The 57671-nt window shown below is 40.6% G+C and carries 42 protein-coding genes (2 of these 42 only partly in view); 31 read left to right on the top strand and 11 right to left on the bottom strand.

The window, feature by feature from the left end:
• The 26 genes from GKS34_RS14415 to GKS34_RS14290 all read left to right on the top strand — a co-directional run.
• Positions 1-334 carry the end of an NAD-dependent epimerase/dehydratase family protein gene (locus tag GKS34_RS14415; protein WP_163385581.1) on the top strand. The gene continues 641 nt to the left of window position 1, outside the view, so 334 of the gene's 975 nt are visible here — the last part of the coding sequence; its start codon lies beyond the left edge, outside the window; its stop codon occupies positions 332-334.
• A 4-nt stretch (positions 335-338) separates the two neighbouring features.
• On the top strand, positions 339-1469 hold the full coding sequence (locus GKS34_RS14410; RefSeq protein ID WP_163385579.1) for a DegT/DnrJ/EryC1/StrS family aminotransferase: 1131 nt from the start codon (positions 339-341) through the stop codon (positions 1467-1469).
• 151 nt (positions 1470-1620) lie between these two features.
• Positions 1621-6009: a DUF4082 domain-containing protein gene (locus GKS34_RS14405; RefSeq protein ID WP_163385577.1), complete on the top strand. Its 4389-nt coding sequence runs from the start codon at positions 1621-1623 to the stop codon at positions 6007-6009.
• Between the two features lie 184 nt (positions 6010-6193).
• The gene (locus GKS34_RS14400; RefSeq protein WP_163385575.1) at positions 6194-10909 is read left to right on the top strand and encodes a DUF4082 domain-containing protein; all 4716 of its coding nucleotides are present in this window, start codon (positions 6194-6196) and stop codon (positions 10907-10909) included.
• A 45-nt stretch (positions 10910-10954) separates the two neighbouring features.
• On the top strand, positions 10955-11845 hold the full coding sequence (locus GKS34_RS14395; RefSeq protein ID WP_163385574.1) for a ThuA domain-containing protein: 891 nt from the start codon (positions 10955-10957) through the stop codon (positions 11843-11845).
• A gap of 762 nt (positions 11846-12607) precedes the next feature.
• Positions 12608-13585: an exostosin domain-containing protein gene (locus GKS34_RS14390; RefSeq protein ID WP_163385572.1), complete on the top strand. Its 978-nt coding sequence runs from the start codon at positions 12608-12610 to the stop codon at positions 13583-13585.
• A 345-nt stretch (positions 13586-13930) separates the two neighbouring features.
• Entirely contained in the window at positions 13931-15241 is a 1311-nt protein-coding gene (locus tag GKS34_RS14385; protein ID WP_163385569.1) for an MATE family efflux transporter, read from the top strand.
• 28 nt (positions 15242-15269) lie between these two features.
• Complete coding sequence (locus GKS34_RS14380) at positions 15270-16424, top strand: glycosyltransferase family 4 protein (RefSeq protein WP_163385567.1); 1155 nt, start codon at positions 15270-15272, stop codon at positions 16422-16424.
• A 2095-nt stretch (positions 16425-18519) separates the two neighbouring features.
• On the top strand, positions 18520-19440 hold the full coding sequence (locus GKS34_RS14375) for a glycosyltransferase family protein (RefSeq protein WP_163385565.1): 921 nt from the start codon (positions 18520-18522) through the stop codon (positions 19438-19440).
• A 22-nt stretch (positions 19441-19462) separates the two neighbouring features.
• Positions 19463-20023, top strand: coding sequence for an acyltransferase (locus tag GKS34_RS23445; RefSeq protein ID WP_163385563.1), 561 nt, complete (start codon positions 19463-19465; stop codon positions 20021-20023).
• Position 20024: 1 nt separating this feature from the next.
• A complete protein-coding gene (locus GKS34_RS14365; RefSeq protein WP_163385562.1) occupies positions 20025-21158 on the top strand; it encodes a glycosyltransferase family protein in 1134 nt (377 codons plus the stop codon).
• A 6-nt stretch (positions 21159-21164) separates the two neighbouring features.
• Positions 21165-21758 (top strand): acyltransferase, encoded by a 594-nt coding sequence (locus GKS34_RS23605; protein WP_163385560.1) that lies wholly within the window; start codon positions 21165-21167, stop codon positions 21756-21758.
• A gap of 21 nt (positions 21759-21779) precedes the next feature.
• Entirely contained in the window at positions 21780-23021 is a 1242-nt protein-coding gene (locus GKS34_RS14355) for a glycosyltransferase family 4 protein (protein ID WP_163385558.1), read from the top strand.
• 29 nt (positions 23022-23050) lie between these two features.
• Complete coding sequence (locus GKS34_RS14350) at positions 23051-24418, top strand: hypothetical protein (protein ID WP_240459306.1); 1368 nt, start codon at positions 23051-23053, stop codon at positions 24416-24418.
• Entirely contained in the window at positions 24418-25575 is a 1158-nt protein-coding gene (locus GKS34_RS14345; RefSeq protein ID WP_163385556.1) for a glycosyltransferase family 4 protein, read from the top strand. Before GKS34_RS14350 ends, GKS34_RS14345 begins: the two co-directional genes overlap by 1 nt.
• Positions 25572-26240 carry an acyltransferase gene (locus tag GKS34_RS14340; protein WP_163385554.1) on the top strand — a complete coding sequence of 223 codons (669 nt, stop codon included), beginning with the start codon at positions 25572-25574 and terminating at the stop codon, positions 26238-26240. Before GKS34_RS14345 ends, GKS34_RS14340 begins: the two co-directional genes overlap by 4 nt.
• Positions 26241-26269: 29 nt before the next feature.
• The gene (locus GKS34_RS14335) at positions 26270-27448 is read left to right on the top strand and encodes a glycosyltransferase (RefSeq protein ID WP_163385552.1); all 1179 of its coding nucleotides are present in this window, start codon (positions 26270-26272) and stop codon (positions 27446-27448) included.
• A 27-nt stretch (positions 27449-27475) separates the two neighbouring features.
• Positions 27476-28042: a WcaF family extracellular polysaccharide biosynthesis acetyltransferase gene (locus GKS34_RS14330; protein ID WP_163385551.1), complete on the top strand. Its 567-nt coding sequence runs from the start codon at positions 27476-27478 to the stop codon at positions 28040-28042.
• An 81-nt stretch (positions 28043-28123) separates the two neighbouring features.
• Entirely contained in the window at positions 28124-28939 is an 816-nt protein-coding gene (locus GKS34_RS14325; protein ID WP_163385549.1) for a glycosyltransferase family 2 protein, read from the top strand.
• 109 nt (positions 28940-29048) lie between these two features.
• On the top strand, positions 29049-30047 hold the full coding sequence (locus GKS34_RS14320; RefSeq protein ID WP_163385547.1) for a glycosyltransferase family 2 protein: 999 nt from the start codon (positions 29049-29051) through the stop codon (positions 30045-30047).
• A gap of 82 nt (positions 30048-30129) precedes the next feature.
• A complete protein-coding gene (locus GKS34_RS14315; RefSeq protein ID WP_163385545.1) occupies positions 30130-30885 on the top strand; it encodes a DUF8692 domain-containing protein in 756 nt (251 codons plus the stop codon).
• Positions 30886-31010: 125 nt separating this feature from the next.
• On the top strand, positions 31011-31991 hold the full coding sequence (locus GKS34_RS14310; RefSeq protein WP_163385543.1) for a glycosyltransferase family 2 protein: 981 nt from the start codon (positions 31011-31013) through the stop codon (positions 31989-31991).
• Positions 31992-32056: 65 nt separating this feature from the next.
• Entirely contained in the window at positions 32057-32905 is an 849-nt protein-coding gene (locus tag GKS34_RS14305) for an ABC transporter permease (protein WP_205602076.1), read from the top strand.
• A gap of 10 nt (positions 32906-32915) precedes the next feature.
• The gene (locus GKS34_RS14300) at positions 32916-34211 is read left to right on the top strand and encodes an ABC transporter ATP-binding protein (RefSeq protein ID WP_163385541.1); all 1296 of its coding nucleotides are present in this window, start codon (positions 32916-32918) and stop codon (positions 34209-34211) included.
• Positions 34212-34239: 28 nt separating this feature from the next.
• Positions 34240-35145: an FkbM family methyltransferase gene (locus GKS34_RS14295; RefSeq protein WP_163385539.1), complete on the top strand. Its 906-nt coding sequence runs from the start codon at positions 34240-34242 to the stop codon at positions 35143-35145.
• A 19-nt stretch (positions 35146-35164) separates the two neighbouring features.
• The gene (locus GKS34_RS14290) at positions 35165-36193 is read left to right on the top strand and encodes a glycosyltransferase family 2 protein (RefSeq protein WP_163385538.1); all 1029 of its coding nucleotides are present in this window, start codon (positions 35165-35167) and stop codon (positions 36191-36193) included.
• 28 nt (positions 36194-36221) lie between these two features.
• Here the strand turns inward: GKS34_RS14290 and GKS34_RS14285 are convergent, their stop codons facing one another.
• The 4 genes from GKS34_RS14285 to GKS34_RS14270 form a co-directional block, all read right to left on the bottom strand.
• A complete protein-coding gene (locus GKS34_RS14285; protein WP_163385536.1) occupies positions 36222-36470 on the bottom strand; it encodes a hypothetical protein in 249 nt (82 codons plus the stop codon).
• A 168-nt stretch (positions 36471-36638) separates the two neighbouring features.
• Positions 36639-36812: a transposase gene (locus GKS34_RS14280; RefSeq protein WP_435380156.1), complete on the bottom strand. Its 174-nt coding sequence runs from the start codon at positions 36810-36812 to the stop codon at positions 36639-36641.
• 133 nt (positions 36813-36945) lie between these two features.
• Entirely contained in the window at positions 36946-37890 is a 945-nt protein-coding gene (locus tag GKS34_RS14275; protein ID WP_163385534.1) for a phytanoyl-CoA dioxygenase family protein, read from the bottom strand.
• A 135-nt stretch (positions 37891-38025) separates the two neighbouring features.
• Positions 38026-39498, bottom strand: coding sequence for a capsule assembly Wzi family protein (locus tag GKS34_RS14270; RefSeq protein ID WP_163385532.1), 1473 nt, complete (start codon positions 39496-39498; stop codon positions 38026-38028).
• A gap of 465 nt (positions 39499-39963) precedes the next feature.
• Here GKS34_RS14270 and GKS34_RS14265 point away from each other — a divergent pair, with 465 nt between their 5' ends.
• Positions 39964-41256: a WcaI family glycosyltransferase gene (locus tag GKS34_RS14265; protein WP_163385531.1), complete on the top strand. Its 1293-nt coding sequence runs from the start codon at positions 39964-39966 to the stop codon at positions 41254-41256.
• A 60-nt stretch (positions 41257-41316) separates the two neighbouring features.
• Here the strand turns inward: GKS34_RS14265 and GKS34_RS14260 are convergent, their stop codons facing one another.
• The 3 genes from GKS34_RS14260 to GKS34_RS14250 all read right to left on the bottom strand — a co-directional run bounded on the left by GKS34_RS14260 (position 41317) and on the right by GKS34_RS14250 (position 45009).
• Entirely contained in the window at positions 41317-41997 is a 681-nt protein-coding gene (locus tag GKS34_RS14260) for a sugar transferase (protein ID WP_163385529.1), read from the bottom strand.
• 1062 nt (positions 41998-43059) lie between these two features.
• A complete protein-coding gene (locus GKS34_RS14255) occupies positions 43060-44286 on the bottom strand; it encodes a glycoside hydrolase family 18 protein (RefSeq protein ID WP_163385528.1) in 1227 nt (408 codons plus the stop codon).
• Between the two features lie 225 nt (positions 44287-44511).
• Positions 44512-45009, bottom strand: coding sequence for a nuclear transport factor 2 family protein (locus GKS34_RS14250; protein ID WP_163385526.1), 498 nt, complete (start codon positions 45007-45009; stop codon positions 44512-44514).
• Between the two features lie 420 nt (positions 45010-45429).
• Between GKS34_RS14250 and GKS34_RS14245 the strand changes: the two genes are divergently transcribed.
• The 3 genes from GKS34_RS14245 (at position 45430) to GKS34_RS14235 (ending at position 48924) form a co-directional block, all read left to right on the top strand.
• Positions 45430-46320 carry a hypothetical protein gene (locus GKS34_RS14245; protein ID WP_163385524.1) on the top strand — a complete coding sequence of 297 codons (891 nt, stop codon included), beginning with the start codon at positions 45430-45432 and terminating at the stop codon, positions 46318-46320.
• A 343-nt stretch (positions 46321-46663) separates the two neighbouring features.
• Positions 46664-48121 (top strand): sulfatase family protein, encoded by a 1458-nt coding sequence (locus tag GKS34_RS14240; protein WP_163385523.1) that lies wholly within the window; start codon positions 46664-46666, stop codon positions 48119-48121.
• Positions 48106-48924: a carbohydrate-binding family 9-like protein gene (locus GKS34_RS14235; protein ID WP_163385521.1), complete on the top strand. Its 819-nt coding sequence runs from the start codon at positions 48106-48108 to the stop codon at positions 48922-48924. The genes GKS34_RS14240 and GKS34_RS14235 overlap by 16 nt, the downstream gene beginning before the upstream one ends.
• Positions 48925-49446: 522 nt before the next feature.
• Here GKS34_RS14235 and GKS34_RS14230 read toward each other — a convergent pair.
• From GKS34_RS14230 to GKS34_RS14215, 4 genes are read right to left on the bottom strand one after another with little or no spacing between them, the layout of a single operon-like run.
• A complete protein-coding gene (locus GKS34_RS14230; protein WP_163385520.1) occupies positions 49447-50913 on the bottom strand; it encodes a glycine--tRNA ligase in 1467 nt (488 codons plus the stop codon).
• Positions 50914-50953: 40 nt separating this feature from the next.
• Complete coding sequence (locus GKS34_RS14225; RefSeq protein ID WP_163385518.1) at positions 50954-53785, bottom strand: PVC-type heme-binding CxxCH protein; 2832 nt, start codon at positions 53783-53785, stop codon at positions 50954-50956.
• Positions 53786-53789: 4 nt separating this feature from the next.
• Positions 53790-54659 (bottom strand): sugar phosphate isomerase/epimerase family protein, encoded by an 870-nt coding sequence (locus GKS34_RS14220; RefSeq protein ID WP_163385516.1) that lies wholly within the window; start codon positions 54657-54659, stop codon positions 53790-53792.
• Positions 54656-56371, bottom strand: a complete 1716-nt coding sequence (locus GKS34_RS14215; protein WP_163385515.1) for a PQQ-dependent sugar dehydrogenase — start codon at positions 56369-56371, stop codon at positions 54656-54658. The genes GKS34_RS14220 and GKS34_RS14215 overlap by 4 nt, the downstream gene beginning before the upstream one ends.
• 802 nt (positions 56372-57173) lie before the next feature.
• Between GKS34_RS14215 and GKS34_RS14210 the strand changes: the two genes are divergently transcribed.
• Positions 57174-57671, top strand: partial view of a TonB-dependent receptor gene (locus GKS34_RS14210; protein WP_163385513.1) — the beginning only. Its footprint extends 1929 nt past the window's final position; 498 of the gene's 2427 nt are visible here — the first part of the coding sequence; the start codon lies at positions 57174-57176; the stop codon falls past the right edge of the window.

Here is a 57671-nt window from a genome sequence, read left to right as displayed (position 1 = left end):
GGACGGCAGTACCACCATGGATTTTGTTTATGTCAGGGATGTTGCCAAAGCAAATGTAGCTGCTTTATGGTCAGATGTTACTGACGAAGCCATTAATGTAGGCAACTGCGTGGAAACAAGTTTAAAGCAACTTTTGGAGATTTTGTTAAAGGTGAACAATTCAACCCTCATTCCGGAGTTTAGGGAAGATAATACTGTTAACCCTGTAAGCAGAAGACTGGCGGATATCAGCAAAGCAAAGAAAATCCTTGGGTTCTGCCCGACAGTGAATCTGGAAAAAGGACTGTATGAGCTAAGTGATTGGTATTTCAAAAAGAAAAAAGTTAAGGGTTAAACCGATGATCCCGATAGCCAAACCTTATTTGACCAGAGAAGATGCACAGGCGGCTTATGATACCATTTTAACAGGCTGGATTACCCAGGGCCCCAAGGTACAGGAATTTGAAGAAAACTTTGCTGCTTATACAGGAGCAAAATACGCAGTGGCTGTCTCAAACTGCACTACCGCACTACATCTTTCCCTGATTGTTTCAGGTATTAAACCTGGCGATGAAGTCATTTGCCCGTCCATGAGTTATATTGCTACGGCAAACGCCATTAAATATGTTGGAGCAACGCCTGTTTTTGCGGAGGTGCACCCAGCCAACTACAATCTCGATCCTGTGGATGTAGAAAAGAGAATCACGGCTAAAACCAAAGCTATCCTACTTGTTCATCAGATCGGTATGCCTGCCGACATCGATAATTTCTCTTCCTTAAGTAAAAAATATGGACTGAAACTTATTGAAGATGCTGCCTGTGCTGCTGGCTCAGCTTATAAAGGGAAAAAAATCGGCTCCCATTCCGAGCTCGTTTGCTTTTCTTTCCATCCCAGAAAGGTGATTTCCACAGGTGATGGCGGAATGATTACCACAGACCAGGAAGATCATTTCAACAGGCTTAAATTGCTGCGTCAACATGGGATGTCGGTAAATGACCGTGTCCGCCACGAAGCTAAACAGATAGTTTTTGAAGATCATTTTGAGGTGGGCTATAATTACAGAATGACTGATATACAGGCTTCTGTCGGGATCAAGCAACTTGAAAAACTGGAGTGGCTCATTAACGAACGCAGAAAAATTGCAGCTGAATACCACAAAGCTTTCAAGGACCTGGAATTTGTACAGTTACCTACGGAAAATGACGGATATTTTAGCAACTATCAATCATACAGTATTTATCTCAAGAAATCCTGCCCTGTAGGAAGAAATGACCTAATGCAAATTTTATTGGATCAAGGTATTGCCAGTAGAAGGGGTATCATGACGGCTCATAGGGAGATGGCTTATAAAAAAAATTCCAATCATGTAAACCTGCCCATCTCCGAAGATTTACAGGACCATTCCATCCTATTGCCGCTATATGTTCCTATGGAGGATAAAGATTTGCAGTATGTGATAGCTACTTTTTTAAAAATAGTAAATCCCTGATTTATATTATTTCAATTTTTTTGGTACTGATATATTTTCAGAAGCTAAACTGGATCCACCCTGAAATCAAAATAAATTATGTAATTGGGTAGGTGAGGAGTAAAAAACAAAATATTTAATAAGCTTAGGTTTCACCATTCTTCTAAAAAAAATGAAAAAACACTATACCTCCGTAATCCCTTCATGGGTTAGTCAGTGTTTTGCCGAAAACACAATTGTCAAATCTGTATTTACCAAGGGCAATAGCTTTTTATCGTTATTGTACCAGGCAGCTATATTCAAACTGGTATTTGTTTTTCTTTACTGCGTGAGCCCAGTTGAAGTATCCGCTCAGAATCCCATTGTAACTGAAAATGCAAAGTCAGGGAACCCCCCTTCGGAGTGGCAGATCAGTGGTGCAGGAGACTTGTCGATTCAAGGATTTGCAACGGATATCAGTTACAACAAAGGGGAAAGGGCACGATTCAAGATTGCTACGGATGCCAGAAATTACACCGTACGTATATATCGGCTGGGTTATTATCAGGGCAATGGCGCGAGATTACAGGGTACGGGTACCATTACTACCACCTTACCCCAAAATCAACCGGATTGTCAGACTCAATCATCAACGGGCTTGATTGACTGTGGGAATTGGTCAGAATCTGCCCATTGGGATATCCCCAGTGATGCCGTTTCAGGCGTATATATTGCTAAATTGACCCGTAAGAATAACAACGGTTCAAGTCATATTGTTTTTATAGTCCGCGATGATGCCAGCGCCTCGGATTTATTCTTCCAGACCTCCGATGCCACCTGGCAGGCATACAATGTGTACGGGGATAACAATAATGGCAAAAGTCTTTACATGGGTGTTGATGGCAGTAAGGCAGTCAAGGTCAGTTATAACCGGCCATTCATTACCCGCAATGGCGGTGGAGGGGGTGGCGCCGAAGAAGATTGGATATTCAATGCCGAATACCCAATGATTCGGTGGCTGGAAGCCAATGGCTATGACGTTACCTATACCACCAATGTGGACAGTGACCGACGTGGTAATTTGATTGCCAACCATAAAGTATTTTTGTCGGTGGGACATGATGAGTATTGGTCAGGTCTGCATCGGGCTAACGTAACAGCGGCCCGTGATGCGGGCACGCATCTGGCATTTTTCAGTGGTAATGAAGTTTACTGGAGAACCCGCTGGGAAAACAGCATTGATGGAAATGGGATTCCTTACCGTACGCTGGTTTGTTATAAAGAAGGTGGTTCAGGGGAAAATACCTGCGCCGGCAAATGTGATCCAAGTCCCGAATGGACAGGTCTGTGGCGGAGTGGTTGCGAATTTCTTACGGGTGATCCGCTTATAGATGGCTGCCAACCTGAAAATGCATTAACCGGGCAAATCAGTTGGGAATTATCCGATGCCTCTCTCCAGGTTCCATCTATTTTTAAAAATTTACGCTTTTGGCGTAATACAAGCGTGGCCTCTTTAAGTGATGGGCAAACAGCTTCTTTTACACCTGCTACCATCGGCTATGAGTGGAATTCTGAACAAGAAGCTTATCGATCCTCGTACCCTTCTGGGAGAATTTTACTTTCCAGCACAGTAATAGACGGAAAATACCACCATCTTTCTCTTTACAGGCACAGTAACGGCGCCTTGGTATTCGGGGCCGGCACCGTCCAATATTCTTGGGGTTTAGACAGCAACCATGATCGTGGTAATGCAGCGCCAAGTCCGGCATTACAACAAGCTACGGTTAATTTATTCGCGGATATGGGTGTACAACCCGCTACCTTACAATCTGACCTGGTTACAGCAACTGCCTCTACTGACCTGCAAGCTCCTACAGTAACCGTTTCCGAACCTATTGAGGGGGCATCCCTTCCCAAAGGAAATGAAGTAACCATCACCGGAACTGCTTCAGATGCGAATGTGGTGGTGGGAGTGGAAGTTTCTACAGATAACGGCACCACTTGGCAATTGGCTACAGGAACTATAAATTGGGTCTTTTCCTGGACACCTACAACAGAAGGAGCAGCTACTATCCAAGCCCGTGCCTTTGATGATTCGGGAAACCTGAGCACACCTGCAACCCTCAATGTTACTATTGGGGAATCAGAGCCGGTCACCTGCCCTTGTACGGTTTTCTCAACCGATGCAACTCCCAGTGGCGGTCTGTCAAACGATGGACAGGCTATCCAACTGGGCATGAAGTTCCAGACCAGTATCAGTGGCTTTATCACCGGGGCCCGTTTTTATAAGCAGAGTGGCAACGGTGGTACCCACACCGGCCAGCTTCACAGCAGCACCGGGACTTTATTAGCCTCCGCCACCTTTGTAAATGAAACGGCTTCCGGTTGGCAACAGGTAGCCTTTGATTCTCCAGTAGCGGTGACAGAAGGGACTACCTACGTGATCTCCTACCACAGCAGTGAAGGCTATTATTCTGTAGATGATCATGGGTTTGATCAAGCCACCACCAATGGTCCACTTACAGGTTTGCAGAATGGTTCAGATGGGCCTAATGGCCTCTACACATACACTTCCACTCCTGCTTTTCCAAATTATAATTATCTTTCCAGTAACTACTGGGTCGATGTAGTCTTTAGTACGGATGGTCAAAAAGTACCTACAATAGCTATCACCGCACCTGTTGATAATACCAGTTTCACAGCCCCTGCTGATATCACTATTGAGGCTGTTGCCCACGATACGGATGGAACGGTCAATAAAGTGGAATTTTTCCAAGGCCCTGCTAAGTTGGGGGAAGATACAGATGGAAACAATGGCTGGAGTTACTACTGGAGCAATATGCCAGCAGGGAATTACCAGCTAACTGCCAAAGCTACCGATAACCAAGGAGTTTCGGCTACCTCCGCTGTAGTAAATATTACAGTCAATGAAGAAGCAAATACAAATTGTCCCTGTAACGTCTTTTCCTCCAGTGCAGCTCCCAACGGCAGTCTTCAAAATGATGGGCAGGGCGTTCAACTGGGCATGAAGTTTCGGGCCAGTCTCAGTGGCTTTATAACCGGGGCCCGTTTCTACAAGCAGAGTGGCGGCAGTGGCACTCACACCGGTCAGCTTTATAGCAACAGCGGCACCTTGCTGGCATCCGCCACCTTTGTCAATGAAACGGCTTCAGGCTGGCAGGAGGTAGCTTTTGACGCCCCAATAGCGGTCACAGCAGGTACAACTTACGTGATCTCCTACCACAGCAGTGAAGGCTATTATTCCGTGGATTATTCTGGGTTTGATCAGGCCATCATCAATGAGCCGCTTATGGGATTACAGAACGGTGCCGATGGTCCTAATGGCATGTACCAATATAGCAATACACCCACTTTTCCAGCCAACAATTATCTCTCCAGTAACTACTTTGTTGATGTGGTTTTTATGCCTGATGATGGGCCTATTAACCAACTGCCGGTCATTAGCCTGACAACTCCTGCCAATAATGCGACCTTCCCGGCTCCTGCTGATATCTCCCTACTGGCTGATGCCTCTGATCCAGATGGAATCGTCAGTAAGGTGGAATTCTTCCAAGGCACCACTAAGCTAGGGGAAGATATAGATGGCAGCGATGGATGGAGCTATGTCTGGAACAGTGTAGCAGCAGGAACTTATGGGCTTACTGCCAAAGCTACCGATGACCTAGGAGTTTCGGCTGCTTCCACTGCAGTAAATATTTCAGTCAATGAAGAGGTAAATAAAAATTGTCCCTGTAACGTCTTTTCCACCAATGCAGCTCCCAACGGCAGTCTTCAAAATGACGGACAGGGTGTTCAACTGGGCATGAAGTTCCGGGCCAGTCTCAGTGGCTTTATAACCGGGGCCCGTTTCTACAAACAGCTTGGCGACAATGGTACTCATACGGCGCAACTTTATAGCAGTACTGGCTCTTTACTGGCCTCAGCTACTTTTGTCAATGAATCTTCCTCCGGCTGGCAGGAGATAGCTTTTGCCTCACCCATAGCCATCGCAGCAAATGTTACTTATATTATTTCCTACCATAGCAGTGAGGGAAATTATTCCGTAGAGGATAATGGATTTGATCAACCTATCGGAAATGATCCACTTATTGGGCTTCAAAACGGCACGGATGGCCCTAATGGCCTCTACAGATATACCTCTTCTCCTTCTTTTCCTTCTAGTAATTACCTTTCCAGTAATTATTTTGTGGACGTGGTCTTTATTATAGACCAGGTATCTGGAGCCAACGCCAGATTGGCTGGGAAAACAGTAGAAAACAATAATATTACTTCTATATGGCCAGAAGAACATGGAGGGAGATCTTTGAAAATATTCCCCAACCCATCAGAGGGCGAGGGTTTGCAAATTCTTGCACAAGGATTATTGAGCAAAGAGGAGGTAACATTTATTCTTTACAACAGTACAGGAAGCCAAATGACAAGTTTTGTTGAGAAAGCTAATGAACAAGGAGTGATAAGCAAGGAAGTCTATCTCTTACCTAAAATTTCCTCAGGTATGTATTTTTTGATGCTACAAAGTAAGACACAAATTTTGACCCAAAAAGTAATTATTACCTACTAAACCAACAGCATCGTGAAGTTCTCCGATCTCGCTTTTCTGATAAATTAGGTATAACGGTTTTCTTACCTAGGATACAGGTAAGAAAACAGAACAAGCATTCCCATAAGCTGATGTTTAGCCTTTGGTGATGAGTGGATGCTGCTGTCAAAGATTAATCGAAAATTTAATAAACTAAATAGGACCCATGAATAAGAAATCGGCTTACCTAAGCCCTTTGTTTGTGAATAAATGCCTCATCAACGCTTTCCAAAAGGGGTTTAAAACAGTATCCAGTGTTACTTTTCCGAAAGGGATGAGGGGATGGAGAATCCATATGATTTTCCTATTTCTGTTCAGCATAGCCCTCACTGATATTCTGGCCCAATCGGTAACTTTATTTTCCTCCAGTGCAGCTCCCAACGGCAGTCTTCAAAATGAGGGGCAGGGTGTTCAATTGGGCATGAAGTTCCGGGCCAGTGTCAGTGGCTCTGTCACTGGTGCCCGTTTCTACAAGCAAAGTGGCAATAATGGCACGCATACCGGTCAGCTTTATAGCAACAGCGGCACCTTGCTGGCATCCGCCACCTTTGTCAATGAAACGGCTTCAGGCTGGCAGGAGGTAGCTTTTGACGCCCCAATAGCGGTGACAGCAGGTACAACTTACGTGATCTCCTACCACAGCAGTGAAGGCTATTATTCCGTGGATGATTATGGATTTGATCAGGCCATTGTTAATGAGCCGCTTACGGGTTTACAGAACGGCACCGATGGACCTAATGGCATGTACCAATATAGCAATACAGCCACTTTTCCCACCGCCAATTATCTCTCCAGTAATTACTATGTCGATGTGGTTTTTATCCCTGATGAGGGACCTGGTAATCAACTGCCGGTCATTAGCTTGACAGCGCCTTCCAATAATGCGACTTTCACGGCGCCTGCTGATATCTCACTTGTGGCTGATGCCTCTGATCCAGATGGAACCGTCAGTAAGGTGGAATTCTTCCAAGGCACCACTAAGCTTGGGGAAGATATAGATGGCAGCGATGGATGGAGCTATGTCTGGAACAGTGTAGCGGCAGGAACTTATGGGCTTACTGCCAAAGCTACCGATGACCTAGGGGCTGTGGCTACCTCTGTGGCAATCACCGTCACCGTCAACATTGCCCCAGGAGACATCTTTTGTCCATGTACCGTATTTCAAGCCACAGATGCACCAGAAAACAGTCTATGGAACGATGGGGGACCTCTACAGGTCGGAATGAAATTCCAAGCTAGCAGCAACGGTTATGTTACTGCAGCTAGGTTCTATAAGCAGAGCGGAAATTCCGGCACCCACACGGGACAGCTCTACAGCAGCAGTGGTACCTTGCTGGCAGAAGCCGTTTTTACCAGTGAAACTGCTTCCGGCTGGCAAGAGGTACCTTTTCCCTCTCCTGTTGCTATTACTGCAGGTACTACCTATGTTATCTCTTACCACAGCAGTGAGGGATTTTACTCGGGGACTAACCCCTATTTCAACGAAGCCATCACCAATGGTCCGCTTTCCGGGCTTGCCAGTGGCACAGATGGTGGAAATGGGGTGTACATATACAGCTCCACACCTGCATTTCCAAACAACAACTTTCAATCCAGTAACTATTGGGTGGATGTGGTTTACCAAACGGATGGTAATCAAGCCCCCACAGTTACCATCACTGCCCCTGCTGACAATGCCAGTTTCACAGCCCCTACAGATCTCACTATAGAAGCAGCTGCTACGGATACAGACGGAAGCGTGACAAAGGTGGAATTCTTCCAGGGTACTTCTAAGTTAGGAGAAGATATAGATGGCAGCAATGGATGGAGTTACTTATGGAGCAGCGTAGCCGCTGGGAATTACCAGCTTACTGCCAAAGCCACAGATGATCAGGGGGGGGTATCTTCTTCTGCTGTAGTGAATATCACGGTCAATGCTTCCCCAGGAGATTTCTCCTGTCCATGTAGTCTATTTCAGCCAACGCATTTACCTGGTAATAGCCTCTGGAGTGATGGTTTGCCCATACAGCTAGGGATGAAGTTCCAGGCCAGCACCGATGGCTATATCACATCAGTAAGGTTCTACAAACAAATTGGTAACACCGGTACCCACACCGGACAACTCTTCAGTAGCACCGGTACTTTACTGGCTTCAGCAATATTTGACAATGAAACTGCTTCCGGCTGGCAAGAGGTATCTTTTCCCTCTCCTGTTGCTATTTCTGCAGGTACTACCTATATCATCTCATATCATAGCAGTGCAGGATATTATTCTTCAGACAATCCCTATTTCAACGAAGCCATTACCAATGGTCCACTTTCTGGGATTGTGAGTGGTTCAGAAGGAGGCAACGGAGTGTACAGGTACACTTCTTCGCCTTCTTTTCCTAACAATAACTTCCAATCCAGCAATTATTGGGTAGATGTTGTCTTTAATACTGAAATTGGACCTGATGAGACTTCTCCTGTAGTTATATCCTCTTCACCTCTTAACGAAGCCACCCAGGTGGATGAGACCGCCAATGTGAACGTATCATTCAGTGAAGCTATTGACCTCAACACCCTTTCCGATGTTACCTTTCAATTATTAGATGGAGGATCACCAGTAACCGCAAGCATAACTTATGATATCGCTAATCATACTGCAACGCTCAACCCCTCTATTTCCCTGAACTATTCCACCACTTACACTGGAAGAATTAAGGGGGGAGAAACGGATCCACGTATCAAAGATTTGGCAGGCAATGCCCTGGTTGCTGATTTTGAATGGTCATTTACTACCCGGCCTAGCCCTCCCCTGGCTCCAGGTCCATCTCTCCCTATTACCGAAGGACCTGGTGGACCTATTTTGGTGATTAGCTCCACTACCAATCCCTTCAGCCGTTACCCTGTGGAAATCTTACGGGCTGAAGGTCTCAATGAATTTGCGGCTAAAGATATTTCAGAGGTAAATAGTTCCATTCTGAGCGGCTATGATGTTGTTTTACTGGGTGAATTTCCGTTGCAGGATACACATGTAACCCTATTTACAGACTGGGTAACTGCCGGGGGAACACTGATTGCTTTCCGACCGGACTCTAAACTAACTTCTTTGTTAGGGATTACCAAAGTCAACGGTACGCTCACCGATGAATATTTATTGGTGAATACCAGCAATGGTCCTGGGGTTGGAATTGTTGATCAGACTATTCAATTCATGGGAACGGCTGATCTATATAACTTAAATGGAGCAACCAGTGTGGCAGTGTTATATTCTGATGTCAAAACTGCTACAACCCACCCGGCGGTAACGAGGAATGATGTCGGTACAAATGGTGGAAAAGCCATTGCCTTTACTTACGATTTGGCGCGTTCTATTGTCTACACGCGACAAGGCAATCCACCCTGGGCAGGGCAAAAACGCAGTGGCACAAGCGGGCCTATCCGCTCTAATGACATATATCATCCGGATTGGGTAGACCTTAACAAAGTAGCCATCCCGCAGGCAGATGAACAACAGCGATTGCTGGCCAACATCATTATACAGGGAAACCTACATAAGAAACCATTGCCAAGATTTTGGTATTTGCCGCGAGGATTAAAAGCCGCCATCATCATGACCGGGGATGATCACGCCACTGGAGGGACCGTGGGAAGGTTTAACCAATACAAATCCCTAAGTCCCTCAAACACCTCACAAGCAGTGGCTGATTGGACTGCCATCAGAGGCACTTCATATCTCTGGTCCAGCACAAATATCACTGATGCAGAGGCCGCCGCCTTTGAAGCCGAGGGTTTTGAAATTGCTCTTCATTTAAATACCAATTGTGCTGATTGGACACCTACCTTATGGAGAGATTTCTATAATACCCAAGCCCAACAATTAGCCGTTAAATTACCCTCCATTGCCTCTCCCACTACCCATCGGACCCATTGTATTGCCTGGAGTGACTGGGTGAATCAGGCAAAGGTTCAATCTGAATATGGTATTCGCCTCGATGCCAATTATTATTATTGGCCAGAAGCATGGGTACAGGATAGGCCTGGTATGTTTACCGGGTCGGGAATGCCCATGCGGTTTGCCGATATGGACGGAACACTTATTGATAGTTACCAGGTCGCCACTCAAATTACCGATGAATCAGGACAAACGTATACCACTCATATCAATACCCTGTTGGATAATGCCTTAGGGCCAAATGGGTATTACGGGGCATTTTGTGCCAATATGCATACTGATCAGGTAAATTCCACCGGCTCCGATGTCATCATTGCCTCTGCACTTGAGCGTCAGGTCCCGGTAATTTCTTCCAAACAAATGCTGACCTGGCTAGATGGTCGAAATAATTCCTCATTTGATTCCATTACCTGGAATGAAAATACATTGAATTTTAAAATTACCGCTGCAAGTGGCTCCAATAATCTTCGGGCTATGCTACCATCACTACTTGAGGCTGGGGCCATCTTTAGTGTTACTAAAGATGGGAATTCGGTGCCTTTCACTACCGAGACTATCAAAGGAATTGAATATGTCTTTTTTCCAGCAATCAGTGGTGCTTACGAAGCCTCTTATGGTACCCTTGCAAATGCTCGTATTAGGTCAGAGAACGCCGAAGCAGATAGTACGTCCTCAAATGAGGTGGAAAAAAGAAAGGATGCCTTTTCTTTTAGGGTATATCCAAATCCATCAAAAAGAGATGGTTTTCAATTAGAAGCAGCAGGGCTGGAAAGCCAGGAAGACGTTAAGTTGGTTTTATACAATCAAATTGGAGGAGTGGAGACAAGTAGGATAGAGAAAGCCGATGAATGGGGAAATATCGTGATAAGATTCGAACTTGACCATAATTTTTCCGCTGGTATTTATATTTTATTGATGCAAAGCAAGGCAGATATTATAAGGCATAAAATCATCATTACAAGATAAATTTCTGCTTCCATGGTACATTTTAACCACTTTAATTCTATAATCATGTTACTTTCCCGAAAAACTCTATATACAATCCTATTTAATCTGGTCAGCACCATTGGAGTATGGGGGCAGTCGCCCTATAAAGTTTTGATCATAGATGGTCAAAACGACCATAAGGTCTGGCAGCAAACCACCCAAATGATGAGGGAATATCTGGAAGAAACCGGTCTTTTTTCTGTAGAGGTAGCTACTAATCCTCCATCCGAAGGAGGGGCACTCGATAGCTTTATACCCGATTTTTCTGAATATGAAGTGGTTCTTTCCAATTATAACGGGTATTCATGGCCAGAAAACGTAAAAACAGCATTCGAAAATTTTGTCAACGGTGGTGGGGGCTTAGTGGTGGTTCATTCAGCAAACAATTCATTTCCGGAATGGCAGGCATACAACCGGATGATCGGTGTGGGAGGCGGGGGAGGCCGTGACGAAAAAGCCGGGCCATTCGTATACTATGATGAAGGAAAGAAAGAATTGGTGTACGATACGAGCCCTGCACTCGCCGGGGCTCATGGTCCAGAACATCAGTTTAGGATCATCATCCGAAGCAGAAACCACCCCATTACTAAGGGAATGCCCCCTACTTGGTTACATGAAAATGATGCCCTTTATAACCAGCTTCGCGGACCAGCTGAAAATATGGAAGTTTTAGCAACCGCTTTTAGCCCCTTAAACCTAAAAGGTACCGGAAGGCACGAGCCAGTGATGATGGTCATCAACTACGGAAAAGGACGGGTTTTCCACACCACCTTGGGACATAACAGTGATTCACAGAAAGGAATAGGCTTTATTACCACCTTACAAAGAGGAACAGAATGGGCTGCTAGGGGCGCGGTAACCCAAAAGATTCCGGAAGATTTTCCCGGGGTAAACTCAGGAAGTAGACGACCGTAGATAGTACTCCTTGTTAACTGGGGCCATAAAAGAGAACTAAAATATATCGGAATTACATTTCTTGGTCAGATGTGTAGTAAATTTTCCGAAGTTTAAAATATTTTATGACTGCCAATTTATCCATAGTATTTCCCAATCAAGCACAAGCAAACTCGTGTGCTTTTTCTTCCATCCCAGAAAATTGATTCCCAATGATGAAGGGGGTATCGTCATATCTAACCGTAAAGACAATTAACACAGATTTAATCGGTTAAGGCAATAAGGTATGTAAATGAATGACAGGGTCATTTAAGATTCCGAAAAAAATAATTTTGAATACCATTTAGAGATAGAATACAACCACAATATGACAGACAACAAGGTTGCTAAAAAGATTAAACAAATGAAAAACCTGAATTTAACTGAGCGTAGTAGTAGAATTATATAATATATTATTTTGAATAATAGAATTTTTACGCTTGTTTTTTATAACCGAAATACCATTTTTAATTTAATATATAAAGTTGGGTTAAATTGAAATGGTTTTATAAAACTCTTTTAAATGTGACCCTCCTAACCTCTAGAGATATAATAGGTGATTATACCAAAGAATTAATACGTCGAGGGAATTCAAATTTTAAATCTGATACTAATGATTGCCATAATTATAATATTTCATCGGCAGAACAATACATAAGTGCTAAGCCGATATAAATTATAAAACCAAGATGTAGAAATAAACAAAATTTCATTGTTCTTGCAAAAATTAATAAAATTAAAACGATGAAGGTATATCTTACATCAGCTTATCCATTTCATTTTAAAAATAATTTTGCTGTGAAGTGGCTTTCAGAATCTTCCATAGCCGACCCATATAAAATTCATTCATTATCAAATAATCCTGAGACTGCAGATATTATTTTATTTGTAGAACACCATCCGGGTAATGATCCATATTTTTTTGAAGTCTTAAGTTCAAAATTATTTAAAAAATTTAAGGAAAAATGTTATCTATACCATGACGCTGATTGGGTAATACCTTTGATTCCTGGTATATATCCTTCGATCGAAAACCGAATCTTTAACGCCGGAATTACACAGCCAGGACATTATATAGCCCGCCAATGCGAAAACGAAGCAGTTAAATTTCAGGATGATAAACCAAAACCTAAATTTTTGTTTTCTTTTATTGGCGCTAGTGCAACACATACTATTAGGACTGAAATATTAAAACTACATCATCCAGAATGTTTTCTGAAAGATACATCTGGGAAAAATTCATGGGAGTTAAACCCAGCAGAGAAAAAGAAATTTGAAAATGATTATGTATCTGTAAGTCAAAAAAGTAGCTTTATATTATGCCCAAGGGGTTTAGGACCAAATACATATAGACTTTATGAAACAATGGAAATGGGGATATCCCCCGTAATAATCTCAGATCAATGGGTTCCTACATATGGACCTGAATGGGAAAATTTTTCAATTAGAATTCCTGAGAGTCAAATTAAAAATATACCAAATTTATTGGAAGAAAATAAACACCTCGCATCCAAAATGGGTAAACTTGCAAGATGCGCTTGGGAGGAGTGGTTCTGCAAAGCGGTTAGTTTTCATCATATAATTGAGGCTTGTAACAAATTACAAAAAGAAAGAATGAATTATGGGAATATCGAAAAATTGAAAACTTGTTGCGAATTTTTAAAACCATTTCATTTTAGAAATTTACTGAGGTACACAAAAAGAAGATTGGAATTAAGGTAATTAGATCCTTGATAAAATTAAATATATTTCCTCAAAGCTGCCAAAAGAGAAATTTTATTCAGACAGCCTGTGTCTATCAAAGTTTAATTTGATCATCCTTTAATAACTTGACCTATAAATTTATTTACACCTAATTTATTGGTTTTTAACGAAAAATTAAAAACAGCCAGTCCTGTTTGGTGTATTCTAGACAATAAGAAAAAAAGTAGGGAGTACTCACTTTTTGACTTGGTAGACTGAAGAGAAAAAGTTTCGGTAAAACGTTATTTAAAAGACTGCTCATTGCTTTATTTCAAATTTACTTACAGTATATCTGATAATCACAATTTGTATTCATAGTATTTAATGAATGAATTGTATAATTATTTAACTACCGGTAGAAAATTTGCCAAAGTAAGGGAATGGGGCAAGATAATAAGTATAACAGGATCTGCTCAGGTAGTCATTCAGGCCATAGGTTTTATATCTGGAATCCTAGTGATCAGGGTTTTGCCAGTTCACGAATATGCGATTTACACTTTGGCTAATACAATTTTAGGAACTATGACTTTGCTAGCAGATGGTGGAGGTATCTCAACAGGTGTAATGTCACAGGGTGGCCCTGTTTGGAATGATAATAAGAAATTAGGACAAATATTATCAACAGGCTTAGTTTTAAGAAAAAAATTTGCTGGAGTTACTTTAATATTAGCTATTCCTGCCCTTGTTTATTTACTTAGAAACCATCAAGTTACTTGGGGAATGACTATTGCTGTATCAATATCAGTAATACCTATGTTCTATTTATCATTATCTAGTAGCATATATGATATAATCGCCAAGTTAAGGCAAGAGATTATACCTCTACAAAAAATACAAGTATTGACGAATTTCGGAAGGTTATTTTTAACTTTTTCTCTACTGCTATTTCCTTTAGCTTTTATAGCAATCTCTATTTCAGGACTTTCCCAAGCATGGAATAGTCGCAAATTAAAGAATTTGGCAAAACCTTATGCCCAATTAACAGATAAAGTAGATCTTGAGGTTAAAAAAAATATTTTGGCTATTGTTAAACGAACATTGCCTGGTGCCTTATTTTACTCTCTATCAGGACAGATAACTTTATGGTTAATATCATTTTTTGGTTCAACTGAAGGTGTGGCGCAAATAGGGGCATTAGGTCGCATAGGAATGGTCTTGTCCATTTTCACAAGTATGTTTGGAACGTTGATTGTACCAAGATTTGCAAGACTAAGTAATGATTATCAAATTTTGTTAAAAAGATATGTTCAATTTATAATCATTCTCTTTTGTGTTTGTTTATCTCTAGTTACCTTAGTATCTCTATTTTCAGATTATTTTTTATTAGTGTTAGGGAATAAATATTTTGGTTTAAATAATGAATTGTGCTTATATATATTAGGTAGCAGTATTGGCTTAGTATCAGGCGGAGCTTATCAGTTGATAGCAAGCAGAGGCTGGATATTAAATCCGATCATTAGTATATCTCTAAATATATTATTCATTCTATTAGGGGTTTCCATTTTTGATATTTCCTCATTAATTGGAGTGATTATATTTGGAGTGTTTTTGTCATGTCTTCAATTGATTATGAACGGTAGTTACGGAATTTTAAAAATTTTTAATTTAAAGTGTCGTTCTAATCAATTTAATTGAAGAATAAGTTAAAATCAAAAAAATTATTATGATGACAAAACTAAAAATTTTATTTATAGCTCAGTTTTACTTAAAAAAAGAATTGGGTGGACCAAAAGTGGTTATTGAACTTGCAGAAGCAATAAATGAAATAGGTCATAAAGCCGACGTGGTTGGTATTCAAGAGGTTGAAGATTATTTAAAAAATAATAATTTAAATTTAAAAGAGACTTACGCTTTAAATATTAAAACCTATTTAGAGAGCAAAATCTATGACTATGATGTGGTTGATGTTGATGCCAATAATCTATATGAATACAAAAAGGAAACAAAGGAAAAGAAACCTTTGATTGTAGCACGTTCAGTTCTATTTATTCCACATCTTAATGATATTAAATGGCCATACAAAATAAATACACTTGGATTGATAAAAGCTTATATTAAAAAATTTTTATATGGAGATTTACAAAAAAAATCTATAGATAATTTTTATAAATCTTTGAATGTTGCCGATTTAATCAATGTGAGTAACTACAAAGATGGTGAACTTTTAATTTCAAAAAATTATTCTAAAGAAAGAATTATAATTTTACCTTATGGAATAAGTGATACCAAAAGATTTTTTTTGAACCAAAGTTCATTAGTGCCAAAACATAGAAATAAAATTCTATTTTTGGGAACATTTGACTACAGGAAAGGATGTTTAGACATACCCCAAATTTTTTCTGAAATCAAGAAAAAGATTCCTAATGCAGACCTTACCTTAATGGGTACAAAAGGACTTTACCAGGAAGATGAGGTTTTAAAATTTTTTCCAAAATCCGTTAAAAAATTTATAACCATTATTCCGGAATTTGAAGAATCTGAATTACCTGAATTATTGAAAGATTTTAGAATTGCAATATTTCCATCGTATTTGGAAGGTTGTCCATTTTCTATTTTAGAACTAATAGCTGCTGGTATTCCAGTAATCGCATATAATTCACCTGGGTCATCCACTATTTTGCCTAATGAGTTTTTAGTAACACCCGGAGATTGGAAACAAATAGCCAATAAAGTTTCCTTCTATTTAAAAGATTCCAAATCTTGCGAAGCAGCTAAAGCAAAATTAATTGAAAGATCAAAAATTTTTAATTGGAGCATAATAGCGACAGATACTGTAAATGCCTATTTAAAAGAATTAAATAAAGACCATAAAATTTAACTGTAAAAGACTGTTAAACTCATCATTGCCTTATTTAAACTATACTGGCATGATTACGAATAATCATAAAATCAAAAGCATTTTAATTAAATTCCAACTTCCATAATTCTAAAATCATTCTTACATTACTTTCCAACGAGAAAATATACCTAAACTTAAATTGTGTATGAATAAAGCTATTGTACTTACACCTGTATAAAATAGAACTTGGATATTAGATAGGTATTTACAAGTATGCAGCATAGTTGCTAATCATATTATTATAGCAGACCAATGCTCGAAAGACGGCAGGCGTGAAATCATTAAACGATTTGATAAAGTAATTTTAATCGAAGATAATTCTCTTTTAATTAATGAAGTCGAAAGAGAGACATTACTAATTAATAAAGCCAGTCAGCTTTTTACCAATGCCCAAAGCGTTCTTCTTGCCTTGGATGCTGATAAAATATTAGTTGCAGATGCAATGCAGTCTATTGACTGGCAAAGTATGCTACATACAGAACCAGGTACAGTACTGTTATTTGAAAAGCCAATATTTCTTAACGGAATTTAAACTGGCATCCGCTATAAGTTCCTGATTAGCCTTTAGTTTATTTTGATGATGAAATTACTCACATTCCCAAAAATTCATAGTACCAGAATATATATGACAGCCCAATCTTCTATGACTTCACTTTGAGAAATTAAAATATTGCATTATGATTTAGCTAGAGAAAATTCACTCGGTTCTAAACTTTGATATAATTTATGTTTGGAGTACGTAATGGATACAAAAGGTTTAGTGCGCAGACGGGTGGTTTATCCAAAAACAATAAATTTTTCCATTGAAAGTGATTATAGAGAACTAGTTATTAAAGATTGGTTAACAGGATGGGAAAATATTGGAACTAATATATTATTTGTGCCAAATGGAAGATTTTAGTGGTATGATAAAGAGATTCTAAATTAATTTAGACAACACGGATAAAAAAGTTCGATAAGGACGATTTGAATTAGGTGCATTTTAAAAGGGGAAAATATAGCTATATTGCCTTTAATCATAGATTTAATGGAAACAAGGTATAGGAATCTCTCTATATTTGAATTCCAGATCACGTCACAAATATTTTGCAGACATCAAGTGGAAAGACAAATATATATGCAAGAAGTATGGCTATACTTAATATTGTAAAAGGACAAATGAGTTTAACAGGCAATGTAATAAATGCGGTCGTCTTGAAGTCTCCCACGACCGGCACATTCTTTCACCACTGGAAATTTTCTCTCCTTAAGGCATTTTATATCGTCTATTATGTTTCCACCAGCAAGAACGAGGTCAGTAGCTGCAAACTGAGCGGTAAGCTTGGGCTAATACAAAAGACCTGTTGGTTTTTTAAGCAGAAAGTGATGAAGCCGATAGAAAACAACCAAAACTTCCCCATGGTAAGGAAGGTATAAGTTGACGAATCCTATGTGTGCGGCCAGGATGACCTGAAGAAACGAGGGGATAAAGAAAATCATGGTGTTGGGCATAGAAACGGGTACAACGGGTGTATCCCGCTGGTATGTAAGGGTCGTGAAAACCGTCTCCAGATTTAATCCGGGAGAATTTAACAAGGATCAAATCATCAGCGGTGCAAAGGTCAAGACTGACTTTTGGAGTCGGTATAAGGGTATGAAAGTACATTTCCCGAAACTGCCCCGTGAAAAATTGGAAAATCACTTCAAGCAGATTCACTGGGTGATCATGAGGTTCACAATGCCTGGCTTAGGGATACCCACCATTTGGTCATGAATCTCCAATCCTAATTCAACAAGTACACCTAATGATTGAACCGCAACAAAGTCAAAAAAGAATCTTTAAGAATATAATACAAATGATAGTGGCAAAGCCACCTTATCCATATAAAGGATTTTTTAAGTACCTAATTCAAAAGAAGATATATGGTATTTTGATTGGTGTGCTACATAAGGAGGTTTCAATCTTGATTCATCTTTTTCAGATATTCATAGTCAAAACTCCGTTTAAATTTTAATTTTAAAGGAACAAACCATGATATATAAAAACCTATTTAATATCAAAAGTAAATGATTGAATAAAATCTGGCTATAAAAAGTGAAAACCAAAGAGTTTAAAGAAGTTGTATTTACATTATTTGAAAAACATTACCATTATGGAGTAGCCGCTTTAATAAATTCATTATGCGTAAGTAAATTTGATGGATTAGTAGTTGTTGGATATAAAGGAAATCTACCTACGTGGATAACACAGTTTCAAACCAATAATAAAAATTATTATTCCATAAAAAACTTATATGTTGAGTTTCTTGAAATTGATACTATTTTACACTTTGGGTATTATAAACCTACTGCAATACTAAATATTTTTCAAAATTATCCATCAGTTGAAAAAGTCTTTTATTTCGATCCTGATATTATTGTGAAAGCTTCATGGGATTTTTATAGTAAATGGATAAACTTAGGAGTTTGCTTGTGTTTAGACAATAATTTTCCTTTTGTACATCATAATCACCCCTGGAGACAAGATTGGATAAATTTAAGTAATTCAAGTAAAAGAAATAAAATTGATTATTACGTAAATAGTGGATTTATAGGTGTCAATAGGGCTAATAAATTATTAATCGAAAGATGGATAAGTCTTACAAATGAATATCAAAAAAATAACGGTAATTTAACTTTATTTGAAAAAGACGGACATCGATCTTTCAAAGGGGATCAAGACTTATTAAATGCTGCAATAACTGTTTCCCCAGAAATAAAACTTAGTATTATTGGAAAAGAAGGTATGGGTTTCTCCCAACCTGCATATTTAATGAGTCATGCGATAAACAATATAAAGCCATGGGAAAAAAATTTTCTAAAATATTTAATTTTACAAGGAATTGGTCCAGACTTCGCCGATAAAGATTATATGGCTTATGCTAATTTTCCCATAAAGGTGTTTAGTAATAGAACCTTTAAATTAAAAAAATTAAATTTAAAGTTGTCTTCATTTTTAGGAAGATTGATTGGTTAACATTTTAACTAAATTTAATATAGTGAACCCAACAAATTTAGCGACTTTAAGAATTAAATTTATTGGTTTATTAACCAGAATTAGAGTTTACTATTATAGGATATTGGGTCTGCAAATTGGCAATGGAGTTAGGTTAGGAAAAATTCATTGTGAATGGCCGGGTAATGTGCAAATCGGCAATTATTGTGACATTCAAAATAATGTTATATTTTGGATTAAAAACCCATTTTTAAAAAGTAATGTTATCCTAATTGGCAAAAATGTATTTATTGGTAATAATTGTGAATTTAACTGTAGTAATTATATTTCTGTGGGAGATAACTGTTTAATCGCAAGTAATACTACTTTTGTAGACATTAATCATTCTATTGATAAAGAATTCTTAATTAACAGTCAACCAATCAAATCGAAACCAATAATTATTGAAGAAGATGTTTGGATCGGCTCTGGAAGTATAATTCTAAAAGGAGTTAGAATTGGAAAAGGTAGTGTGATTGGAGCTGGTTCTTTAGTTAATAGGTCTGTGCCAGATTATGAGATTTGGGCAGGTTTACCTGCTAAGAAAATAGGAGAGCGTAATTAACATGAAAATAACTTTCATTTGTGGCTCCCTCGAACCTGGATGTGATGGGGTGGGGGATTATACAAGAAGACTAGCTTGTGAGTTAATAAAACAGGGACATAGTATAGCACTAATAGCTATACACGACCGTCAAATCTTCAGTTTAGTAGAAAATATGCAAGAAATTGATGGAGTTCATGTACCTGTGTTAAGGCTGGCCTCCATTTTGCCAATTAAATCTCGCCTTTCAATTACTAAAAAGTCTATCGATTTTTTTAATCCAGATATAATAAGCCTACAATTTGTTCCTTATTCATTTCACCCTAAAGGAATTCCAGTTCATTTAGGTAGACAATTGATACAGGTTGGAAATGGACATAAGTGGCATTTAATGTTTCATGAATTATGGGTGGGTATTAATTCACATTCAACGGTAAAGGAAGTATTGTGGGGAAATTTACAAAAGTTTATGATTTTGTATTTAATAAAAAAACTTAAGGCCTCTTTAATTCATACCCAGTGCCATCTATACCAGTCGCTTTTAAATAGATCAGGTATAAATTCAGTTTATCTCCCCTTGTTTTCAAATATTCCCGTTTTTAATAGTTTTAAGGGAAAGGGTAATCTTGACCAGGATTCCTTAAGAAAAATAGATAGGATTTGTTTTATTCTTTTTGGTGGAATACATTCAGGGGCACCTATAGAGCAGTTTGCAAAAGAAGCCGCTAAATATGTTAGAGAACACAAAGTTCTAATTACTCTTAAATTAGTTGGCCGTAATGGAAAAGAACGTGAAAAATGGAAGAATTCTTGGAAATCTGAGGGATTATTAATAGAGATATTGGGTGAACAGCCAATAGAAAAGATCTCTGAAATTTTGCAAAGGTCAACTATGGGCATTGTAACTACTCCACCAGCGTTATTAGAAAAAAGTGGATCACTAGCAGCCATGCTAGAACATGGTCTTCCTGTAATTTCTGTTTCAAAAAAATGGATACCCGAAAGAAATCTGTCCTATAGAATTCCTAAAGGTGTTTTTTTATTTAGTGATGGGAATTTCAGTAAGTGTATAAATTATAACAATAATTTACCTAAAACACCTATTTCAGGAGTAGCAAGCCAATTTTTAAATGATTTAAAAACCTATTATTTTTGATTTCCTATGGCAAGCATTAAATTTTTATGGTCCCATCGTGCTAGGTTTCCAATAGGATCTTCAAAATTCTTTATTGCATGGGGAAAGCGGGTTTTTCTATTTTCCAACCTTCTGCAAGGAAATATTCGTCGGCAAAAACTTATTAGCAAGGGAGCTAAAATTCATGAGGAATCAGAAATTGGTAAAGTAAGAGTTGATGGAAAGAAAGAAAAACTGACTATCGGAAAATCATCATTTTTGGGTCGGGTTTATATCGCGCTTCATGATAACGTTATTATAGGGGAGCGTGTTTGTATTAATGATGGGGTAGAAATTCTTACAGGCTCTCATGATGTGAATGATCCAACATGGCAACTTCTCAATAAACAAATTATTATAGAAGATTATGTCTGGATAGGTACTGGGGCTATGATACTGCCTGGAGTTCACATTGGTAGGGGAGCAATAGTTGGAGCTAGAGCAGTTGTTAGCAAATCCATTCCACCAGGTGCTATTGTAGTAGGCAATCCAGCAAAACTGATCTCAAAAAATCGAACTAAATACTTAAATTATAATCCATGCGAATTTTTGGCTCCAAATCAAGCTTGGCTCAAAGGGTAGCATGAATATATCTAGACAGACATGAAATTACTATTTTCTCACCCAACTGGTAATGAAAATGTTAGAGCTGCAAGCACTGGGTTTTTAGAATCTGATTTGTTGGCAGAGTTTCATACATGCGTAGCCATCTTCCCTGGTTCTCTACTAGATAATTTAGGGAATATTGAAATTTTATCGGAGATAAGAAGACGGAAGTTTGATATTAGGTTAAAACCTTTTACCTATCAATGGCCATGGAAAGAAATGTTGCGGCTTACCGCGTTAAAATTAGGTAGTTCTTCGTTAGTTAAACATGAAGTTGGAGTTTTTTCGGTGGATGCAGTTTACAGAAATCTTGACCAAAGGATAGCTACTAGATTAAAATCCTCTAGATTAAATGAGATTGATGGCGTCTTCGGTTATGAGGATGGAATTCTTCATACTTTTCAAGAATCTGATCGTTTAGGATTATTAAAATTTTACGACTTGCCTACAGGGCATTGGAGAGCAGCCAGAAAACTATTGGCCGTTGAAAGAAAAAGAAGGCCGGACTGGTCTTCAACTTTTACGGGATTCGCAGATTCCCCGATAAAACTTACCAGAAAAGATGAGGAAATAAGGCTAGCAAGCCGGATTTTTACAGCAAGCAAATTTACAGCATCAACTTTATTAGACTTTCCAGAACCCTTGCCGCCTATAGAGATCATACCTTATGGGTATCCACCTATTTCAAAAATGCGGAAAATTTCTGCCTATTCCGGTAAAAAAACTTTAAAACTATTGTTCGTGGGCAGGCTGTCACAACAAAAAGGCCTTGCGGACCTTTTTGAAGCTATAGAAGGCTTGGAATCTGCTATTTCCCTGACCATCGTGGGAAAGAAACCTCATGAGTTTTGCACTGCTTTAAATAAATCACTTGAAAAGCATACCTGGATCCCAAGTCTTTCCAATGATCAAGTTAAGGAGCTTATGGGGCAACATGATATCCTGGTTTTTCCTTCTCTTTTTGATGGGTTTGGATTGGTAATTACAGAGGCCATGTCTCAAGGGACGCCTGTAATTACTACAGAAAGGACCGCTGGGCCTGATCTTATCAATCATGGGGAAAATGGGTGGCTTTTTAGAGCTGGGCATTTCCTGGAGCTCAGAGCCCTATTAGAAGATCTCCTTCAACATCCCAAACATATTATCGAAGTTGGACGAGCAGCCAAAGAATCTGCCTCTCTTAGACCTTGGAAAAAATATCAAGAAGAATTGTGTGAAGCTATTTTGAAAAATTATTAATTGACTTACATCTTATCTATAAAGCTAAAATGAATTTTTTTTTAACTGGATTCGGAGACGACCATTTTTACTCGGATGAAAAGTTGTCACGCTCGATCTCCATTAAAGGATATGATTCAAGCGCTCAACTTAAACTAGTAATATTTTTGTATTTTTTATTATTGATATTTGAAGGTGCTTTACGAAAATGGTTTCTTCCTGGACTGGCTACTCCCCTACTTATTGTCCGGGACCCATTGGCTCTATGGTTGGTTTTAAAGGGGGTACAACGCGGATTGCTTCCGTTTACACCCTATCTCCTAACCATGGTTTTTGTTGGCTTTATTTCTGTTTATACGGCTATTTTTTTTGGCCATGGAAATTTGATGATTGCTCTATATGGGTCCAGAATATTTTTAATCCATTTTCCATTAATGTTTGTTATCGGAAGCGTTCTAACTCAAGAAGATATCATAAAATATGGTAAATTTATCTTGCTATTATCTATATTAATGGCAGTCCTAATCGCTTTTCAATTTTATTCTCCACAAAGTCACTGGGTTAATCGGGGGGTGGGTGGTGATATGGAAGGAGCAGGGTTTGGTGGTGCCCTTGGCTATTTTCGACCTCCAGGAACTTTTTCATTCACCAATGGAACCGCTCTTTTTTTTAGTCTTTCTAGTTGTTTTATATTATATTTTTGGGTTAAAACAAGTGAAATAAATATTTTGCTTTTGATTGGGGCCACTGTAGCACTCATTACATCTATTCCACTGTCTATTAGTAGGGGCTTATTTTTTCAGGTATTAGTATCATTGATTTTTATGATAGTAGCATTATCTAGGAATCCTCGTTATTTAGGCCGCCTTTTATTAATTGGGATCATAATTTTGACACTTGTACTGGTTCTGAGCCAAACTGAAATATTTAATACGGCCACAATGGTGTTTTTTTCAAGATTTGAAGATGCTAGTAGAACTGAGGGGGGCCTAGAGGGCACTTTGGGAGATCGATTCTTAGGAGGTTTATTGAGTGCTATATTAAATTCCACCAAAAATCCATTTTTTGGCCATGGATTAGGTTTGGGATCAAATGTTGCAAGTGCACTTTTAATAGGGGATCGTTCATTTTTGATTGCTGAGGAAGAATGGGCAAGAACTATTGGTGAATTAGGTGCAGTTTTAGGCCTTACAGTCATTTTTGTTCGGGCAAAACTGTCATTTAAGATTGCATTAGCAAGTTTTTATTGTTTAAAAAGAGGAAATATTCTTCCATGGATGTTGTCGAGTTTTGGTGTAATTGTCATCTCACAAGGACAATGGGCGCAACCTACCGCTCTTGGATTCAGCACGTTTATAGGAGGACTAATTATCTCTACATTTAATAAATCAAGTCCCCATCAAATAAATAAAAATTAATGGAAATTATTTTAATAGGAAATTACCCCCCTGATAATCAGCAGAGTATGGAACGTTTTGCCTCGATGCTCCAGTCTGGATTTTTGGACAGTGGGTATCATGCCAGTATTTGGAGACCAATTGTTCTTTTTGGCTCCATGTTTTCATCTACCAATACTGGAACCGGAAAATGGATGGGGTATATGGACAAATGGATAGTATTTCCTTTAATTTTGTTGTTTTGTAAAAAGAAAACGGTTCGAAACAAAAAAATATCTTTTCATATCTGTGATCACTCGAATGCCCCATACCTCCAATTTCTACCTTCGGATAGAACGTCCATAACCTGCCATGATGTTTTGGCCATTCGTGGGGCTATGGGATACGCTGATGCCTATTGTAAAACGTCAAGTACAGGAAAAATTTATCAGAAATGGATTCTGAATCACCTTAGTAAGGCAAAGAAATTGGCAGCAGTTTCACAATTAACATTAACCCAGTTAATTGCAATACAAAAAAACCCTGATTTGAGCAAAAAAAATTGGAAAGTTATTTATAATGCATTTAATGCTGATTTTAAACCTATGGATAAAAAAGATGCCTTTCCCTTGATACAGAAATATGGAATAAAACCACCCTATTCTTTCATTTTGCATGTAGGGTCTGATCAATCAAGAAAAAATCGGAAAATGTTACTGGATCTAGCACATGAGTTGGGGAAAAATTGGGAAGGTCAAATCTGCTACGCTGGCCAATTACCTGACCAAGACTTGTTGAATCATTCTGTTGCTTTGGGTTTAAGTGACAGGTTAATAGCTGTTCCAAATCCAGATCATTTTACGCTTATGGCGCTTTACAGCACATGTAAAGCTTTTATATTCCCTTCCTTCTCTGAGGGATTTGGCTGGCCCCTTATTGAGGCCCAGGCCTGCGGTGCTCCGGTTATAGCCAGTAAATACCATCCGATGCCCGAAATAAGCGGAGGTGCAGCCCTTCATGCTGATCCGACCCAGCCAAAAGAGTTTGCCCATGCTTTTCGTAAACTAGCTGATCAAAATTTTAATGATTCTTTGGTCCAGCAAGGTATGATAAATACAAGGCGATTTAATAAAGCAGAAATGATTCAAAATTACCTATTTCTTATTGGAAATAAAATGGGCGATCTTAAAACACAATGATGACCTTACTTAAATTATTCTCTATTTTTCTACCCTGGAAGTTGAAAAGGTTGTTCTTAATTAAATTTTTTTCTTATCAAATTCATCCTTCTGCCAGAATCAAATTTTCTTGGATTTTTCCTAAAATGTTAATTATGCAAGAAGGATCTGAAATTGACCATTTTAATACAGCCATCCATTTAGATGAAATCAAAATGGAAAAATATTCAGTTATTGGACGAGGAAATTGGATTACCGGATTTACTACCTATGAGAAATCCTCTCATTTCAAACATCAAGCAATCCGAAAGTCATCTTTGTTATTGGGTGAATCTTCCGCAATAACCAAAAACCATCATTTGGATTGCACCAGCCCCATAACTATTGGCCGCTTTACTACAATCGCTGGATACAATTCTCAATTGCTCACCCATTCTATAGATTTAATAGAAAATCGCCAGGACAGCCATCCTATATCGATTGGAGATTATGCTTTTGTAGGCACTAATGTGGTGATCTTGGGAGATGCAACCTTACCATCTTATTCTGTCTTAGGCGCTAAGTCTCTACTCAATAGATCCTTTCAACAGCCCTATACACTCTACGGAGGTGTGCCAGCAAAGCCTATCAAAAATATTCTGGAAAACGCAAAATATTTTCACAGAACTGAAGGCTTCGTTTATTAACTCCTTCTATTACTAATTAACGAAAGAAAATGATTATACTCCAGGTAGTAGCAAGTATGAATCCATATTTTGGTGGTATTAGTCAAGGTATTAGGAATTTAATTCCAGCATTAGAGGATATAGGGATTCACAATGAGGTCGTTTGTATGGATGACCCAAATTCCGATTATTTAGGTTTAGATACCTTTCCGATCCATCCCCTTGGACCTTCCGGAATCCTATGGGCGTATTCTTTTAAATTTAAATCGTGGTTAAAAAGTAATCTCAGCCGTTTTGATGCGGTAATTGTAAATGGTCTTTGGCTTTATCCTGGCTTCGCTGTGTATAAGGCCAATGAGCAAATCAAAGGAAAAAGACCTAAAATTTTTGTTATGCCACATGGCATGTTGGACCCGTATTTCCAACATTCCGAAAGTAGAATGTTAAAGGCATTGCGAAACTGGTTTTACTGGAAGTTGATTGAAAGAAAATTGATTCATAGTGCAGATGGAATCTTATTTACATGTGAACAAGAAATGATTTTAGCCCGTGAAACCTTTCGACCATATCATCCAAAAAAAGAATTAAATATAGGATATGGAATTCCAGAACCTCCCCCCTACACCGAAGAAATGTCAGCCAAATTCCTGGAATTATGTCCTAAAATAAAGCGTAAAAACTACCTGCTCTTTCTCAGCAGAATTCATCAGAAAAAAGGGGTTGATTTATTGATCGAAGCCTATCTACAATTAAAGGAACAGAGATATAATAAAGAACTTCCTTTATTGGTTATAGCAGGTCCGGGAATCGATACAACCTATGGGAAACAATTGAAACAATTGGTAGACCAAAATCCCATGCTTAGCGATGCTGTCTTTTTCCCTGGCATGTTGACAGGAGCCGCAAAATGGGGAGCCTTTTATGGGGCTAAGGCTTTTATATTGCCCTCCCATCAGGAAAACTTTGGCATTGCCGTAGTAGAAGCCCTGGCTTGTGGGAAACCCGTATTGATTTCCAATCAGGTAAATATTTATCGGGAGATCCAAGAAATGAATGGAGGAATCGTCGGACCAGATACTTTGGTTGGAACATTAAATTTGTTAAAATGCTGGATCGGATTTACACCAGAAGAAAAACAGGAAATGGGGAATCAAGCAAAATCTTGCTTCCATAATAAGTTTGCAATAGCCCCCAACGCCCTTCGGTTTAAAAATGCCATTATTCAATAAAACACCTCATTTTAAACCATTATATTAATGCACAATACGAATACCATAACAGGCGCTTCCTTTTCGCTTAAAAATCGCATCGGGAGGGGAGTGTGGGGAATTGCCTACCAGATTTTTTTTAGGCTATCGCCAAAGCCATTCCATGCTTGGAGAGCCATGATTTTACGACTTTTTCGTGCTAAAGTGGGAGCAGGGGTCCACGTCTACCCTAAAGTAAAAATATGGGCTCCTTGGAATCTTGAATTGGGAAACCAATGTGGTATTGCAAATGAAGTTATTTTGTATTCTCAAGGAAAGATTAGGATTGGGGATAGTGCTGTTATTTCTCAGGGTGCTCATCTTTGTGCAGGCACACATGATTATACCAAATCATCCTTTCCCCTAGTTACAAAACCAATAAAAATCGGAGATCATGCCTGGATTGCTGCGGAAGCTTTTATTCATCCTGGGGTAACTATTGGAGAGGGATGCGTAATAGGAGCAAGATCGGTTGTAACGAAAGACATGCCTTCGTGGATGGTGTGTACAGGTCATCCATGCATACCCCTGAAAAACAGAGAATTTAATTCAATTTTAAGCCCATCCTCTATTTAATCATTATTTACCTAAATCAGTACTTGTATTTGAAATCAATTTTATAGCATTAATACTTTCCTTTAAACTAATATTTGGGTTATGGTTTCAGTTATTGTCCTGACGAAAAATGAAGAAAATGATCTTTCCACCTGCTTAGAATCACTGTCATGGTGTGATGATATCCATGTGCTGGACTCTGGAAGCACCGATAAGACCCTGGAAATGGCACAGAAATATGAGGTGAAGACCTGGCACCATCCTTTTGAATCTTTTGGAAAACAGAGAAATTACGCTTTAGACCGACTTCCACTTCGGCATGAATGGGTTCTTTTTCTGGATGCTGACGAGGCTTCCACAAAAGCATTTCAGGATGCTGTATATGGTGCTATCCAATCGGCAAAACCAGAAATGGCTGGGTTTTATCTTTGCTGGAAAATGATTTTAGAGGGGAAGTGGTTAAAATACTGCGACAATTTCCCAAAATGGCAACTTAGGCTGGTGCGAATGGGAAAAGTAAGATATACTGATTTTGGTCATGGCCAAAAAGAAGGAAGTGTAGAGGGAAAAATCGGCTATATCAAAGAACCTTACCTTCATTTCAGCTTTTCTAAGGGATGGTCTCAATGGATAGATCGCCATAATAAATATTCCACTTTGGAAGCATTATCCCGGTACCGAAACTGCCCGCCCTTCAAAAGCATATTTACAAAAAATAAAAGTTTAAGAAATTTAGCTTTAAAATCCTGGCTTAGCAAATTACATGGTTGGCCACTTTTACGTTTTTTTTATGCCTATTTTCTGAATTTAGGCTTTCTGGAGGGGACTCAGGGATATATCTACTGCGTAAATATGAGTTATCATGAATTTCTAATTCAAATAAAAATTCGGGAAATAAAAAAGGGGTACAAGGGATAAAATAATCGTTTCTTCACTTTGAAATAATTTATTTGATTCACAATCCAAAAGGTCTTTGTACAATGGTATTATTTTAGTTTTATTTGCTTTTCTGGCAGACAAAGATTAAATGAAACGAATACCATATTCACCACCCTTTATTTCACCTCGTCCAATTAATGAAAAAAGACCACTTTGGTCTGTAATGATTCCGGTTTATAATTGTGGAATTTATATTCCGCAAGTAATCCAAAGTGTACTATCTCAGGATATGGGGGAGGAAAAAATGCAAATTGAAGTGATTGATGACGCAAGTACCGATGTGGATGTAGAGACTTTGGTAAAAGATATAGGTAAAGGAAGAATAAAGTATTATCGCCAAGTAGAAAATGTAGGAAGTCTTAGGAATTTTGAAACGTGCATCAACCGTTCAAAAGGTAAGCTGGTACACCTTCTTCATGGAGATGACCGTATATTAAAAGGGTTTTACCAAAAAATGGAAAACCTTTTTGAACAATATCCCCAAGCCGGAGCAGCTTTTTGCAATTACGTTTTTATCAATGAAAAAGGGGAAGTCTGCGGAAGGCGCCCTCCGGAAGAAAAAAAAGAAGGAATTCTGAATAATTGGTTGATCCGGATTGCAGAAAAGCAAAGAATCCAATTTTCCGCAATGGTGGTCCGCCGTAAGGTGTATGAACAATTGGGCAGTTTTTATGGAGCATCCTACGGAGAGGATTGGGAAATGTGGGTACGGATTGCAAAAAATTATCCTGTGGCCTATACCCCAGAAGTTTTGGCGGAATATAGAGGTCATACAGGATCATTGACCTGGAAAAAAGTGAATTCAGGGCAAATTTTTCCGGATTTACTGCAAGTAATAAAGAATATTAATAAACATATCCCGGAAAAGGGCAGGGAGAAAGTAACCAACCGCACTAATAAACATTGTGCTCATTTATTTGTTGGCTATGCCATTAGGATATGTAAAGAAAAGCATGGATTTTCCAATGCTCAGGTTTTAATCCAACAGGCTTTAACATTTGATAAAAGCCCTCATTTGCTGTTACGGATTGGTAAAATATATTTAAGGATTTTAATGCACAAAGTTTCGAAAAATTTTTGGGTTTGAAAGAGAAAAGAACAATGGCAATAGATTTATTCAATCTAAAATTTTTATTCCTTCATTTTTTTATGTGCAATTTCATAAGTTAATGAACATTAATATAATTATTTCCCCCCAAGGTATTACATGCCTTCTTTTAAAATTAATCGGTGCCTTATTTATTGCGAATTTAATAAGCATATACCTTAAATGGGAGCTGGGATATATCACTGCCCTGGGATTTGTTCCTTTGTTCGACTTTGATCAGGAGTATAACCTTCCAACTTTTTATTCCACATTGGCTTTACTATACTGTGCTGTCCTGCTTTGGTATATTTCAGTGGAGAACAAAAATAAGAACATAGCACACAGCCACTATTGGAAATTGTTAAGTTTACTGTTTTTGGTATTAAGCTTCGATGAAATGAGCAGTTTCCATAACCAATTTAGTCGTTTAACGAAGCTTGTGTTCCATAACATCACCTCCATCGCCAATGGAGAAATAATCAGCCAAAGTAGATTCTGGATCCTTACCTATTTCCCAATCCTATTAATAGTTGGTGTTTATTTCATCCCGTTTTTCCTAAAAATTCCAAAAAAAACTAGAAAATCTTTTGTCATAGCAGGAACAGTATTTATTGGAGGTGCGGTCGGTGTTGAACTTCTTGGAGATTGGTATATAATTTTCTGGAGTGAAGCGGATATCTATTATGCGCTACTTTTTACGTTAGAAGAACTTTTCGAAATGATTGGTGTCCTTTTGTTCATACGTGCACTGGTTACTTATATTTCCAATTATTCAGTAAACCCGCATATATATGCCAGGCTTTCTTTTGTACCATCTGATAAAAGTAAAAAGCAATAAGAGTCTGGCAGTAAACCCATTTAAATACTTTGCTTAAAGGAGGAACAACTGAAACGATGTATTCAAAAACCTTAAAAATTGGATGTAATAATTGACCCGAATAAAGGGGTTATAATCTTAATTGTATGAACCGGATACCTTCATCACCTCCCTTAATTTCTGGCCTTTCCAATGGTGAATACAGGACTATATGGTCGGTGATGATTCCTGTATACAATTGTGCCGAATTCCTTTCAGACACTTTAATAAGTGTATTATCTCAAGAATTAGGTGAGGATATAATGCAAATTGAGGTAATTGATGATGCCAGTACAGATGCGAATGTTGAGCAAATTGTAAAAGAAATCGGAAAAGGTCGGGTAGGATATTTTCGTCAGCAGGAAAATAGGGGAAGCCTTCGCAATTTTGAAACCTGTATCAACCGGTCCAAAGGCCACTTGATACATTTACTTCATGGGGATGACAGGGTAAAAAAAGGGTTTTATGACAAAATATCGCGCCTTTTTACATCAAATCCTGCTGCAGGAGCTGCATTTTGCCGCTATTCAGCAATAGACGAAGAAGGTAAGAAGTTGTATGATTCCAAAGTGATACAACAAGAAGAAGGAATCCTAATGAGCAGTCTTCTCAAAATTGCATCGGAGCAAAACATTCAATATGCCGCCATGGTGGTGAAACGTGAGGTATATGAACAGGTAGGGAGCTTTTATGGGGTCAACTATGGGGAAGACTGGGAAATGTGGGTGCGGATTGCCAAACATTATCCAGTAGCTCATTCTCCTGAAGTTCTAGCGGAATATAGAAAACACAAGGGGTCTATTTCCTGGCCCAAAAAGGAAGATGGACAGACTACCAAAGATTTAGCCTATGTAATTAAACTTATAGAACAACATCTACCTTCGGTTAACAAAAATATTATGGCTTCTGCAAAAAGAAATTGTGCCCTTTTTTGCCTAACCAAAGCAAATGTAATTTGGGGTGAAACAAGCAATAGGAGGAAAGCAGAAACGCTTGTAAAACTAGCTTTGAGTTTGGACAAATCTCCCAAACTATTTTACCACATCCTTAAATTTTATATTAAAGTAGCGCTCAAAATAAATACGTAGAAGGCTTTACTTCACAGTATTAATAATCACTGCTTGTTATTTATATAATTTAGTAAATAAATACGATGGATACAAAAACGTGGACCTTGATTATTAAACCCAAAACGTCATCGTTTGATCTTCACTTAAATGATCTTTGGAGATATAGGGATTTACTGTTTATGTTTGTAAAAAGAGATTTTGTTGCAGTTTACAAACAGACAATCCTGGGTCCCCTCTGGTTTATCATTCAGCCCATATTGACTACAATATTGTTTATGGTCGTTTTTGATCAAGTAGCGGGTATTCCGACTGATGGGGCGCCTCCTGCCCTTTTCTATCTCTCAGGACTGGTGATATGGAATTATTTTTCCAGTTGTTTGTTAAAGACCTCTAATACTTTTACCAATAATGCCGGGATTTTTGGAAAAGTTTATTTTCCCCGATTGATTGTACCTTTATCCATTGTTATTTCGGCTTTAATTAGCTTCGGTATTCAATTAGGTCTTCTTTTGGTATTATTGGGTTATTTCTTCTTATTTTTGGATAGTCAAATTCAATTGAACTATTATTTGTTTTTTCTTCCCATTTTACTGGCTATGGTTGCAGCATTGGGATTGGGATTTGGTATAATCATTTCCTCTTTGACTACCAAATACCGTGATTTGGTTTTCCTGGTTTCTTTCGGTGTCCAATTATTAATGTATGTTACGCCTGTTATTTACCCATTGTCTTTTTTTTCCGGTAATTATAAAGCCTTAATTTTAGCTAACCCGCTTACACCGATAATTGAATTTTTCAGATTTTCAATATTAGGTGTTGGCGATTTTAGCGGGTGGCAAATTGGATATTCCGTCATTTTTACCATAATATCTCTCTTAGCCGGGATCCTATTATTTAATAAAGTGGAAAGGGATTTCATGGATGTAATTTAAATATTTTGACATGTCTCAAATCGTAATTAGGGTAGAGGGGGTAAGTAAAAGGTATCAATTAGGTTCATTTGGAACAGGAACAATTAAAGAGGATTTAAATAGGTGGTGGGCAAATCTTAGAGGAAAGAAGAATTACTATTTTGGAATAGATGAATCTGAACATAACAATAGGGAAGAGGAGTATTGGGCGTTAAAAGACATCAATTTTGAAATAAAGCAAGGCGAAATTTTAGGAATAATTGGTAAAAATGGAGCCGGAAAATCATCACTTTTAAAAATTCTATCAAGGATAACTACACCTACAGCAGGTGAAATAAAAATTAGAGGAAGAATTGCAAGTTTATTGGAAGTTGGAACCGGATTTCATCCCGAACTCACCGGTAAGGAAAATATATTTCTTAATGGCGCAATACTAGGGATGACCAAGTCTGAAATCAAAAATAAGCTTGATGAAATTATTGCCTTTTCTGGCGTGGAAAAGCACATTGATACGCCTATTAAAAGATATAGCAGCGGGATGTATGTAAGACTGGCCTTTGCAGTCGCAGCTCACCTCGAACCCGAAATCTTAATTGTTGACGAGGTTTTAGCAGTCGGTGATGCAGAATTTCAAAAAAAGTGTATTGGAAAAATGGGTCAGATTGCTCATGATGGGCGAACTATACTTTTTGTGAGTCACAATATGGCTGCAGTTAATTCACTGTGTAAAAGGGGCTTACTTCTAAATAAAGGAGAACTTTTGCTAAATGATTCTATGGAGAAAGTAGTGAATTTTTATTTGAACGAATCTGATAAAGGTTTAGTAGCACAAACAAATTTCGAGGATGTGAATCAGGCCCCTGGTAATAAAAATGCCCGAATTTTAACTATCCGAATAGTAAATAAAAATGGGGTTGCTTGTTCTATAGTTTCCATTAGTGATGTTTTCTATTTAGAAATCATTTTCGAAAATTATGTCAACGGGAATTTACTTACTAGTAACATACAGCTATATACCCAATCCGGGGTAGGTGTTCTGTCCACAGCGAATTGGAAATCCGCAATCTCCAATGTGGATCAATTTTCTGGAATTCCGTTGAAAAAGGGTAAATATAGATCCAAAGTGAAAATACCTGCAAATTTTTTAAACGAAGGAATTTATTTTGCAAATGCCATATTACTTCAGAATAGTTCAAATATTGTCGCCTTTGCAAAAGAAGCTGTAGTTTTCAATGTAATTGACTCTGGCGAAATGAGAAAAGAATACTTGGGTGATTGGTTGGGAGTGATTAGACCAAAGTTAGTGTGGACTACCAATTTGGAATAAAATTAAGTGATATTTTATTGGTCAAAAATTGGAGAAAATTAAATCCATAATATATTCAAAGCGAATTCCTTGGAATTGGAAACTCAAACTTTTGTGGAACATATCCTTAATTGGGGTTGAGAAAAGGTTGGGATATTCGTTTAAATTTTTCCCTAAATATTATTTGATTTTCTGGCATTATGAACATCTTGTTAAAAGTAACGGATCTCTTTTGAGAGACCGTAAACATTATTTTTTAGCAAAGTATGATTTAAGAAACATTGGTATGATCAGATTGATCCTTCGAAAAGAGCCAAGCAGCGATATCAATGTTTTTTATCAAATTTATATGAATGATGATTTCAAAAAAATTTTATGTATAATTTTAAAATACAGTGATAATCAAAAGATTTATAATATTTTTGATGCCGGAGCAAATATAGGCATAACAAGTATTTTTTTGTCTAAAAATTTTCCTCTAGCCAAAATAATAAGTATTGAACCCGATAAAGAGAATTTTAAACAACTCGTCGAAAATATTAAACTAAATGAATTAAATTTAGTTTACCCTCTGCGCGCCGGGTTATGGAAAGATAATTCTAAACTTAAAATTAAATGGGGATTCAGAGATAATAAAAGTTGGTCAATCCAATTAGTAGAAGACCAGGATTTTGGTGATATTGATGGAATGACTGTTATGGATATTATGAAGATGAGTAATTTTGACATAATTGATGTTTTTAAATTAGACATAGAAGGAGGAGAGCGCTTTTTATTTGAAGATGCAGAAATTGCTTCTTCTTTTATTAAGCGTACCAGATTTTTAATTATAGAGATTCATGACGAATATCCTATTAGGGAAAATATTATTTCCATTTTAATTGGAAATGGAATGGAGATTTTTTATCAAGGAGAGTATGTAATAGGAGTGAATAGCCTATTAGATAAAAAGTAAAATATAATTTATTTACATTATGAAGCCTTTTGTGTCTTTTTTAATGCCAGTTTTCAATGGCGAAAAATTCCTAGAAGAAGCTATAGAGAGTGTATTGGCCCAGACTTATAAAGATTTTGAATTTATTATAATTGATGATGGCTCTACAGATAGAAGTGTTGAGATTATTCGGTCATTTTTTGATTCAAGAATTAAATTTTATCAAAATTCTTCTAATTTGGGAATTTCTAAAACCCTCAATCGAGGTATAGACCTTGCCGAGGGGGATTGGATAGCCAGGATGGATGCGGATGATATATCTCTTCCCCATCGATTGGAAAAGCAAATCGACTTTATTGAAAAGAATCCTGATGGCGCTCTTTATTCGTGCTGGGTTCAAAAGATTGATATGAATGGGGAAAAGTTAGAGAATCATAGACTTAATCCTGAGTATTACTATTATAATTTAAATTTTTCGTGCTGGATTTTTCATCCTACTATGATTTTTAACAAGGAAATTGTTAAGTCTATTGGTAAATATACTGTTGATTTTTCCGAAGATTTTGAATTGATTTGGAATTTATCCAGAGTGTATAAGTTCTATATTATTCCCCAAATTTTAGTGAAGTACAGGGTTAATGAAAATAGCCTTTGGCAGGTTATTAAAAAAAGTGAATATAGGGACATGGCTATTAAACAGGTTAAGAGAAATATGTTGTTCTATTTAGATAGTCATTTGGTTGATGTTGAGAAGTATCACGCTGAAATTTTAAGTTACTATTTTACCCCTAAAAAATTTAATAATAAAGAAATCAATCAAATATGTTCGAGTTTAGCATTACTCGAAAAATTTACTAAAGTATTCAATAATTGTACCAATATAAACCTTAATAGAAATATTGTTTGGGAAGCATTTTACCAAAAAAGACTTTACACCTTAAAATACTATTATCTAAAATTTTCGCTATTTTATAGAATATTATTTATTATTAAAACTAATAGTTATGGTATGTTTTTTGATCAGGTTAAAAATAGGGTTAAAATGATACTTCTCTTTCTTAGACCATAGACCATTCTAATTACGGAAATAAATTGCCTCACGACAATATTATCCTGTATCTCATATCAGGATATTCGTCATCCGCAGCCATTAGGTGGAAGATCGTATCGTAAGTATCCACGAGGTATAAGCTAAAGCCCTCCAACTCATACACGCGCCTGATCTTACTCCCACTGATATGAGGATACTTTTTCTTTACCAGGCAGATCACCTTGTTTCTGCCTTTTCTGCTACAACCTATGACCTGCTCAATCATCGTTTTGATCTGGGCATCTTTTGCTGGCATTTTCTTCTGGTAATATTTTGTGGTTCTGGATACCGATAAGACGCTGCACGCCTATGCAGGGGACACCTTGTAGGTATCTTTAAGGTAGACCACGTGTTCTTGCTTTTGCATGGGCGTCAGGGCTTTTTTGATAATATATCTTTTATCATGTCGATTTCCAGGCTTTGGTTAGCCACTTTTTTTTAACCGGCTGTTTTCCTCCTCCAGACTTCTGAGGCGACGGAGTTCCTGTACTTCCATGCCTGAGTATTTGCTCCACCAGACGTAAAATGTGCTAGCACTAATTCCATGCTTCCTGCATATCTCTTCTACTTTGAGGCCTTCCTCCTGCAGTTTGAGGATGTTGATGATCTATTCTTCGGTAAATTAGCTCTTTTTCATAATTACTAAGTTAAAAATTCTAGTTTTAACCTGTTCAAAAAAGCAGCCTAGTACCAATTGATTGAAGTTATATTGCTTAACAGAAAATAAATTTCTAAGATTGGAATGAAGGCCTCTGGGTAATTTCATGATACCTAATTACATCCGAAGCAAAATAGTGCATCACCATGCTCTTTCGGGTCCTGTCTCCATTTTCTACCTTGGCCCCTCCATGTAATAGATTGGCGTGCCAGATTAACACGTCCCCTTTTTTAGCGGTAAAATACTTTATTTTAAAATCGGTATCCGCCAGGACACTAGCAATTTTATTGGAATACTTTTCCCGGTAATTTTTCCCTAACATCCAACTATTTCCACCATGGTCAAAGTCACTGTTCATTACATATTTTAATTTATGACTACCGGGATAATAAAATAATGGACCATTATCCATATCGATATCCTCCAGGGCAATCCATACTGCTATAAGAAACCCATAAGGATAGGTAGACATGTGAATAAAATCAGAGTGGGCAGGATCTTCACTTCCTCTATAGAAATTCACACTTTGAAATAAGGACACCGGCCTTCCCAACAGCATTTCAAGAATTTTTTCCAAACGTCCCGGGCTTGCTTCGGCACGGAGCTTTGGAGAATGATTAACGGCAAACATCATTTTCCGCCCTTCCCGGATCTGCAATTGATTTGATTTTGCCAATTTTTCAATTTGATCGTTGATAGATGCTACCTGTTCAGCCGAAAAAAATTGCTCAAGTACTGCATAGCCTTCCTCAGACCAGGGAAGCAACGCCTCCTTAATATTTTCGGGTAGATCAGCAAATGATGGATGTCGTGGAAGTTCCTTGGCCGAATTTAATCGATCCAATGTAGGACCTATTAACGGATCATTTTCATTAAAATCTTTACTAGATACGGTCTGGAAATATCGCTTTCTTAAACCAAACTTTTCATAAAGTGGTTTGAGATAAGCTAATTTTTTATGATGAAAAAAATTATACACCACATAAATCCATTTCATTCTTTTTAGGGTAGCGATCATGATCCCCAGTATATGACTATTTTTTTTCTACTAAATATAATCATTATTAAATATTTTTATACAAAAAATAAAAAAAATTATTGTACACTAATGGAAGGTCGATAGGGAACTCAATATTCCCATTTGAAAATTTCCTCATTTTACCGTCCATTCCACTGCCAATTGTGCTCCAACATTATTTGATAATTCTCCCCTATCCAGAGCAATGGCAGTAACAACACTAATTTTGGGATTCAGCCGATGGCTTAGTTCTAACAGAAAATATGATTGCTTTTTGTTTGGAGTAAAATAGGCATCGTTGTAGTAGTTGCCGAAATGACTTACAAAGGTAATCAATGTACGATAACGCATATGTTTACCCAGGCTTCCCATTATTCCGCCGTGATACCCAACGATCCTATTACTCACTACGCTCAACCCTCCTATGCCATTGGGATCCAATTCATAATTTGCAGCCTGATTTTGTGAAATAAATAAAGGAGTACCGATAATGTTTTCCTGATACACCCATCCTGTAGCATAGGTAGCATTGTTATAATAATTAAACCTGCCATTGAAAATAATATCGCCTCCCTGCTCTTTGGTATAAATACCTTCCAGCAATACTTTTTCTACCCATGATTTTCTGTCGGTAGTCCAACTTAATCCTACCATTCGGTCTTTTCCGAACATGTTAAATGCAACCAGATCATCCCTCCTGCTTAAATTGGAACTATCCCCCCTCCCTTTAGAAAATATGGTTTGGGTATAGAGTTTTAGTCTGGATTTGGCCAGCCTTACCTCCAGGCCGATATCGGAATTGATCATGTGATTGCCTACCGCATTGGCTACATCAACGGATCCCGCACCCTGTTGGTAAACCGGATCATCCGGATCTCCGGAGGCCCCCACGATGATCCGTAAATAATCTTTAAATCGTCCAGGCATTGGTCCACGCTGATGTTCTCCACCCCATTGGGCGAAATGCATCAACCCTGCATAGAAACTGAATGGCTTCCTTCCGGCTTTCAAGTATAAAACCTTCTCATGCAAAAATGCATTTTTCACGGAATGGGAGTTCCCCAGCCAACCATGGGAATACTGTCCTTTAAACTGCAAAAATCCCCTTGTCCCCGGAACATCGGTAAAGCGATTAACTATAAAAGTCAGTTTGGGAATGGGCAAGGCATTGCCACTAACTGCAAAGGAACCACTTGAAAGCTCAGGATCCAGTTCGCCAATAAGTTCGGCAAACCTTCCCGCCCTTAACTCCCATTGCTGATACCCCAGCCGAACAAATGCTTCTTTCGCAAAAACGGAATTAAAGCCATTATTGGCATATACATCCAGGCCATACCCCAGGTGAAAATTGGCTTCTGTTGTTTCAATTTTCGACTTGCCCAATCGAAAATAGTGACTGTTTTCAACGGACAGGTGTGGAATAAGATCCAACTGCCTTTCACTACCAACCGTACCGAATTGGTTGGCTTGTATCCAGAAAGGAGGGTAATCCTTCGAAGCAACGACCATACTAAGTCCTGTTTCAATTTTGAGAGAATCTAGAAATTGACCTGAAACCTGATGGATACCAAACAGCATAAACAGGAAAACATTCCATACTAACTTCATATCCAAACATACTAAGAAACCAAATAAAAAATAGATCAAAGGATGTCTTTTCTGAAAATTAATGCTTAAAAAAATTAATTTGCTAAGAAAAATAACTGTCTAAGGAATAAAAAATAAAATTATTTTTTCATAAAATTATTTATTCTGTTTAATAAAATATAATAAAAAGTTAATATAAAATTGCTATTATTCAATATTCAAACAGGCCAGAAAAGTAAGAAAAATAAGTGTATTTCGTTTTTTTATATTTAAACCCCATTTTAGTAGTGACATTATTTATTTTTTCCTATTATTATTACTATATTGAATGTATCAGTACCCTGCAAGACCTTACTAATTACTAACTTTAATAAAGGATATTTATCAAGAACTGACCAACCAAACTATAAATATCTTTATTCAAATTTAAAACTATCTTATTGTAGAGTCCTTCAGGATTTATTGAAGATGTTAACAGGATTTCAAATGAAGAAGAAAATTCTTTTGATAGGCTACAACTATGCTCCAGAACCAACCGGAATTGGGAAATACTCGGGAGAGATGATTCATTGGTTGGCAAGCAGGGGTCATGAATGTACCGTCATCACTACCTATCCTTATTATCCCTATTGGCAAATACAGGAACCCTATGTCAAAAGGAAATTTTGGTACCAGTGCGAAACCCAATCGTTTCCGTCCGGTGGTAAAATTAATGTTTTCCGCTGCCCTGCTTACATTCCCTGCAAACCCACTGCCATCCGAAGAATGCTATTGGATTGTTCATTTCTGGTTAGCGCCTTTTTTAAGTTAGTCGGAGTAATGTCTAAATTTCAATTTGATCAGGTAATTACGGTATCACCCTCTCTTCTTCTGGGGATATTGGGCGTATTAGTCAAAAAAATTCAAGATAATCAATTCACCTATCATATTCAGGATTTACAAATAGAGGCGGCTAGAGACCTTAAATTGATTCGATTTCAAAGTCTGATAAGTATTTTGCTCAAAATTGAGCGGTACATTTTTAACAATGCGGACCAAATAAGTACAATTTCAACTGCGATGGCTCATAAAATCAGGCAAAAATCCCACAAGGATATTTATCTTTTTTCAAACTGGGTAAACACTGAACTATTCTATCCCTTACAAGACAAAGCAGAACTCAAAAAAGAGTTTGGCTTTAGCCCTAATGATAAATTTGTACTCTACTCGGGGGCTATTGGTGAGAAGCAAGGTCTGGAACGTATATTGCTAACAGCCAAAAACCTGGAATACGATAAACAAATTCAATTTATCATCTGCGGTTCAGGCCCCTACGTGGAGCATCTGGTCGCCCAAAAGGAAAACATGGGATTAACCAATGTGATATTTATACCCCTTCAGCCACTTGAAAAATTTAAAAAAATGCTTAATCTGGCTGACCTTCATCTGGTTCTACAAAAATCCAATGCCACTGATCTGATGTTACCTTCCAAATTAACGACCATTTGGTCAGTTGGAGGTGTTTCCTTAGTCACGGCAATGAAAGGCTCCGAATTGTATAATACTATCCACAAATTTAACACAGGAATCATCATTGATCCCGATGATTCTCATGCATTGCAGGATGGTATTGTAAAAGCTGTATCCGGGGAAAATAACAACCGAATAATTTCCGATAATGCACGACGGTATGCAGAAAATCACTTGTCGCTAGAAAGTATCATGACCAACTTTGAATATGAAGTTTTACATTTCCCAGTAAGGCGCATGAGGAGCCAAAATTCCACTGTAAGGGTATAATTCCTTACAGCATAATATTTACCAAAATCCATATAGGCATTAAGATATAAATCGCTTTTCTCAATACGCATTCTTATTATCAAACAATAACGAATAAGCTGTCCAAATCAGAATTTTTACATCCAACAATAAATTCCATTTCTTAAGGTAAAACAGATCCAGCCGGTACCTGAAATACAAATCCTGATAGCTTTGGATCTCCCCTCTGTATCCCCTGGATTGGGCCAGACCCGTAAGACCCGGCTTGATGGCATGCCGGTCCATATAACCTGCAATCCTATCCGAGAAAATTTCATTCATGGGCACCGCATGGGGCCTGGGACCGATCAGCGACATTTCTCCTCTTATTATATTGATCAACTGGGGTAACTCATCCAAGCTGCTTCTTCTCAAAAAAGATCCGAATTTGGTAATGCGGATATCCCCCTTTTTGGCCTGTACCGTATCCGCTTTATCGTTTACCACCATGGTCCGGAACTTTAGGCAATAAAAGGGCTTGTTGTCCTTTCCATGTCGCAATTGCCTGAAAATCACCGGACCCTTCGAACCGACTTTTATCAGCAGGGCAATAAGAGGAAATAACCAGGTAGCAATTACTATCAAAAAGGTAAACGCCATGAAAAAATCAAATCCGTTTTTTATTTTTAGAGGGTAGCTATTTTCTCTCAGCTGATCATTTGATGCTTGATTTCCTTCTACCCTTTCATGGAATTCACTATGTTTAAATGAGGTCTTGTACATGGAACTACCGGTATCTCAATGGTAACTTTATGTTTATCAAAAATTCAATTCTGTTACGTTGAATAAGAGTATAAAATTGGGTCTACCAGTTCAAGCGATTGAGCAAAAAATTAACCCAAAAACAAGACTGTTGTGAAACATTTTAATGTTTTTGAAATGCATTTTTTTTGCTGTATATATCTTAAATATAAAAAAATAATTTTTATTCTGCCTTGTTTCCGCGAAAAAAATTTCTGCGCAATACCTATAAACTTATTCAGTCACAAATAGCTCAAAGAAACCGCAAAGGGCACAGAGGGGATTAACAAAAATCTTTGTGTTCTTCGTGCCTCCTTTGTGCCCTTCGTGACAAAAAAAAAAATAAAGAAAGCACAGAGTAATTCTGGGTGCCCTGGCTGGATGGGAGAACGTTCCTAGCATCCGCCGCAGTCTAAAGGTAGACGTGCACATCAGGTGTATTTAATTTCCTTAATTCGTACTCCTTACGTCAACGCTCCGGTTCAGATTGCTTCGCTGGCGCTCGCAATGACGACGTTGGAGAAACCGCGACCCGTTTTCCGTCACTCGCAATGACCCGGTGTGGGCACTGGAAACGCGATTCGTCACGGCGACCATTAACTTTTTTCAAACGCAGAAATCGAGATGACGGTATTTATTATTACCTATTTGAATTTCAACATGTTAAAAAAAATTAGGAGTGACATCAAATCGCCTCCCTCCGGGCCCCCTCCTGTTTTAGGAGGGGGAGTCAGGGGGTGGTAAAAATACGTCCTGAAATGACTCCAATCGTATTTCATCAACCGCCCCAGCACCTGCGGCCGTCTGTCGGAAGACGTGCACGTCCGGCGTATTTAACTACCCTTTTTTCAGACTCCAGCTGGTAGCCAGGGAGATGATATGATAATAATTTAGTCACAAAGAGCTCAAAGAAAACACAAAGCACTCAGAGGGGCTTGAAATAAACCTTTGTGTTCTTAGTGCCTCCTTTGTGTCCTTCGTGACAAAAAAAAGAGTTACGAAGAACAATGAGTGGTTCTGTTGTCACTTTTTATTGAATCCACGCTACTCCTGTGCCACTTTATAAATGGCATCTAGCAAGCTTCCTTCCTCCTTGGTATCGTTGCCCAGTTCCCAAAACATAATACCACCCAGCCCTTTCTCCTGGGTATAATTCGTTTTTGCCCTTACTGAAACCGTATCGTCATAGGACACCATCAGGCTGTCTGCAGCATTGTACATATAGGGGGCTTGTGCCTGCTCATCCCAATAGCGCTGAAAGCTGCTATCCGGTTCGTACCTATCCCGGATTTGGTGATAGGCCATCCAGCCAATATGGATACCCCCACTAAGTTGGTACAATCCGTTGTTTTCCGGAGGAACGCCTTTCCAAACCCGGCCGTAAAACGCACTTCCAATGACTATCTGGTTGGGATCAACACCTTCGTTGATCAGGAAATCCACTATTTTTTCAGCTGAACGCGGATGGGGATCTTTATTTGCTCCAATCCGATACAGGCTATCCAGGTAATCGTGGAAGGGAGTACCCGCAATATCTTCACTTCTCACTTCTCCTAAAGGGGTATGATGCCCGGTAAACTCAGAGACCCCGGATACCTGATCATAGGTCATTACATTGGTGTAATCGGCATATTTCATTACCTCATTCAACTCAATATGGTCGTAGTAACGCTTCCATCCTGCCGAAGCGAAGGTCAGCAATTTTGGTGTATCAAATTCGTCCAGCATTTTGCGTAAGCCTTTCATCAGCGCGGTGAAATTTTGCGTATCTTCTTCCCGGGCCATGGTACCGGCACCCGATATTCCCGGATACTCCCAGTCCATGTCCATGCCGTCCAATTGGTAAGCTTCAATAAATGCAGCGGCACTCTCTATAAATTTTGCCCGGCTCGCTTCCGTCAGGGCCATATCTGAAAAACCATCTGCTCCCCAACCTCCACAGGCGATCATCACTTTAAGATGGGGATTGCGCTCCTTTTGCCTCACCAAAGCCTTGAGTTTTGGACCTGCCTCCTCAGGATTTCTGAATTTCATTTCACCCTCAATCACATGGGTAAAGGAGTAAATAATGTGGGTAAGCTTTTCGACGGGTATCTCCTGCGGCTTGTAGTCGCGCTCCGGCACGTAATAGGCCATAATTACGGGGCCAGGTGCGGATGATTCAGCTTTTTGGGATTCCTCCGATTGTCTGTTTGATGGATTGGAACAGCCAAACACAAAAACAAAGAGCAAGAGGTAAATTAGGTTGGTGGTTTTCCAGTTCAGTCGCATTTTCGCTAGTATTGAGGGATTCAGGTTAGGTACGGTGAATTAATTAGCTAAAAAACCAAATTTTTTATCAAACTTAAAGCTATACTTGAAAAATTTAATAAAGAAATCGGGAATCTTACGTAAGCAACGCGTAGCAGGCCGCCTCTTTTGAATTGTCGGATGGGAAAAACAGGAATAATTCCCGTTTCAAAGTATTTTAATTGGGCTAATCTTTTTTTTCTTAACCTACTCCAATGCGTCCCAGTCTTCTTTTGTCGCCGCACGCTTTTGGTATTCCATCATCATTTTCCAGGTACCCTCTTTTACCAGTAACCCATCAAAATGGATGTAATAGCCCTGCTTCTCTCCATTCACTTCGAAGGAATAGTGGAAAATTCCACTTTCATAAGCAGTGGTTGCGTCACCTAATCGTCTGCTAAATCTAAATACCACCGATGAACTTCTTTCTCCGGATTTGGTGGTATCAAAGTCATTCTTCCAACCTGCGAGGGCTGTGGCTATAGGATAACACACCCCGCTTATACCGGAAACCAGCGTTGCCTCCTCATGAAAAGTATGGGCATAGCCTTCAAAATCGCCTTCCTCAATTGTTCTCGAAACTTCTTTCCAGAATGCGTCTAATTCAACTAATCTATCAGCATCAGCGTTATTGCCAGCTTGTGAAAATGCATTCAGTGTCTGGAGCAAAAAAAATGCTAACAGACTGGCCTTTACAGTCGTCATGGATGTAGGATTATGTGTTTTAGGATAATTATTTACTGGTTTTCAGAGAATAGCATGTTAACTTACCAAATCGGCAAAATAGAATAAAGGGGATAAGTAACGCCATATCAATACCTCAATTTAATACTTCTTTTTGTATTTTGTAAAATTTTATTCTCCGATTATCAGCACAAACTCGCATTAAATTTATCAATTACAGGATCCAACAGACCTGGCTTTCCTGAATGCAATTATTAATCTCCAGGTATTTATTAACGCTTTCCCTCCAGGATAAAAATGGCCTGAAAAATTCTTTGGCCGGAATTCACGAAGAACTATTTATCCCTTTATTTCCTGCAAAATATTGTATCATAAAGCAGAATTACGGAATTTTAATACAATTCTTTTTCTGCATTCAATATTTCTTATTATATCTACATCATGAAATACGCTGTAATGTTTCTACTCCCTCTGTTGTTTCCTGGATTGAAACCAGCCTCCTTTCACCAGGTTTTCAGGATCTCTACTGTTCTCTCACCCACTGCACTTCCATCAAATCAAATTGTGAAGGATTTGGACAGCCAACGCGATGACCCGGGTCAAAACCCGTCACCAGAGCCGAAAGCAGCTTTTTATAAAATCGCTTGTTCTGACTGCGAATATTTTACCCAGGAACTTGAAGAAATGTACCATACCAATATCGACGATATTGAGATTCTAGGCTACATTCTTGAGCAACTTAAAACAAAGGGATGTCTGGAAAATGACCCGACGATAAAGATGATACAGGCGCGATTTGATGCCCTAAAGGCGGGCATAGTACAGGAGGATGATCCAGAACCCTTTTCAGCAGACGAGGTTGATAGGCTGGTAAAGGAAGGCAACGCTCATGAAGCCATACGGCTTTTAGAAGTTGCTATTGAAAGGGAAACAGATAGCCTCAGGAAAGGCATGCATTTTCTCCAGATCGCCAACATTCAATACAAAGAATTAAAAGATTTTCCGGAAGCCCGTAAAAATGCCTACCGGGCTACTGAATTGGCAAGCCGCGAAGGTAAAACCTATCTCCTCCTGGGGGATATTTACTTGAGCATGAGTAGGAATTGTGGTGAGAGCTGGCAGGAACGGTTGGCAGCTGTCGCGGCAATTGAAAAATACGAACATGCACGGAACATCGATTCCACCGTGGTAATTGAGGCCAACCGACGCATCTTGAATTTAGGAGGAAGCTTACCCCTGAGAGAGGATGGCTTCCTGCGTCAGGTTAATCCGGGTGATAAAGTTTTAGTAGGTTGTGGCATCAATGAAACGATCACAGTTCGCTTTCAATAGAAGCCTATTCTTTCTGCTTGTTTAACGAACTCTTCCTTCCACGATGCAACCTGTGGTACTTTGTCGCGATGACAACGGATTAAAAAATGTAACGGACCACTTTTCGTATTTCAAAATTTTGAATTTTCCAGGTAACTGTTTTAGCACAGCATATGATGACTACTGGTTAAAAGCCCGGGCCGTGAATGTAGCATTTCATTCCTACCTGTAAATTTCAAAAAGTCTGACCTAATACCGAACAAATTCGCTTTCATAGTGAAAAAACCAATCGTTTCTTGTATCATTAAAGAATAACCCTGGGGAAAAATACCTACTTCCTATAAATAGACCTGATATATCCAAGATGGTAAAATTGACTTGCATTTCACTGCTGATCGTATTGTCCGTTTTCTGGCAAACAAAACACGTAACATCTGGGCCTTCCCGTCCAAATATCCTGATCATCATGGTCGATGACCTGGGTAAAGAATGGATCAGCCAATATGGGGCAGCGGATATTACCACGCCAGCCATTGATGCGTTGGCCGAAAGCGGCATTACTTTTACCAATGCCTATGCCATGCCCCAATGCACCCCTACCAGGGTAACTTTATTGACCGGTCAGTATCCCTTCCGGCATGGCTGGGTAAATCACTGGGATGTTCCCCGTTGGGGTGGAGGAGCCCATTTCGACGAAACACGCTATCCATCTCTGGGAAAAGAATTGAAAAAAGCAGGCTATGCTACCTGTATCGCAGGCAAGTGGCAAATCGATGATTTTCGGGTGGAACCCGACGCCCTAACAAAAAGCGGGTTTGATGACTATTGCATGTGGACGGGCTACGAATCGGGGGTAGCAGCAAGCGCAAATCGGTACCAGGATCCGTATGTTTACACCAAAGAAGGCAGTAAAACCCGTGCAGGGGAATTTGGACCTGATGTTTTTAAACGATTCATCGTCGATTTCATTCAGGAAAATAAAGACGATCCAATGTTCATCTACTACCCTATGGTTCTGACACATACCCCCTTCGTGAACACTCCCAATAGCGCAGCACCAGACAGCCTGGGGAAACACAAAGCAATGGTAACCTATACCGATCGCATTACCGGAGAACTGGTAAAAGCGCTGGAGGATGCCGGGGTCCGGGACAACACCGTCATTATCTGGACAACGGACAATGGTACCACCGGAGCGATTACAGGAAATCGAAACGGGTTTTCTGTACCAGGGGGAAAAGCAAAAACCATCGAATCGGGCATCAACGTACCCTTCCTGGTAAGCTGGCCCGACAAAATCAAAGCAAACAGGGTTTCGGATGCGCTGATTGACTTTACGGATATTTTTCCCACCTGCCTGGAACTCGCCGGGATCCCGGCAAAAAGGCAAGAGTCTATGGAAGAAAACCAATTTGTGATCGATGGCTTCTCCTTCAAAGATGTCTTACTTAACGGTGACGAATATTCCAGTCGAAAATGGATTTTAGCCATGGGTGGCGGAAACAATGCCGCACGAACCGAAAACGGCGTGGAAAATGAATACCTGTTTCGGGACCGTGTGGTACGAAACAAACAGTACAAGTTGTACATCAATTCGAAACGGGAACCCGAAAAATTTATCGATTTACTAACCGATCCAATGGAAACCACCAACCTGCTCGACAGCTTGGATACCGACGAGAGAAAGCGGCATTTCAAGCAGCTTCGTGAAGTCATTCCTACCTTCCCCGAAAAGGATAGCGACCCAAAGTACACGCCAAACCCTGCTCAGGCCTGGGATGTACCGGTAACCGAACAAAGTCAGGTATGGAAAAAGCAGTAGCCCAGACAGAAACGGATCCGACACTGCTTAAAAGCGGCGGCAAGAAGGACCATTCACAAATTAAAAATACGATGAAAAAAGCGCTCCATAAAGAGAAACAGCCTCGAGAAATGCGTACGCTTTTTGAGCGATACCTGATGGTTTGCACACTTGCTTTGCTGCTTTTTGCCTGTGGAGATCCGGCTTCCTCCCGACTCAACCTGCCAACCCTGTCGGGAGAAATACAGGTTGACGGGCGTATAGACGAAAAAGCCTGGGAACGGGCCTGGATTCACGAGGGATTGATTTCCCCATGGCCCGAGGAAGGAAATGAGGACAAAACTACGTTCAGGGCCTTTAAATCCCCGGAGCACTTCAATTTTTTCTTTGAGGTCAGGGACAATTCCCTGACAATGGTAGCCTTTCAAAACGAGGCATCCGTGGAACAGGAAGATCGGGTGGAACTGTTTTTTTCTAGCGATACTACCCTGGTAAGGTATTATTGCATCGAAATTGACCCGAATGGAAACGTGCTCGATTATTCCGCAGCTTACTACCGCGAGTTTGACCCGACCTGGGATTTTACCAGCAAAGAGCTTGCTACCAAAATCACCGATACCGGGTACTTTGTTGAAGGTAGAATCTCCCTTAACGAACTAAGCGAACTGGGGATTTCATCTCCCTTTTACCTGGGAATCTTCAGAGCCGACTTCAAACGTCCGGTAGGCGAAGCGGTTACCTGGTTTTCATGGAAAAGACCAAAAAGTACGACGCCGGATTTTCACATCCCGTCGGCTTTTGGAGAAACGGTACTAATGAAGTGAACCAACTGTATGAGAAAAATCCTGCTTGACTCGTTACAAGTTGCTTTGCATGTGCCTGCCGCGGCCCGCTGGCGCTAACGATGATGGTTGACAAAGATTTGATGTGGGGATGGTGGGATGTGAATGAGTAACGTGGGGACGAAGAGACTTAGTGAGCGGAACCAAGAATCGTCACTGCGAGTATTTAAAATTGGCATTTACAGAAAGGTAATGACATTTAAATCGGTAAAATGATAAACTAAGAATTGTTTAAAAAAATAGCACTTAACCAATAAATGATTAGACTTTAAGTAATATGTCAATGGTAGGGTGCTGACGTGACCCCAATCGTATTTCATCAACCGTCTCAGCACCCGCGGCAGTCTGAAGGAAGACGTGCACAGCAGGCGTTTTTAACTGCCCTTTTTCGTAATCTTTATGTTTACGCTCCGGATCAGATTGCTCCGCTGTGCTCGCAATGACGGTCGACACCGAATCCGGTCCCTTCGACTCCGCACAGGGACCGGAGCGGGGAGGTAAACATCAAATCTTCTCAAACACGGTCCGGAAACTACAGGCTTCCGACAACCTGCCATGCAGATCGGCAATCGCTACCCGCTCCTGCTCGGTGCTGTCCCGGTGCCGAATGGTAACGGTGTCGTCCTCCAGGGTCTGATGATCTACCGCGATGCAAAAAGGCGTGCCAATCAAATCCTGCCGCGCATAACGCTTGCCAATGGAAGCGGCTTCTTCGTAAATAATATTGAAATCGTACTTCAATTGCTCAAAGATGGCCTTGCCTTTTTCCGGTAAGCCGTCTTTTTTGGTCAGGGGCAAAATAGCCGCCTTGACCGGGGCAATGGCAGGGTGGAATTTCAGGTATACCCTGCTTTTGTCACCACTTTGCTCTTCTGTATAGGCATTGCACAGCGTCATTAAAAACAATCGGTCTGCGCCAATGGAGGTTTCGACCACGTAGGGGATGTAATTCTGGTTTACCTCCGGATCAAAGTACTGCTGCTTCTTTTTACTGAAATCCTGATGGGCTTTCAGGTCAAAGTCGGTTCGGGAATGAATGCCCTCCACTTCTTTGAAACCAAAAGGAAACTGGTATTCGATGTCCAGTGCCGCATTGGCATAATGGGCCAGTTTGTCATGATCGTGTCTTCGGATTTTTTCTTCGGGTATCCCCAGCGCCAGATGCCATTTTACGCGTATTGCTGCCCAATGCCGGTACCATTCCATCTCCGTGCCGGGCCGTACAAAATACTGCATTTCCATTTGTTCAAACTCCCGCATCCGGAAAATAAACTGACGAGCTACAATCTCGTTTCGGAAGGCCTTTCCGATCTGGGCAATGCCAAACGGCACTTTCATGCGTGCGGTTTTCTGTACGTTTAGAAAATTCACAAAAATCCCCTGAGCCGTTTCCGGCCGCAGGTAAATAGTGGACGCATCCTCAGCCACTGATCCTACCTGCGTGGAAAACATCAGGTTAAACTGCCGAATTTCGGTCCAGTTGGCCGTACCACTCATGGGACAGGTAATGCCTTCGTTGATCATCAAATCCCGCAAGGCAGAAAAATCGGCGGCATCCAGCAATTTCCCCATGGCAGCAAGCAATTCCCTGGCTCGCTCTTCTTCTCCTGCCTGTTCGTATTGGGCGGCTTTGTCTTCAATCAACACATCCGCACGGTAGCGTTTCTTACTATCTTTGTTGTCCACCATGGGATCGTTGAAGCTGTCCACGTGACCGGAGGCTTTCCAGGTGGTGGGATGCATAAAAATGGCCGCATCTACCCCCACAATATTATCGTTCAGGCGGGTCATGGATTCCCACCACAAGCGCTTAAGATTATTTTTCAATTCTACCCCATAGGGGCCGTAATCGTAGACTGCCTGCAAGCCGTCGTAAATTTCCGAAGAGGGGTAAACAAACCCATACTCTTTGGCATGGGCGATGATATCTTTAAGCAGATTGCTTTCCTGAGGTTGTGCTGATTTTGCCATGGGCGCAAAATTAACCAAAAACCGATAGTGTACAAGATTTTTACAGATCTCCCTGCATCAGGTAGGCCCGGATATCGGCAATGCCCTGAGCTGTAAGTCCCATTTCTGCCGGTTTGGGCATCAGGCTAAGTGGCACCTGCCGTTTCTCGGCTACCTCGGACGCTGGAATCACAAACCGTTGCCCCTGACTATCCAGCACCGTGACCACCGGACCGTTGGACTGCAGCAGTCCGTAGAGCACGGCCCCGTTTTTCAAGCGAACCAACCAGGCTTCCGAGCCGAATCCAATGGCAGCATCGGGCTGCACAATGGCATTTACCAAGGTAGGAGCATCTATTTTTTGCCGAATTCCGCTCAAGTTGGGGCCAATTTCATTTCCCGACTCCCCGATGCGGTGGCAAACCAGGCAGTTTTGGGCGGCCAGGACCTTCCCTGCTGCTGCGTCGCCCTCAAGTTCATTAACAGCGGCCTCCTCCACTTCCTGTGGCCTGCCAAAAAACTGGGCCAACAAGTGCTTTACAGCGGGTCTGCCTTCGGAAGGCCATTCCTCCGGGAGTTGCGCTTGCAGGGAATCGGGAAAGCTTCCCTTGACCGCCAATAATGCCAGATGCAACCTGCCCTCCGGACTTTCGGCCAGGCTGTTCAGCGCTTCCTGCTGCTCATCCCCGGTCGCCAGGCTGTCGCTTAGCCTATTAACCGAGACCAGGAGCTCGGGTTGGGGCGCGGGCAGATTGTCCAAGGGCGGTTCCCAATCTTCCAGAAATGCCTGCCATTCGTTGTATTTTCTAAATTGCAACCACCAGCGGGCTTTTTCGGCAAGGATGCCTTCCTCATCTGACAAGTCCAGAAACGCTTCTACCGCTCCCTTATGAGGGATAAAGGCCAGGGTTTCCAGAGCTTGCATCCGTTCTTCGGAGCTCAGGGCTTCACTTTGGATCCGAAGCTTCAGGGCAGGAACCGCTGCTTCTGGATGTAATTCCCAAATTAAGGAGGCTTGTGCAGGGCTCCATTTTAGCGGATCCAGTCCTTGCCATTCCGCTTCAAATACTTCATTGGCCCTTTCGCTTAAAGCTATCCCCAGGGAATTCCGGTACCAGGGATCTTTTCCATCATAACCTTCAATCAAGGCGGTATAAAGTGGTGCTGTCTTTTCGTAATCGGTATTCCGTAACAAAATCGCCAATTCCCGCCTGACCAGGGGGTCGGCACTTAATAGTAAGGCCTTCGCCTCCCTCAGAAAGGTCTCCGGAGCATGGGCCGCCAAGGCCCGAACCGTCGTGAGAACCAGTTCGCGGTTGTCACCCTTCAGAAACGGCTTTATTTTTCCTATACCCGGGGCACCCATCCCGGCAAGTAACCATATTGCCCGAGCCTGGTAAAATGGATTGGGAGCATCCAATAGGGTTTCCAATTCTGGAATTACCGCTGCGCCCTGCTTTGGCAGTAATTGCGCTGCTTTGGCGCGCACGTGTACGGCAGGATTACGCAAGGCCGCTACCTGACCGGATACGGTCGCGAAATCGATACTGGGTGTGGGATAGTCCTGCCCTTTTCTGGTGATCCGGTAGATTTTTCCCTGCCCTTCCTTGTCCCGCATCTGATGTCCCCCTACGATGGGATCGTACCAATCGGCCACAAAGAGGGATCCATCCGTTCCCAGGGTAACGTCACTGGGCCGAAACCATTTGCTGGTATCCGCTTCCACCTGATGCCAGATATAGCCTTCGTTGTCCACGTCAACGGATGCGATGAAATTTTGCCTGTCAGCGAGTGAATACCCGGATGCTTCCGGCTTAGGATGATAGCCAAAAATAATGTTTCTTCCCGCATCCGCACTTAGCAGCAATCCACGGTATTCTTCTCCCAGTTCGTCTCCTTCGATGCGCAGCATTCCAGTGGGAGAGCCTGCCCCGTAAATATCGCCTGCAGGCAACACCCCGGGATCGTGTTGGTGCCAATGCGCGTCTGCTATGGTCTGACCAGGCCTTCTATCCGCTTGCCAGGTCCGGTCTCCTTCCTCACTGAAAAATCCGGCATTGCTGCCTTCCATCAGCCAGGTGGTGCGGCAGGAGGCGGTCTGATCATCGTTGTCGCTTTGCCACATATTGCCAAACGAATCCACAAATACCTCGTAGGCATTCCGGAAATTATGGGCCATCACCTCCATTCCGCTGCCATCGGGATTGATCCTGATAATCAGCCCTCCGGTATACACCTTTCCGTCATCGCTTACTTGTGACGGCACATTTTCCGTGCTATAGGGCGTGTATTCATTGTAAACGCTGCCGGAGCGCAGGGTCCAGCCATCTTTGTCTTTTACATGATGAGGCCCGGCATTGCCCGTAATGAAATACCATTTCCCATCAGGACCTAGTTGGCCGGCATGCAAACCGTGGTCATGGTCCTTTCCTCCAAACCCAGTCAAAAAAACCGCTTTATCATCCGGCTGGTCATCCCCGTCGGTATCCGTATACACGATCACATTTGGCGAACAGGAAACGATTACCTGATTACCCACTACTGCAATGCCCAGGGGACTTCGTAAATCCTCGTCTTGCACAAACACCTGTGAGGTGTCCGCCTTCCCATCTCCATCCCGATCCTCCAGAATCATGATGCGATCTCCTGCTTCCTGCACCAGGTGACCATCGGCATTGCGGAAATCACGGTAATTGACGGCCTCTGTAAGCCATACCCTTCCTTTGGCGTCCACATCCATGTTGGTGGGATTGTGAAATAGGGGGCTGCTGGCCCACAAGGTAACTTCCAGATCCTCCGGCACAAACAATAAGGGTGCTTCATCCCGGGAATCCGGGCCACAGGAGAACATGCCAAGCAATAATAGTAGGGCTGAGATCGTGGAATTTTTCAAAGTTCTAATTTTTTATAAGTTGCCTGACAAATTGCAGGTTTTGTTGGTAGGCTGGCAAAATGGCCGCTCCTTTTGGAAGTGCCCCTTCCATAATAATCCAGTTTTTGTAACCTATTTTATCCAGCGTGGATTTCACCCGTTTAAAATCTACCTTCCCCTGCCCCAGCAGGTTCCCGTTTTCCTTAAAATGGATTTCACAAATTTGTTCGGTTCCCAGCAGCTCCATTTCCCGGAAGATATCGTAGCCCATTTCAGTCGCATTGGCTACATCGTAATAGACTTTCACATTGGGAGAACCGATGGCTTCAATAAGCTTTAGGTGTTCTTCGGCGCTAAGCCAGGATTCAATGGCCAGGTTCACGCCCACCGCCTCTGCTTTGGGGGCCACTTTCCGCAGCCTTCGCACCACCTCCGCCTGCCCTTCCGGGTCCTCCCGCAGATCTCCCTCACCAAAAAAAGCCAGCAAGACATTGGTACATCCCAGTGCTTTCGCCACCTCGACGCTGTCGCTCACCCAGGCCTCCGTCTCCGGAGCCGACTTGTAGGGCACCCGGTTCAGTTCGCCGATGGCCAGACTGGCAATGGCCACCCCATGCTCCCGGGAAGCCTCCAAATAAGCCAGCTGAACGGATTTCTGCCGCAGGTGCATGTCATTTTGGGCGGTACCCAAGCTCACCTGCACTCCATCCAACCCAATTTCCCTGGCAAGGCCAAAAACTTCTGGATCGGAGGTCTTGCCTATGGACCAGTCGCAAGCCCCGATGGAAAGGGCGGGAAGGCGCTTCCTGGTATCAGCAAATACCGGATCCAAGGTGGCCATGACTCCCAGGCAGGCCATGCTTTTGAGTAGCTGTCTCCTGTGATAATGTTTCATTGATCCGTTAGTAAAGTTCCTGTCATCCGATACACCTTGCCATCGGCTTTGGTGAAGAGGTACATTTCTCCGGCTTTGTCCCTTGCCAGCCGCAAATCCACCCGGTTGCTGCCAGACAGTTCGGATAGGGGTATGGAGTTGCCATCATAGCTAACGTTCCATTCGTAAACCGGGGCCAGGCTTCCCCGCTCCAAATCGGCCGTTTCCACGTAAAACAGCCGACCATGGACAATATCCCCAAAAAGGTATTTGCCCCGCAATTCGGGGATATCGGTTCCCTGGTATTCATAGCCTCCGGAAATCGCATTGCCTTCATCGTGATCATACATGGCTACCGGATAGGTGTAGCCCAGTTCGGCGTCATTTTCCGGAAGGGGAAAAACCTGATTCAAATCCATTGCCGGTTCGATCACAAAAGGACCTTCCCTGACCGGCCAGCCATAGTCATCTCCGGGCTGCACGATATACAAGGACTCAATCTGCCCCTGTCCGATATTGGTGGCCAGCATTTTCCCATCGGCTGTCCAGGTAATTCGGTGGGCATTGCGAAAACCATGTGCATAAATTTCCGGCAGCCCTTCCTGCTGATCCGCGAAGGGGTTATCCGGAGGAATACCGTAGTTTCCATTATTACTGTTGGTTCCGGATGGATCGATGCGGAAAATGGAGCCCCAGGCCTGCCCGGCCCCATGGGGAATCCAGGGGTGACCGGCTCCCACACTACCACCGTCGCCGATTCCGATATACAACAGGCCGTAATCGGGTTCTCCCTTTTGGGCCAGGGGATTAAAGGTCAACTCTTGCATGCCGTGGATACCTGTAACCATGTCTATCCGGAAAAGCTCCCGGCTTTCTGCCTGTAAAGGCACCTGTAGCGGCTCATTGGTTTTCCATTCGGTCACCACCCACTGCACCGTTGTTTTAATACTGTCTCCATAGGAAAAATCTGCGGGGGCGGTTCCCGGCTTTTCGGTATGACTGGTATATAGTAAGCCGTTATTGCCAAAATCTGGGTGAAAGGCGAAGCTGCCAAAACCGGTAGCCAGGCCGGGTTCGTTGATAAAATCCGGCATTTCCTGCTGCATGTCCAGGTACACTTCGGTTTCTTCCCCCTCCATGCGGTACATTTTGCCCCGCAGGTCCATGATGTACAAGTCTCCCGTTACCGGATGGTAGTCCATTTTGGCAATTCGGGTCCGGGGTTTATTCTCTGCGGAAGCAGGAATGGTACTGATCCATTCCAATTCTACCAGCAGATCAGAGAGGGGAATGGCTTCGGGAATGGGATTCAAAATGGAATCGGCCCGTGCGCCCTCTACCTCCTCCGGTGCCGGATACTGGTGCATGTAGGCAATGATCGCATCGATTTCCTGTTCCTCCAGGTAGCCAAAGGCCGGCATGTAGGTATTGTAACGCTCAAAAACGGCTTTGGCCCGCTCATCCCCGCTTTCGATTACTTCAGTTGGGTTCTTGATAAACCGTCGGAGCCAGTCCAGGGGCTGTTCCCGGGTGATCCCTCCCAAATGGGGCCCAATCCCGTCCTGCTCGAATCCATGGCAACTGCTGCAGTGGGTATCAAATAAATCTTCGCCGCTTTCCAGTGCCGCCTTGTCCATGGGAATCTGTTCTTCCAATTTTGGTTCCCCGGAAGAACAAGACCAGGAAAAAGCGGTGGCCAGCAGAAAAAGGAAATGGAAATATCGGTAGTTCATAAAGGTTAAAGTAGCACTCTCTATTTCTAAAACAATTGACCCGACTAATCTACTTCATTATCCCAAAATAAAAAAACGGAATTTTAAGCGCTTGAAGATGATTCTTACAATTACGAACTCGAGTTCAATCTTCGCTGAATTTGATTTGGCTTCGCCTTCTTTTGTTGGAAATTAACTAACCTTAAATGATATCCCTAGACCATTTAGTCATTTTGAGTGTTGAAGCATCATTTCGAAAGAATTCCAGATATTTTAGGAATTAGCCCTTAATCCTTTATTATAATAGTTTAAATTATCCGCACTTGTGGCCCTAATTTGCTTCGCTGTTCGGAATGTCTTTAATACAAATTATCAATAAATCAAGAAAATAATATAGATGGACGAAAAGAGCGTTGGGCCGACAAAAAACCGGGGAGCGCGACAGGAAGGTGAGGTGAAGGATTTTTTTGTCTTGAAACAAAAAGAACAGGGAACTGAGGGTCAATTAATAGGGCCCAGCGCAAATTTTTAAAACACCTGTAGTACACAAATTTTATCAAACCAACTGTGAAATAAACTTATTAACAGACAATTGCGGATAAGAATATCATTGATTCCCAATAAAATGTAACTGACCATTGTCGAAGTATGGAAAAAGAAACAGTAATAAAAATATGCTTTTGCAAAAACAAGTCCTAATTCCGGTTTAATCAAAAAATGAACCCATTTGATACACTTCTTTCGGCTTTCCTGTAAAAATTCAACTTTCCTACACATTGTATTTCTATCTTTGCAAGAACCCAGAAGATGAAATAACACACCCATGAAAAAAATTTACCTGCCCGGAATCGTCATATTTTTTTTAATCAGCAGCTCCCTATTTGCCCAATCCGATAATTTCGGAGGGATTCGGGGAAAAGTCATCGATCAGGAAGGCAAAGTCCCACTGGGTTTTGCTACTATCAGCGTGTTCGAATCCGAAAGCGCCGAAAAAACACTAGTAAATGGAGGCATCACGGCAGAGGACGGAACCTTTGACCTGGACCTGCCCCAAGGGGAGTTTGACGTTCTCGTGGAGTTTATGGGTTATTTGCCTATTGAAATCAATGACCTGAATATCAACCGGGACAACCGAAGGGTAGATTTGGGCAGCCTGGAAATGGAAGCCGATACCGAAAATCTGGATGAAGTGGTGGTGCAGGGAGAAAAAACCCTGATGGAGCTTTCCCTGGACAAACGTATCTTCAACGTGGGCAAGGACCTGGCCAATGCAGGGGGAACTGCCTCGGATATTCTGATGAATCTGCCATCCATCACCGTG

The organism is Cyclobacterium jeungdonense (genome assembly GCF_010994275.1).
Taxonomy (GTDB): Bacteria; Bacteroidota; Bacteroidia; order Cytophagales; family Cyclobacteriaceae; genus Cyclobacterium; species Cyclobacterium jeungdonense.
The sequence above is the reverse complement of the archived record's forward strand: the minus strand, read 5'-3'. Positions and strand labels throughout refer to the sequence as shown.

Coding starts and splice junctions, on each gene's coding strand:
- GKS34_RS14410 (WP_163385579.1), top strand. CDS start 339: ATGATCCCGATAGCCAAACCTTATTTGACCAGAGAAGATGCACAGGCG.
- GKS34_RS14405 (WP_163385577.1), top strand. CDS start 1,621: ATGAAAAAACACTATACCTCCGTAATCCCTTCATGGGTTAGTCAGTGT.
- GKS34_RS14400 (WP_163385575.1), top strand. CDS start 6,194: ATGAATAAGAAATCGGCTTACCTAAGCCCTTTGTTTGTGAATAAATGC.
- GKS34_RS14395 (WP_163385574.1), top strand. CDS start 10,955: ATGTTACTTTCCCGAAAAACTCTATATACAATCCTATTTAATCTGGTC.
- GKS34_RS14390 (WP_163385572.1), top strand. CDS start 12,608: ATGAAGGTATATCTTACATCAGCTTATCCATTTCATTTTAAAAATAAT.
- GKS34_RS14385 (WP_163385569.1), top strand. CDS start 13,931: ATGAATGAATTGTATAATTATTTAACTACCGGTAGAAAATTTGCCAAA.
- GKS34_RS14380 (WP_163385567.1), top strand. CDS start 15,270: ATGATGACAAAACTAAAAATTTTATTTATAGCTCAGTTTTACTTAAAA.
- GKS34_RS14365 (WP_163385562.1), top strand. CDS start 20,025: ATGAAAATAACTTTCATTTGTGGCTCCCTCGAACCTGGATGTGATGGG.
- GKS34_RS23605 (WP_163385560.1), top strand. CDS start 21,165: ATGGCAAGCATTAAATTTTTATGGTCCCATCGTGCTAGGTTTCCAATA.
- GKS34_RS14355 (WP_163385558.1), top strand. CDS start 21,780: ATGAAATTACTATTTTCTCACCCAACTGGTAATGAAAATGTTAGAGCT.
- GKS34_RS14350 (WP_240459306.1), top strand. CDS start 23,051: ATGAATTTTTTTTTAACTGGATTCGGAGACGACCATTTTTACTCGGAT.
- GKS34_RS14345 (WP_163385556.1), top strand. CDS start 24,418: ATGGAAATTATTTTAATAGGAAATTACCCCCCTGATAATCAGCAGAGT.
- GKS34_RS14340 (WP_163385554.1), top strand. CDS start 25,572: ATGATGACCTTACTTAAATTATTCTCTATTTTTCTACCCTGGAAGTTG.
- GKS34_RS14335 (WP_163385552.1), top strand. CDS start 26,270: ATGATTATACTCCAGGTAGTAGCAAGTATGAATCCATATTTTGGTGGT.
- GKS34_RS14330 (WP_163385551.1), top strand. CDS start 27,476: ATGCACAATACGAATACCATAACAGGCGCTTCCTTTTCGCTTAAAAAT.
- GKS34_RS14325 (WP_163385549.1), top strand. CDS start 28,124: ATGGTTTCAGTTATTGTCCTGACGAAAAATGAAGAAAATGATCTTTCC.
- GKS34_RS14320 (WP_163385547.1), top strand. CDS start 29,049: ATGAAACGAATACCATATTCACCACCCTTTATTTCACCTCGTCCAATT.
- GKS34_RS14315 (WP_163385545.1), top strand. CDS start 30,130: ATGAACATTAATATAATTATTTCCCCCCAAGGTATTACATGCCTTCTT.
- GKS34_RS14310 (WP_163385543.1), top strand. CDS start 31,011: ATGAACCGGATACCTTCATCACCTCCCTTAATTTCTGGCCTTTCCAAT.
- GKS34_RS14305 (WP_205602076.1), top strand. CDS start 32,057: ATGGATACAAAAACGTGGACCTTGATTATTAAACCCAAAACGTCATCG.
- GKS34_RS14300 (WP_163385541.1), top strand. CDS start 32,916: ATGTCTCAAATCGTAATTAGGGTAGAGGGGGTAAGTAAAAGGTATCAA.
- GKS34_RS14290 (WP_163385538.1), top strand. CDS start 35,165: ATGAAGCCTTTTGTGTCTTTTTTAATGCCAGTTTTCAATGGCGAAAAA.
- GKS34_RS14285 (WP_163385536.1), bottom strand. CDS start 36,470: ATGCCAGCAAAAGATGCCCAGATCAAAACGATGATTGAGCAGGTCATA.
- GKS34_RS14275 (WP_163385534.1), bottom strand. CDS start 37,890: ATGATCGCTACCCTAAAAAGAATGAAATGGATTTATGTGGTGTATAAT.
- GKS34_RS14270 (WP_163385532.1), bottom strand. CDS start 39,498: ATGAAGTTAGTATGGAATGTTTTCCTGTTTATGCTGTTTGGTATCCAT.
- GKS34_RS14265 (WP_163385531.1), top strand. CDS start 39,964: ATGAAGAAGAAAATTCTTTTGATAGGCTACAACTATGCTCCAGAACCA.
- GKS34_RS14260 (WP_163385529.1), bottom strand. CDS start 41,997: ATGTACAAGACCTCATTTAAACATAGTGAATTCCATGAAAGGGTAGAA.
- GKS34_RS14255 (WP_163385528.1), bottom strand. CDS start 44,286: ATGCGACTGAACTGGAAAACCACCAACCTAATTTACCTCTTGCTCTTT.
- GKS34_RS14250 (WP_163385526.1), bottom strand. CDS start 45,009: ATGACGACTGTAAAGGCCAGTCTGTTAGCATTTTTTTTGCTCCAGACA.
- GKS34_RS14245 (WP_163385524.1), top strand. CDS start 45,430: ATGAAATACGCTGTAATGTTTCTACTCCCTCTGTTGTTTCCTGGATTG.
- GKS34_RS14240 (WP_163385523.1), top strand. CDS start 46,664: ATGGTAAAATTGACTTGCATTTCACTGCTGATCGTATTGTCCGTTTTC.
- GKS34_RS14235 (WP_163385521.1), top strand. CDS start 48,106: ATGGAAAAAGCAGTAGCCCAGACAGAAACGGATCCGACACTGCTTAAA.
- GKS34_RS14230 (WP_163385520.1), bottom strand. CDS start 50,913: ATGGCAAAATCAGCACAACCTCAGGAAAGCAATCTGCTTAAAGATATC.
- GKS34_RS14220 (WP_163385516.1), bottom strand. CDS start 54,659: ATGAAACATTATCACAGGAGACAGCTACTCAAAAGCATGGCCTGCCTG.
- GKS34_RS14215 (WP_163385515.1), bottom strand. CDS start 56,371: ATGAACTACCGATATTTCCATTTCCTTTTTCTGCTGGCCACCGCTTTT.